Annotated in this window: 51 protein-coding genes, 2 tRNA genes and 1 pseudogene (1 of these 54 running past the window's edge); 23 read left to right on the plus strand and 31 right to left on the minus strand. The window is 55.0% G+C overall.

Annotated elements, in window-relative coordinates; genetic code table 11:
- From ABLN94_RS19920 to ABLN94_RS19930, 3 genes are all read left to right on the plus strand, one after another.
- On the plus strand, positions 1 to 2,095 hold the 3' portion of the coding sequence (locus ABLN94_RS19920; RefSeq protein WP_352995765.1) for an ATP-binding protein. The gene continues 1,382 nt to the left of window position 1, outside the view; only the last 2,095 of its 3,477 coding nucleotides appear in the window; the start codon falls outside the window, past its left edge; its stop codon occupies positions 2,093 to 2,095.
- A gap of 31 nt (positions 2,096 to 2,126) precedes the next feature.
- The gene (locus tag ABLN94_RS19925) at positions 2,127 to 3,659 is read left to right on the plus strand and encodes a phospholipase D family protein (protein WP_352995767.1); all 1,533 of its coding nucleotides are present in this window, start codon (positions 2,127 to 2,129) and stop codon (positions 3,657 to 3,659) included.
- A gap of 769 nt (positions 3,660 to 4,428) precedes the next feature.
- A complete protein-coding gene (locus ABLN94_RS19930; protein WP_352995769.1) occupies positions 4,429 to 5,373 on the plus strand; it encodes a hypothetical protein in 945 nt (314 codons plus the stop codon).
- Positions 5,374 to 5,832: 459 nt separating this feature from the next.
- On the opposite strand, the gene lpdA is transcribed toward ABLN94_RS19930, so the two are convergent.
- The 5 genes from lpdA to ABLN94_RS19955 are packed head-to-tail and all read right to left on the minus strand — an operon-like array spanning position 5,833 to position 11,770.
- Positions 5,833 to 7,191: a dihydrolipoyl dehydrogenase gene (gene lpdA, locus ABLN94_RS19935; protein ID WP_352995771.1), complete on the minus strand. Its 1,359-nt coding sequence runs from the start codon at positions 7,189 to 7,191 to the stop codon at positions 5,833 to 5,835.
- On the minus strand, positions 7,192 to 8,445 hold the full coding sequence (locus tag ABLN94_RS19940) for a dihydrolipoamide acetyltransferase family protein (protein WP_352995773.1): 1,254 nt from the start codon (positions 8,443 to 8,445) through the stop codon (positions 7,192 to 7,194).
- A gap of 3 nt (positions 8,446 to 8,448) precedes the next feature.
- Positions 8,449 to 9,462: an alpha-ketoacid dehydrogenase subunit beta gene (locus ABLN94_RS19945; protein WP_352995775.1), complete on the minus strand. Its 1,014-nt coding sequence runs from the start codon at positions 9,460 to 9,462 to the stop codon at positions 8,449 to 8,451.
- A 2-nt stretch (positions 9,463 to 9,464) separates the two neighbouring features.
- Entirely contained in the window at positions 9,465 to 10,700 is a 1,236-nt protein-coding gene (locus ABLN94_RS19950) for a 3-methyl-2-oxobutanoate dehydrogenase (2-methylpropanoyl-transferring) subunit alpha (protein ID WP_170486746.1), read from the minus strand.
- Positions 10,697 to 11,770, minus strand: a complete 1,074-nt coding sequence (locus ABLN94_RS19955; protein WP_352995777.1) for a Glu/Leu/Phe/Val dehydrogenase family protein — start codon at positions 11,768 to 11,770, stop codon at positions 10,697 to 10,699. The genes ABLN94_RS19950 and ABLN94_RS19955 overlap by 4 nt, the downstream gene beginning before the upstream one ends.
- Positions 11,771 to 11,914: 144 nt before the next feature.
- Between ABLN94_RS19955 and ABLN94_RS19960 the strand changes: the two genes are divergently transcribed.
- The gene (locus ABLN94_RS19960) at positions 11,915 to 12,367 is read left to right on the plus strand and encodes an Lrp/AsnC family transcriptional regulator (protein WP_352995857.1); all 453 of its coding nucleotides are present in this window, start codon (positions 11,915 to 11,917) and stop codon (positions 12,365 to 12,367) included.
- Positions 12,368 to 12,623: 256 nt separating this feature from the next.
- Here ABLN94_RS19960 and ABLN94_RS19965 read toward each other — a convergent pair.
- Both ABLN94_RS19965 and ABLN94_RS19970 read right to left on the minus strand, forming a co-directional pair.
- Positions 12,624 to 12,985: pseudogene (locus ABLN94_RS19965) on the minus strand (formate dehydrogenase accessory sulfurtransferase FdhD); the annotation flags it as partial.
- Positions 12,877 to 13,368: a formate dehydrogenase accessory sulfurtransferase FdhD gene (locus ABLN94_RS19970; protein ID WP_352995779.1), complete on the minus strand. Its 492-nt coding sequence runs from the start codon at positions 13,366 to 13,368 to the stop codon at positions 12,877 to 12,879. The gene ABLN94_RS19970 and the pseudogene ABLN94_RS19965, both read right to left, overlap by 109 nt.
- A gap of 266 nt (positions 13,369 to 13,634) precedes the next feature.
- Here ABLN94_RS19970 and ABLN94_RS19975 point away from each other — a divergent pair, with 266 nt between their 5' ends.
- Positions 13,635 to 13,832 (plus strand): hypothetical protein, encoded by a 198-nt coding sequence (locus tag ABLN94_RS19975; protein WP_352995781.1) that lies wholly within the window; start codon positions 13,635 to 13,637, stop codon positions 13,830 to 13,832.
- Between the two features lie 561 nt (positions 13,833 to 14,393).
- On the opposite strand, the gene ABLN94_RS19980 is transcribed toward ABLN94_RS19975, so the two are convergent.
- From ABLN94_RS19980 to ABLN94_RS19990, 3 genes are read right to left on the minus strand one after another with little or no spacing between them, the layout of a single operon-like run.
- Positions 14,394 to 14,606, minus strand: a complete 213-nt coding sequence (locus ABLN94_RS19980) for a hypothetical protein (RefSeq protein WP_352995783.1) — start codon at positions 14,604 to 14,606, stop codon at positions 14,394 to 14,396.
- Between the two features lie 47 nt (positions 14,607 to 14,653).
- Positions 14,654 to 17,737, minus strand: a complete 3,084-nt coding sequence (locus ABLN94_RS19985; protein WP_352995785.1) for an efflux RND transporter permease subunit — start codon at positions 17,735 to 17,737, stop codon at positions 14,654 to 14,656.
- On the minus strand, positions 17,737 to 18,834 hold the full coding sequence (locus ABLN94_RS19990; protein WP_352995787.1) for an efflux RND transporter periplasmic adaptor subunit: 1,098 nt from the start codon (positions 18,832 to 18,834) through the stop codon (positions 17,737 to 17,739). The genes ABLN94_RS19985 and ABLN94_RS19990 overlap by 1 nt, the downstream gene beginning before the upstream one ends.
- Positions 18,835 to 19,452: 618 nt before the next feature.
- Between ABLN94_RS19990 and ABLN94_RS19995 the strand changes: the two genes are divergently transcribed.
- The 3 genes from ABLN94_RS19995 to ABLN94_RS20005 all read left to right on the plus strand — a co-directional run bounded on the left by ABLN94_RS19995 (position 19,453) and on the right by ABLN94_RS20005 (position 21,446).
- On the plus strand, positions 19,453 to 19,710 hold the full coding sequence (locus ABLN94_RS19995) for a YjhX family toxin (protein WP_352995789.1): 258 nt from the start codon (positions 19,453 to 19,455) through the stop codon (positions 19,708 to 19,710).
- Between the two features lie 9 nt (positions 19,711 to 19,719).
- On the plus strand, positions 19,720 to 20,241 hold the full coding sequence (locus ABLN94_RS20000; RefSeq protein WP_352995791.1) for a GNAT family N-acetyltransferase: 522 nt from the start codon (positions 19,720 to 19,722) through the stop codon (positions 20,239 to 20,241).
- 221 nt (positions 20,242 to 20,462) lie between these two features.
- A complete protein-coding gene (locus ABLN94_RS20005) occupies positions 20,463 to 21,446 on the plus strand; it encodes a hypothetical protein (protein ID WP_352995793.1) in 984 nt (327 codons plus the stop codon).
- On the opposite strand, the gene ABLN94_RS20010 is transcribed toward ABLN94_RS20005, so the two are convergent.
- Positions 21,421 to 22,974, minus strand: a complete 1,554-nt coding sequence (locus ABLN94_RS20010; protein ID WP_352995795.1) for a winged helix-turn-helix domain-containing tetratricopeptide repeat protein — start codon at positions 22,972 to 22,974, stop codon at positions 21,421 to 21,423. The two genes, ABLN94_RS20005 and ABLN94_RS20010, sit on opposite strands and share 26 nt — an antisense overlap.
- A gap of 166 nt (positions 22,975 to 23,140) precedes the next feature.
- On the opposite strand from ABLN94_RS20010, the gene ABLN94_RS20015 reads away from it, so the two are divergent.
- Together ABLN94_RS20015 and ABLN94_RS20020 are read left to right on the plus strand one after the other, a co-directional pair.
- Positions 23,141 to 24,097, plus strand: coding sequence for a homocysteine S-methyltransferase family protein (locus ABLN94_RS20015; RefSeq protein WP_352995797.1), 957 nt, complete (start codon positions 23,141 to 23,143; stop codon positions 24,095 to 24,097).
- 146 nt (positions 24,098 to 24,243) lie between these two features.
- Positions 24,244 to 24,528, plus strand: a complete 285-nt coding sequence (locus tag ABLN94_RS20020) for a hypothetical protein (RefSeq protein ID WP_352995799.1) — start codon at positions 24,244 to 24,246, stop codon at positions 24,526 to 24,528.
- Between the two features lie 667 nt (positions 24,529 to 25,195).
- On the opposite strand, the gene ABLN94_RS20025 is transcribed toward ABLN94_RS20020, so the two are convergent.
- The 10 genes from ABLN94_RS20025 to ABLN94_RS20070 form a co-directional block, all read right to left on the minus strand.
- Positions 25,196 to 26,182, minus strand: coding sequence for a type II secretion system F family protein (locus ABLN94_RS20025; protein WP_352995801.1), 987 nt, complete (start codon positions 26,180 to 26,182; stop codon positions 25,196 to 25,198).
- 14 nt (positions 26,183 to 26,196) lie between these two features.
- Positions 26,197 to 27,165 carry a type II secretion system F family protein gene (locus tag ABLN94_RS20030; RefSeq protein ID WP_352995803.1) on the minus strand — a complete coding sequence of 323 codons (969 nt, stop codon included), beginning with the start codon at positions 27,163 to 27,165 and terminating at the stop codon, positions 26,197 to 26,199.
- Complete coding sequence (locus ABLN94_RS20035; protein ID WP_352995805.1) at positions 27,162 to 28,550, minus strand: CpaF family protein; 1,389 nt, start codon at positions 28,548 to 28,550, stop codon at positions 27,162 to 27,164. Before ABLN94_RS20035 ends, ABLN94_RS20030 begins: the two co-directional genes overlap by 4 nt.
- A gap of 12 nt (positions 28,551 to 28,562) precedes the next feature.
- Positions 28,563 to 29,792, minus strand: a complete 1,230-nt coding sequence (locus ABLN94_RS20040) for an AAA family ATPase (RefSeq protein WP_352995807.1) — start codon at positions 29,790 to 29,792, stop codon at positions 28,563 to 28,565.
- Positions 29,789 to 30,481, minus strand: coding sequence for a TadE/TadG family type IV pilus assembly protein (locus ABLN94_RS20045; protein WP_352995809.1), 693 nt, complete (start codon positions 30,479 to 30,481; stop codon positions 29,789 to 29,791). Before ABLN94_RS20045 ends, ABLN94_RS20040 begins: the two co-directional genes overlap by 4 nt.
- On the minus strand, positions 30,478 to 30,978 hold the full coding sequence (locus ABLN94_RS20050) for a TadE/TadG family type IV pilus assembly protein (RefSeq protein WP_352995811.1): 501 nt from the start codon (positions 30,976 to 30,978) through the stop codon (positions 30,478 to 30,480). Before ABLN94_RS20050 ends, ABLN94_RS20045 begins: the two co-directional genes overlap by 4 nt.
- A 15-nt stretch (positions 30,979 to 30,993) precedes the next feature.
- The gene (locus ABLN94_RS20055) at positions 30,994 to 32,538 is read right to left on the minus strand and encodes a TadE/TadG family type IV pilus assembly protein (RefSeq protein ID WP_352995813.1); all 1,545 of its coding nucleotides are present in this window, start codon (positions 32,536 to 32,538) and stop codon (positions 30,994 to 30,996) included.
- A gap of 9 nt (positions 32,539 to 32,547) precedes the next feature.
- Positions 32,548 to 33,510 carry a Flp pilus assembly protein CpaB gene (cpaB, locus tag ABLN94_RS20060; protein ID WP_352995815.1) on the minus strand — a complete coding sequence of 321 codons (963 nt, stop codon included), beginning with the start codon at positions 33,508 to 33,510 and terminating at the stop codon, positions 32,548 to 32,550.
- A 149-nt stretch (positions 33,511 to 33,659) separates the two neighbouring features.
- On the minus strand, positions 33,660 to 33,857 hold the full coding sequence (locus ABLN94_RS20065; protein WP_352995817.1) for a Flp family type IVb pilin: 198 nt from the start codon (positions 33,855 to 33,857) through the stop codon (positions 33,660 to 33,662).
- A 47-nt stretch (positions 33,858 to 33,904) separates the two neighbouring features.
- A complete protein-coding gene (locus tag ABLN94_RS20070; protein WP_352995819.1) occupies positions 33,905 to 34,108 on the minus strand; it encodes a Flp family type IVb pilin in 204 nt (67 codons plus the stop codon).
- 570 nt (positions 34,109 to 34,678) lie between these two features.
- Here ABLN94_RS20070 and ABLN94_RS20075 point away from each other — a divergent pair.
- The 6 genes from ABLN94_RS20075 (at position 34,679) to ABLN94_RS20100 (ending at position 41,352) form a co-directional block, all read left to right on the plus strand.
- Entirely contained in the window at positions 34,679 to 35,476 is a 798-nt protein-coding gene (locus ABLN94_RS20075; RefSeq protein ID WP_352995821.1) for a helix-turn-helix transcriptional regulator, read from the plus strand.
- Positions 35,477 to 35,641: 165 nt separating this feature from the next.
- On the plus strand, positions 35,642 to 35,833 hold the full coding sequence (locus tag ABLN94_RS20080; RefSeq protein WP_352995823.1) for a hypothetical protein: 192 nt from the start codon (positions 35,642 to 35,644) through the stop codon (positions 35,831 to 35,833).
- 721 nt (positions 35,834 to 36,554) lie between these two features.
- A complete protein-coding gene (locus tag ABLN94_RS20085; RefSeq protein ID WP_352995825.1) occupies positions 36,555 to 37,193 on the plus strand; it encodes a PepSY domain-containing protein in 639 nt (212 codons plus the stop codon).
- Between the two features lie 38 nt (positions 37,194 to 37,231).
- Positions 37,232 to 37,891 carry a response regulator gene (locus ABLN94_RS20090; RefSeq protein ID WP_170486795.1) on the plus strand — a complete coding sequence of 220 codons (660 nt, stop codon included), beginning with the start codon at positions 37,232 to 37,234 and terminating at the stop codon, positions 37,889 to 37,891.
- A complete protein-coding gene (locus ABLN94_RS20095; protein ID WP_352995827.1) occupies positions 37,891 to 39,240 on the plus strand; it encodes a HAMP domain-containing sensor histidine kinase in 1,350 nt (449 codons plus the stop codon). The genes ABLN94_RS20090 and ABLN94_RS20095 overlap by 1 nt, the downstream gene beginning before the upstream one ends.
- Positions 39,241 to 39,948: 708 nt before the next feature.
- Positions 39,949 to 41,352 (plus strand): MATE family efflux transporter, encoded by a 1,404-nt coding sequence (locus ABLN94_RS20100; RefSeq protein WP_352995829.1) that lies wholly within the window; start codon positions 39,949 to 39,951, stop codon positions 41,350 to 41,352.
- On the opposite strand, the gene ABLN94_RS20105 is transcribed toward ABLN94_RS20100, so the two are convergent.
- The 8 genes from ABLN94_RS20105 to ABLN94_RS20140 all read right to left on the minus strand — a co-directional run bounded on the left by ABLN94_RS20105 (position 41,353) and on the right by ABLN94_RS20140 (position 48,915).
- The gene (locus tag ABLN94_RS20105; protein WP_352995831.1) at positions 41,353 to 42,450 is read right to left on the minus strand and encodes a M56 family metallopeptidase; all 1,098 of its coding nucleotides are present in this window, start codon (positions 42,448 to 42,450) and stop codon (positions 41,353 to 41,355) included. It abuts the gene before it with no gap.
- A complete protein-coding gene (locus tag ABLN94_RS20110) occupies positions 42,437 to 42,832 on the minus strand; it encodes a BlaI/MecI/CopY family transcriptional regulator (RefSeq protein ID WP_352995833.1) in 396 nt (131 codons plus the stop codon). The genes ABLN94_RS20105 and ABLN94_RS20110 overlap by 14 nt, the downstream gene beginning before the upstream one ends.
- A gap of 66 nt (positions 42,833 to 42,898) precedes the next feature.
- Positions 42,899 to 43,168, minus strand: a complete 270-nt coding sequence (locus ABLN94_RS20115; RefSeq protein ID WP_417750537.1) for a DUF2160 domain-containing protein — start codon at positions 43,166 to 43,168, stop codon at positions 42,899 to 42,901.
- A gap of 143 nt (positions 43,169 to 43,311) precedes the next feature.
- The gene (locus tag ABLN94_RS20120; protein ID WP_058280831.1) at positions 43,312 to 44,109 is read right to left on the minus strand and encodes a carbohydrate ABC transporter permease; all 798 of its coding nucleotides are present in this window, start codon (positions 44,107 to 44,109) and stop codon (positions 43,312 to 43,314) included.
- Positions 44,106 to 44,969, minus strand: a complete 864-nt coding sequence (locus ABLN94_RS20125) for a carbohydrate ABC transporter permease (RefSeq protein ID WP_170392846.1) — start codon at positions 44,967 to 44,969, stop codon at positions 44,106 to 44,108. The genes ABLN94_RS20120 and ABLN94_RS20125 overlap by 4 nt, the downstream gene beginning before the upstream one ends.
- Positions 44,966 to 46,042, minus strand: a complete 1,077-nt coding sequence (locus ABLN94_RS20130; RefSeq protein WP_352995838.1) for an ABC transporter ATP-binding protein — start codon at positions 46,040 to 46,042, stop codon at positions 44,966 to 44,968. Before ABLN94_RS20130 ends, ABLN94_RS20125 begins: the two co-directional genes overlap by 4 nt.
- A 1-nt stretch (position 46,043) precedes the next feature.
- Positions 46,044 to 47,093 (minus strand): ABC transporter ATP-binding protein, encoded by a 1,050-nt coding sequence (locus ABLN94_RS20135; protein ID WP_352995840.1) that lies wholly within the window; start codon positions 47,091 to 47,093, stop codon positions 46,044 to 46,046.
- 82 nt (positions 47,094 to 47,175) lie between these two features.
- Positions 47,176 to 48,915: an ABC transporter substrate-binding protein gene (locus ABLN94_RS20140; RefSeq protein WP_352995842.1), complete on the minus strand. Its 1,740-nt coding sequence runs from the start codon at positions 48,913 to 48,915 to the stop codon at positions 47,176 to 47,178.
- Between the two features lie 243 nt (positions 48,916 to 49,158).
- On the opposite strand from ABLN94_RS20140, the gene ABLN94_RS20145 reads away from it, so the two are divergent.
- From ABLN94_RS20145 to ABLN94_RS20175, 7 genes are read left to right on the plus strand one after another with little or no spacing between them, the layout of a single operon-like run.
- On the plus strand, positions 49,159 to 50,520 hold the full coding sequence (locus ABLN94_RS20145; RefSeq protein ID WP_352995844.1) for a V-type ATP synthase subunit B: 1,362 nt from the start codon (positions 49,159 to 49,161) through the stop codon (positions 50,518 to 50,520).
- Positions 50,498 to 51,103, plus strand: a complete 606-nt coding sequence (locus ABLN94_RS20150; protein WP_352995845.1) for a V-type ATP synthase subunit D — start codon at positions 50,498 to 50,500, stop codon at positions 51,101 to 51,103. The genes ABLN94_RS20145 and ABLN94_RS20150 overlap by 23 nt, the downstream gene beginning before the upstream one ends.
- A complete protein-coding gene (locus ABLN94_RS20155) occupies positions 51,100 to 52,896 on the plus strand; it encodes a V-type ATP synthase subunit I (protein ID WP_352995846.1) in 1,797 nt (598 codons plus the stop codon). Before ABLN94_RS20150 ends, ABLN94_RS20155 begins: the two co-directional genes overlap by 4 nt.
- Positions 52,893 to 53,336, plus strand: coding sequence for an ATP synthase subunit C (locus ABLN94_RS20160; RefSeq protein WP_170486813.1), 444 nt, complete (start codon positions 52,893 to 52,895; stop codon positions 53,334 to 53,336). Before ABLN94_RS20155 ends, ABLN94_RS20160 begins: the two co-directional genes overlap by 4 nt.
- A complete protein-coding gene (locus tag ABLN94_RS20165) occupies positions 53,336 to 54,013 on the plus strand; it encodes a hypothetical protein (RefSeq protein ID WP_352995849.1) in 678 nt (225 codons plus the stop codon). The genes ABLN94_RS20160 and ABLN94_RS20165 overlap by 1 nt, the downstream gene beginning before the upstream one ends.
- Before the next feature lies 1 nt (position 54,014).
- Positions 54,015 to 54,707: a hypothetical protein gene (locus ABLN94_RS20170; protein WP_352995851.1), complete on the plus strand. Its 693-nt coding sequence runs from the start codon at positions 54,015 to 54,017 to the stop codon at positions 54,705 to 54,707.
- Positions 54,704 to 56,545: a V-type ATP synthase subunit A gene (locus tag ABLN94_RS20175; RefSeq protein ID WP_352995853.1), complete on the plus strand. Its 1,842-nt coding sequence runs from the start codon at positions 54,704 to 54,706 to the stop codon at positions 56,543 to 56,545. Before ABLN94_RS20170 ends, ABLN94_RS20175 begins: the two co-directional genes overlap by 4 nt.
- Before the next feature lie 8 nt (positions 56,546 to 56,553).
- On the opposite strand, the gene ABLN94_RS20180 is transcribed toward ABLN94_RS20175, so the two are convergent.
- Positions 56,554 to 56,628, minus strand: a tRNA-Glu gene (locus ABLN94_RS20180).
- A gap of 22 nt (positions 56,629 to 56,650) precedes the next feature.
- Positions 56,651 to 56,725: transfer RNA gene (locus ABLN94_RS20185), tRNA-Glu, on the minus strand.
- Positions 56,726 to 56,761: the final 36 nt, after the last annotated feature.

Raw genomic sequence — 56,761 nt, forward strand, 5'->3', positions numbered from 1 at the left:
GGGAATGTTGTTGGATAATCTGGTTTCCGAAGCGGAAAGGAAACCAGTGCTGCTATTATTTGAAGACTCGCACTGGGTTGATCCAACGACCAAGTTGCTGCTGGACCTGATCGTGGAACGGGTTCGAGACCTCCCTGTGCTTGTTGTGGTGACCTTCCGGCCCGAGTTTGACCCAGAATGGGCGCTGCAACCGAACTTGGCGAAAATTGTTTTGAAGCAACTGGATTTCGAACAGGTAAAAAGCATTGTGAACGAAGTTGCCGAAGGCCAGTCGATTTCTGACGAGATGTATGAATTGGTCGCGGCGAGATCTGATGGTGTGCCGCTATACGTCGAAGAGGTAACGAAAGATCTCCTTGAATCAGGAGTTTTGACAGAAGACCGGGACACTCGCGCAACCGGTGGGTCTTCTCTGGCGAATCCGGTTCCCAGCACATTGCATGATGCGCTGATGGCGCGACTTGACCGACTGAGTTCTGCCAAGGAGGTGGCTCAGATCGGAGCAGTAATTGGACCACAGTTTTCCTATCCGTTGATCGCTGAAGTATCCCGCTTCAGTGATAAGGCGTTGCGTGCGAGTTTGGGGCTTCTGGTGGATGCAGGCATCGTCACAACGTCCGCAGCAGAAGATTTGGAGACCTTCAGTTATCGTCACGCCCTAATTCGTGACACAGCCTACAACAGTCTGTTGAAGAGCGAGCGTCGCGTCTTGCATGCTCGGGTCGCGCAGTCATTAAATCGAACAGAAACTCGCATTGGTGACGCCGCCCCGGAAATTCTGGCTCACCACTATACGATGGCAGGGATGGGTGAAGAGGCAATAGATTGCCGATATCTCGCCGGCCAACGCGCAATTAAGCGTTCAGCAAATATTGAGGCGAATACGCAGCTTTCCCTGGCAATCGAGCAGTTGAGCGAGCAGGGGCAGAGTAGCGAACGTGATCGAAAAGAAATCGAAATACAGGTTCTTAGGGCGGGGGTTCTAAGGTCTACGGCTGGTATAGCCGCTGATGAAACCGGTTCGGTCTACGCCCGAATACGAGACCTGTGTGAACGTGTTAAAGAGACAGAGCATTTGTTCCCAGTTTTGAATGGGTTGTATTCCTTTCATTTAGTGCGCGCTGAATATGATTTGGCGAGGAATGTCGCCGGAAAATTGCTGAAGTTGGCAAGCGAGACCGGAGAGACGCAGCATCAGATGGTGGCACACCGTGCTATGGGCGCAGTTCTGTTCCATATTGGGGAACTGGGTCCAGCGTACGAGCATTTGAACAATGCACTAGAACTCTACAACCGGGAACGGGATGAGCACCTGGCATACATTTACGGGTCAGACCATGCGGCGATCACGTCCTGCTTTTTGAGTTTGGCTATTTGGATGCGCGGCGACCCAGACAGAGCACTGGAGCTCCAAAAGCAAGCGGTGGCTGCGGCACGTGAGCTTGAGCATGCTCATAGCATCGCACAAGCCCTTACTTACCTGTGCATGCTTCATCTTCTGCGCCGTGAACCCGAAGGAGTACTTGAGGTGGTGGAGCAACTCGAGGAACTGGCTGCAAAGCACTCCTTCACATTCATGTCAGTGACTGCAGCCCTCTGGCGAAGCTGGGTGGAAGCCTTTGTGTCACCCAACCAAACCACGATCCGTGCACTACATAGTGCGGCAGAAGCTTGGTGGGCCAGCGGAGCGGGGAACTACAAGCCTTTCTTTTTAGCACTGATTGCTGAACTCACACTTAAAACAGGTGATCGGGAAGGTGCTTTGGACTTGTTAGCCGAAGCGCGCGAAAACCAAGGCCTGACGAATGAGGGGTGGGCCCAAGCTGAGACGGACAGGGTCTATGCACTCGCCATGTCGGAGAATGGACCTGCCGAAGCAGAGTTTCGTGATGCAATTGAAACTGCGCGACGACAGCAGGCCAGGATGTTCGAACTTCGAACTGCGGTAGATCAAGTAAGGCAGTGCAAAAGAAATGAACACATACACAATGTAACCTCCGATCTACGTGCTGCTTTTGAGGCGGTCATAGGCGGGGAGCATACAATCGACGTGAGTGATGCCTTTGAACTACTTGATGAGACCACCGTCGGCTAGTCATCAAGTAAATGAAGGTGGGAGGGAGCCGATGAAGACATGGACAACCGCGATTTGGGTTTGTTGTACGCTTGTTCTTGTCGCTTGCGCTCCTAAAACTCGCACATACGAAAAGACGGTTACGGCTTCGCTGCCAGCGAGTTCCAGCACCGCCCTTGGCCAAGCCGCCAATCGTCTCGGAGACCCCAAAGATGGCCGGTCGGGCGTCAAGCTAATCAGTGATGGCGAAGAAGCCCTTGTCTCAAGGCTTCTGATGGCTGCTGCGGCCGAGCGCACGATTGACGCGCAATACTACCTTCTGCACAACGACCCCACGGGTCATCTTTTTGCAGCCAGTCTTTTGCGGGCGGCAGATAGGGGTGTTCGTGTGCGGCTGCTGTTGGATGACATGGATACATCCAGTTATGACGCGATGACAGCCGCCTTGGATGATCACGAAAACATCGAAATCCGCTTGTTCAATCCGTTTTGGCGGAATCAAAGCCTGCTCATTGCGGGGCTGACAGACTTCAAACGCATCAATCGTAGAATGCACAACAAGTCCATGACGGCGGACAATATGTTCACGATTGTAGGTGGACGGAATATCGGGGCCGAGTATTTCCTGGCGCGGGAAGAAATGAACTATGCCGATCTAGATGTTCTGGCCGTGGGCCCCGTTGTAAATGAAGTGTCGCGTAGCTTTGACGCCTATTGGAACAGCGAGTTTGCTGTTCCTGCCCGAGTGGTTGTTGGGGAGCCGGAAACATTTAGCCTGAGTGACGCCCGAGACAGGCTCGACGATCTGGTGGAAGAGGCAAAGCTAACCCAATACGGTGAGGCATTAAGAAAATCCGCCGAGGAGAACTTTGCGCACGGCGCACTTTCACTGGATTGGGTGCCGGCGAAACTCTATGCTGACCCGCCTTCCAAAGCCGCAGGGCTTGAGAATTCAGACCAAATTCTTGCATCGCAGTTGCTTCCATACTTCGAAAATGCCGATAGTGAGGTGAATATCGTTTCGGCCTATTTTGTGCCGCGAAACAACGGCGTGAAATGGATGGCCGAACTTGAAAGTCGCGGCGTCGACGTCAAGATCGTCACCAACTCACTCGCGTCGAATGACGTCGCACCGGTTTACGCTCACTATGCCAAAAAGCGCAGGGCATTGCTGCGTGGCGGAGTTGAACTTTATGAACTGCGACCTGACGCCTATCAAGTTCAACGCCGTGGTATTAACTGGGCTCAGTCCCGCTCCGGCCTGCATTCCAAGGCATTCGCCGTTGATGACCGGTATCTGTTTGTTGGGTCGTTCAATTGGGACCCACGTTCCGTTAACATCAATACCGAAATGGGCATACTAATCGACTCGCCGAGGCTGACCATTCAAACCATGGGTGCTTTGGACGAGGCGTTACCAGCGTACACCTATCACGTTACATTAGAGCGCGCGGGTCAGCTCAAATGGAGGACGCGGGGCGAAGATGGCACAGTCCTCGAATATGACACCGAACCGACCGGTTCGGCTTGGGACCACATAGTTGCCGGTTTTCTGAGTATTCTACCAATCGGTTCTCAGCTTTAGTGTCGCTGCGACGGGCTGGTAGGACTTATCGATTTGGAATTGGCTGATCCGGGCCGACGGGCAAAAGGGGGTTTTACCGTGAGATATTATAAACTTTACGCCGACGCAGCCGGTGAAAGCCATTGGGAAGATGTCGAGGTCCAAGTTGAAGAGCGGAGTTTCGCTCCGCCCGCTCAGGCAATCGAAATTTCAGAACCGGAACCTGTAAAGCGCACCATGTTTTTAAGGCTTCGGTCAGGTTGGAATGAACCAATCCATCCCACTCCAGTGGCCCAAAAGTTGGTTTGCCTTGCGGGCAAAATCCTAGTGACTGCGAGTGATGGTGATCATCGTGAAATAGGTCCAGGCGACGTTTGGCATATGCAAGATACGTCCGGAAAAGGGCATCACACTATGGTCACGGGTGACCAGGATTTTGAAGCGCTCATAGTACAGTATGAGTGAAGTCAGGAGTTTGTTTGATGTAGCTTCATGCAATCAAACTTAGCTGGGGCGGATGCAGAAACCAGCAAAAAATAAACGTTGCGTAACCATGGCTTTCATTTGGAAACGCAACCCCAGAAGTACAGACATCAACGGAACGTAACTTTTTGGGAAAGTTGGTTAGAGGTTTACGCAAACGAAAAGTGAGATTTCCGGCAACAGTCAAGGCCGACCATGCACGTGTCCACCATCTTGCCTGTACGATCTGTGATAGACTGCTTTCGAGGACAATCTGGCAGGAGATTTTCCGTTGCTACCGAAATCACTCCGACTCGCAGTCACCATAATGACAATTACGGTCTCAGTGGGCTCTCTGCCCGACCGTGTCGACGCGCTATCATCGGATATCCCCCCGTGGCTGCAAAAGCACGTTGGCACGAACGACGGTCAAATCGCACCGATAGTTCTGAAAAGGGCACGTGCGCTTTATCAGGAAAAAGTGCGGCAAGGCAAAGTCAGAAACCCGTGCTATCTCGCGAAGGACGCAACCCGCCCCAGTACTGCTCGCAACGGTAATCCGGGGCGGAGATTTTACGTCATCTGCGAGTCACAGAGGTCTTTCCGGGCTGTCTCGTCCGGCTACGGCAATGGCCGAAAACTGCAACGCGCTAATTTCTCGAACGGTCGGCAATGCGCAAAGAACTTCAGCAACGCGGAGGGATCGAAATTGACCGCAGGCGGGTCTTATGTGACAGCCGAAACGCGGACCTCTTTCAAAGGCTACTACAACCATTCTGGCAAGACTAAACCGTTCTACCGGACGTTCCTTTTGTTTGATGGTGAAGGTGAAACAAGCAACGCTCGGGAACGGGCCATCGGCGGCCATCCCGCCGTGTTCCTGAAGTGGCAATGCCGGTTCAAAAATCCTCAAAGCACTCATGCCGACAATGACGGTTATGTCCCGTACGGAAAGCTTGTGAACTACACCGGCGGTCGCAGCAACGGATGCACAACGTGGTCGCAATCCGCCTCGAAACAGATATTGGCGCTAGTGGAGGGGAACCCCACGACCCTCTACATCTATCCTGAATCCAGAGATATCAACGCTGTCGCAAAGGCGGTGAAAAAGGGAAAGTCTCTGTCGCGCGCGGGCCTCTACTGGAACGCCGCGTGTCTGCAAGCAATCGGTGCCCCTAAATTCTGGCCAAAGCAAAGCCTGCAACCAGTCATCAATCAATGGAGGGCCTCTTTGCCCAAACAGCCGCCACTGGAGTTGCCGATTTGCAAATAGCGGAGGCGATGTAAAACGATTGCTGGAGTTGTTCTGATGAGAACGACAACGAAACCCTTACAGGGGAAGAATAGAGAACTTTCCAGCGCGCTGTAGCGAAATACGGCTTTGTTGCGATCTACCGTCGTAGACCGACCCTTGTTGAGTTTTGTCAAAGGAACTTGGCTTGAGACAGACTGGTCGCTGAACAACGAGCAGAAAATTCACTACCGTCCATTCTCCCATCTACAATCATTTCAAACAGGAAAGATCGCTCGCCAGTCGAAACACCGTCAAGCTGTCACTCTCCGCGGATTTTGCCGACTCGCGCGAATTTGGCGGTGCACAGAGGGCAGCATCACTGGCTCTAGCTGATGCTGTTTAGACCTTATCTGGCAACAACCAGAAAAGGTCGGATCAGTATGCCCAACTCAAACTTCGCGACTTGGTAGCCGGATGTTGGGCATCACTTTCTTGTTTTTAAATGTGTAAGGCGTGACCGAGCGCCCTCAAGCAGGCCTCTTGCAGGCCTTCGGAATGGGTCGGGTGGGCGTGAACAGTCGAACCTATGTCTTCCAGACAGGAGCCCATCTCGATAGCAAGCGAAAAGGCGGCGGACATCTCTGATAACCCAGTACCGACGGCCTGAATGCCTACAACTGCATGGTCACTTTCCCGCCAGACAACGCGGATGAAACCCTCTTCGCGCTCGGTGGTCATTGCTCGTCCGTTTGCAGACAACGGGAATTCGGTGGATTTGGTGCCTTGAATTTCATCGGGCAGAGCGCCGCAGGTCACGATTTCAGGATCAGTGAAACACACTGCTGGAATGGCGCGTTTGTCCCACTCGACCGAGTGGCCCGCGACGTGTTCCGCCACCATTTCGCCTTGAGCCATGGCACGATGCGCCAGCATCGGTTCGCCGGTCACGTCGCCAATGGCGTAGATACCGCGCATGGAGGACTGGCAATACTTGTCGATCCGGATGAAGGGTCCGTCTTGGGTCAGTGCCAGTTCCTCGATCCCGATCCCGACTGTTCGGGGACGGCGACCGACGGTAACCAGTATTTTTTCAGCAGCAACGTCCCCCTGATCGGTTTTCAGCATGCCATTATCAAAGCCTTGCGCGCGCGTGCCGGTCATCACCGAAACCCCAAGTGCATCTAGCCGTCTGGCAACGGGGCGGGTCAGCGCTTTGTCGTAAAGGGGCAGAATAGCGTCCTCGGCCTCGACCAATGTGACACGGGTACCAAGCTTGGCAAACACCGTGCCCAGTTCCAGACCGATATAGCCGGCGCCGACCACTGCGAGGCTATCGGGGATGTCCGTCAGGCTCAGGGTCTCGGTCGAGGACAAGATCGGACCGCCAAAGGGCAGGGATGGTAATTCGACAGGAGCGGAGCCGGAAGCGATAACGATATGTTCGGCGCGGATGGTGCGCGTTTCGCCGTTATGTTTCACTTCGACGGTCTTGCCGTCAACAAATCGCGCTTGTCCGCTGACAAACCGCGCTCCGGCTTTCTTCATCAACCCGGTTACACCCGAATTGAGACGATTTACGATACCATCCTTCCAAGCGATCGTCTTGGATATGTCGATGATGGGATTGCTGGTTGAGATTCCCAGTGGGCCATCTGATACGGTAGAGACCTTGTGAAATTCATCGGCAGCGTGAATCAAGGCCTTTGATGGAATACAGCCCACGTTTAGGCACGTTCCTCCGGGTTTACCTTCGTCCACCACAACGGTGTCGATACCCAACTGACCGGCACGAATGGCGCAGACATAGCCGCCTGGCCCGGCACCGATGATCAGCAGTTTACAAACGATATCTGACATTCAGCCCTCGACAAACAACATAGCCGGCGTTTCCAGCAGGGTTTTCAGTTTCTGCACAAAGACCGCCGCGTCCCAGCCATCGACGACCCGGTGATCGAAGGAACACGACAGGTTCATCATCTTGCGCGGTTGGAATTGCTGCCCGTCCCAAACTGGCCGGATCTGCATTTTATTGACACCGACAATGGCCACTTCGGGGTGGTTGATGATCGGTGTGGTAACAAGTGCGCCAAGCGGGCCCAACGAAGTGATGGTGATGGTGCCACCGGTCAAGTCTTCGCGTTTGATTGAACCGTCGCGGGCGGCCTCAGCCAACCGAGCAACCTCAGAAGCGTTGTCCCAAAGACTGCCGGCCTCGGCATGATGCACCACCGGAACGTTCAGCCCCTGTGGCGTCTGCGTGGCGATGCCCACATGCACGCCACCGTGATGATAGATCACGCCGGCCTCGTCATCGAACCGTGCGTTTAGACCGGGTTGTTCGCGGACCGCTTCGACAATGGCTCGGATAAGGAACGGCAGCAACGTCAGCTTGGCTCGCTCCCCGGCGTGCTTTTTGTTCAGTGCAGCGCGTAAGTCTTCCAGCGCCGACATCTCGACTTCCTCGACGATGGTGATGTGCGGAATCTGCCGCTTCGACAGTGCCATTTTTTCCGCGATCTTTCGGCGCATGCCGATCACGCGCACCTCTTCAACGCCAGTGTTCCGGCCTCGGGTTACGCCACCCTGCTGGATTCCACCCGAAGCGATCCAGTTGTCCAGATCGCCGTGACTTATCCGCCCAGCAGGTCCAGTGCCGGGGACTTGGCGCAGGTCGATCCCTTCTTCACGGGCGCGGGCGCGTACAGACGGAGCTGCTAGCGGTTTGGTTCCGTTCGTGCGGGAAACTGGTTTGGCGGCCGCAACGGGTTCCTCCGATTGCACAGGTTCAGGCGGTGGAGTCGTTTCTTTTTCAACGGGCTCCGATCGGGTTGGTGCAACTTCTGCCGGGGTCTCGGTCTCATTGCCTTCCCCTTCAACCTCGATGCGGATGAGAACCGAACCAATGGCCATCATCTGGCCGATCTCGCCGCCCAGTTCCAGCACCTTACCCGAGACCGAGGAGGGAACCTCGACCGCGGCCTTGTCGGTCATAACTGCGGCCAAAATGTCATCTTCGCGAACTAGGTCACCCGGTTTGACATGCCACTCGGTCAGTTCCGCCTCGGCGATACCTTCGCCGACATCTGGCAGACGGATTGCAAACACGCCCATGGATCAGTCCTCCATGACTTTTTTCAGTGCCTCGCCAACCCGTGCGGGGCCTGGGAAATACTCCCATTCCTGAGCGTGCGGGTAGGGGGTATCCCAGCCCGTGACACGGATAATCGGAGCTTCGAGGTGATAAAAACAGCTTTCCTGCACCAGCGACATCAACTCAGCACCAAAGCCAGAAGTGCGAGTCGCTTCGTGAACGATCACGCAGCGGCCTGTTTTTTTGACAGAAGAGGTGATCGCGTCCAGATCCAACGGCATCAGGGTGCGTAGGTCCAATACCTCGGCGTCTATTCCGGTTTCCTCTGCTGCGGCTTGGGCAACGTAAACCATTGTGCCATAAGCCAGCACCGTAACATCGGCGCCTTCCCGACGGATCGCGGCCTTGCCCAAGGGCACAATGTCATCCCCGTCAGGCACATCCCCCAGCGGGTGGTTCTTCCAGCTGACAAGCGGGTTTTCGTGATGCCCGTCGAAGGGGCCGTTATAGAGCCGCTTGGGTTCGAGAAAAATCACCGGATCGGGATCGGCGATGGACGCCAGCAGCAGGCCTTTGGCATCGCGCGGATTGGACGGCATTGCCACTTTCAGCCCTGAAACATGAGTAAACAGAGCCTCTGGGCTTTGACTGTGGGTCTGACCCCCGAAGATACCGCCGCCCGTAGGCATACGGATAACGATCGGGCAGGTGAAATCTCCATTCGACCGGTGCCGCAGACGCGCCGCCTCGGAAACGATCTGGTCATAGGCCGGATAGACGTAATCGGCGAACTGGATCTCGATCACAGGTTTCAAACCATAGGCCGCCATGCCGATCGCGGTGCCGACAATCCCGGCTTCATTGATCGGCGCGTCAAAACAGCGGGATGTTCCGTATTTCGCCTGCAAGCCAGCGGTGCAGCGGAACACTCCACCGAAATACCCGACATCTTCGCCATAGACGACGACACGTTTATCTGCTTCCATCGCGACGTCATGGGCTTCGCGAATGGCTTCGATCATGGTCATCTTGGCCATGGTCAGAACCCCGCTTCCTGGCGCTGCCGAATTAGATGCGGCGGCATTGTCTCGTAGACGCCTTCAAACATGTCCCGCGGCGAGGGTTGCTTGCCGGAGGCGAGCGTTCCCACGGCCTCAGCTGTTTTCTGGGCGGTTTTGACCTCGTCCAGAACCTCCGCCTCGGCCTGCAGATGGCGGTCCTCGCTCCATTCGCCCAGAACGATCAGGTGCTGCTTCAGCCGCTCGATCGGATCGCCTAGCGGCCATGCGGCAGCTTCACGTCGCGAGCGATAGGCCGAAGGATCGTCACTTGTCGAGTGCCCGCCAGCGCGATAGGTCACATGCTCGATCAGAGTGGGCCCAAGACCTAGGCGCGCGCGTTCGCAGGCCCATTTGGCCACAGCATGCACAGCCAGATAATCGTTTCCGTCGACCCGGATCGATGCAATGCCGAACCCGTGGCCACGCGCCGCAAAGGTGCCGACGCCCCCGCGTGCGATGCCCTGAAACGTGGAAATCGCCCATTGGTTGTTGACAATGTTAAGCACGACCGGTGCTTTGTAGGTTGAGGCAAAAACCATTGCCGCGTGGAAATCGCTTTCGGCGGTCGATCCGTCCCCGATCCAGCCTGCGGCGATCTTCGTGTCCCCGGAAATCGCCGACGCCATTGCCCAGCCGACGGATTGCACGAATTGCGTGCCAAGATTACCCGAGATCGAAAAGAACCCATGCTCCTGCGACGAATACATGATCGGCAATTGCCGTCCATGCAGTGGGTCTTCGGCGTTCGAGAAGATCTGGTTCATCATCGTGACCATCGGATAGTCACGTGCAATCAGCAGCCCCGCCTGCCGGTAGGTCGGGAAGTTCATGTCACCGGGGCGCATCGCGCGGGCAAAGGCGCAGGATACGGCCTCTTCGCCGAGGTGTTGCATGTAAAAGCTGGTTTTGCCCTGCCGCTGCGCGGTCAGCATGCGGGCGTCATAGGTGCGCAGAGTCAACATATGGCGCAGGCCCTGACGCAGCTCGTCGACACTCAACGCGCCGGCCCAATCGCCCACAGCAGCGCCTTCTTTGTTGAGAACACGCACGATGGAAAAGGCCATGTCGCGGATCGAATCCGGGTCTGCATCGACCGGAGGTCTCGGCACGGCCCCCGCCTGCGGAATTTCGAAATCCGAAAAGTCGGGAGTGTCGCCAGGGCGGCAACCCGGTTCAGGCACATTCAGCGAAAGAGGGTTCGTATCTTCTGTCATGCAGTCAACTCCCGCTGGTCGGCTTCGCCGCGTGCAAGGATATCACGAACGATCTCGTCAGCTACCTGTGTTGTGGATTTGCCCGTCTGGTTGGACAGATCCAAAATCTCCCGGATACGAGTTGCGACCTCATTCAGCCGTGCATCGCGGTAGGCTTTTCCCGCATGGTGAATTTCGCTGGCCACACTAATGATACCGCCCGCATTGACCACGTAATCGGGTAGATACCGGATGTCCCGCGCGCGCAGAATCTGTGCGACGCCATCGTCGGCCAGTTGGTTGTTCGCGGCACCGCAGATCAGCCTTGCGGAGATTTTTCCGGCGGTTTCTGACGTCAGGATGCCCCCAAGCGCACACGGGGCAAAAATGTCCATCGGCACGTCGATTACCTTATCAACAGCGCAAATTTCGGCGCCAAGTGTGGTACGAGCCCGGTCCAGCGCAGCTGCATTGATGTCGGACACGATCAGGGTCGCGCCGGCCTGGTGCAGCTTTTCAGCGAGCGACATGCCGACATGACCGAGGCCCTGAACGAGAACCCTGCGATCCGCCAAATCAGAGGTTCCAAATACCTCTTCGGCGCCGACTTTCAGACATTGGAACACACCTTCAGCCGTAAAGGGTGAAGGATCGCCGCTACCATGCTCTCCGTGATCCAACCCGACAGCATATTGGGTTTCCTCGGCGACTATGCGCATATCCTCAGGAGATATACCAACGTCCTCAGCCGTGTAGTATTCCCCGTTCAGGTCGTTCACCGCCCGCCCGAAGGAACGCAACAAGGGCTCGGTCTTGTCCCGCTGCGCATTGCCTATGATCACGGATTTGCCCCCGCCAAGTCCCAGCCCGGCAACTGCGTTCTTGGCTGTCATGCCTTTGGCGAGCCGCAGAACATCCGCTCGTGCTTCTTCGCGAGTGTCATAACTCCACATCCTGCATCCGCCCGCGGCCGGTCCACAAATCGTAGAATGGATGCAAATGTAAGCAGCCAGCCCGGTGTCAGGGTCTTCGGCAAAAACAAGACGTTCGTAGTCGGCTGGCGCTGGCTCTTCAGTGATGGTCAGGGTCATTCTATATCCCGGCGCGTAAATTTTTTTAAATTGCCTTAATAGTTTAATCTCTGGAGCGGAGTTCAAAAATCACTATCTGGCGAGTAATTTGATTAATAATAGCAAAAAATGCTATGAGAATCAAAAATGGTAGTGTTTTCGACTATGGATGAAGTCGATAGAGAGATTTTACGTGAACTTCAAAAAGACGGACGAATGCCTGTTGTGCAGCTTGCCGACAGGGTTGGACTGTCGGTAACGCCATGCAAACGCCGATTGGCTCGGTTGGAGGATAGTGGCCTGATTTCAGGCTATGCCGCTCAGATCGACCGAAAGGTCGCTGGATTCGGAATAACCGTATTTGTATCGGTTGAGCTGGAACGGCAGGACGCAGACAAGATTTCCGAGTTTCAGCGACAGGTGGCACTCTTCGAAGAAGTTGTGACCGGAACGTTGATGACGGGCGCGCAAGACTTTTTGCTTGAGGTCGCTGTTGGGAGCCTTGAGGAGTTCGAGACATTTCTGCAAACCAAACTCATGCGGCTGCCCGGGCTTCGAGTCGTTCGCTCGCGTTTTGCTTTGCGCAAATTCATTGACAGGGCGCGCATCCCATACTGACGGCCATCCCGCCTTTGCGACAGATTTAGAAGTCTCGTCAGAAGAAGAAATCATGAGTTGTGGCAAAGGGGGGCGGTTTAATGTCCGTGCACGACTAAAACCAACCCATTTAGGTATTTTCATACTGGTTCCAGGCGAGCCTTCTGCTGGCTATTCCTCGGGGGCATTAGGCTTGCCTTCCCATTTCGCTCGGCTCACTACTTCCTCCAGAGAATTGCGTTTAAAGGTGCTGGCGTCGCTTGGATGCGAATGCTGGTCAAACCGTGCGCAAAACACGATATTCGTGTGTAAACACAGCGCATTCGGACTGCTTTGTATTGACCACCAGAGTAATGCCGGCCTGATCCGCAAGATCCACTGCAAGGGCTGTCGGAGATGATGCTGCAATCAGAATCGGGCAGCCCAAAAAAGTGGTTTTCTGCACCAGTTCCAGCGACACGCGTGAGGTCATTACCACTGCCCTGTGGCCGGGTTGATGCCTGTTCGGATCAGGGCAACCAGCAGCTTGTCTAGTGCATTGTGGCGCCTGACATCTTCGCGCGCCATGACAATTCCGTGCTCGGGCAACAGAAAGCCAGCCGCATGGGTTGATCGCGTGCGATCATGCAATCGCTGATGATCACGTTGCAACTCGGGTACATGCGCCACTTCGTTAGCCCCGATCCGTAGTGATGTATCTGCGATAGGCGTAGGGAGCGCGCCACCTGTTCCAGACTATCAATGCCGCACAGCCCGCATCCCACTGGCCTCAATATCACGCGTCGCCGGGCCGCGACTTTTTCGGATGCCTGCTCATTCAACCAGACCCGCGCTTCAATACCCGTCTTGTGCGCGACCTGTTCATATTCCGCGATATCGTCAGCCTCTGAGATGAATGCTTCGGTCACCGCAAAACCCAAGTCAAAATCGTGAATGTCTTCCGGGGAGGTTATCTTCACCGCTGCCGTGGTGCCGTTAAACACCAGCGCAACTGGAACCTCCTGCGCCAGGTTCCAGCACACAGTCGCGCCGCCAGGGCGGCGGTTGGCCGGGACTATCCGCGATGCGAGATATTGAACTTCAGGGCTTTCCCGGAACGGTGCGGTCCTGTCGGACTTACTCCGGCGAGGGCATTATGACCCCGTTCCGTCAAAGAAAAGAACACGCTTTGAGACCGATTCTGCCGGTCATCAAGGGCGATCAGTCGATGGTTTTCCGCCAATGACACACACTCTCTCAACACCAGCACATGTGCAACGCCAATCCTGGCTGCAAAGCTGCGGGGGTCTTGGCCGATCAGTATAACCGCCGAACGGTGGTTCGGATCAGCGCGATCCGGATAGTAGTGCTCAGCCTGATGATCGGGACTTTGGCTTATAATCCCTACTACTACATTCTGTTTGGATTTGCGGTTCTGGGGCTGGCCTATGGTCAGGCCGGTGGGATTGTACCCAAGCGGTTCCCCAAAAAAGTACCGCTATTCTGACTCGGCCATGGCGACCAACCAGTCGTGAATCATCGGCGCAGCGTTTGCGCCGCTGGTCGGAATTGGCCTGACTGCGTTGGCGGGACTGTGGGCGGCGGGTTTATACCTGTTGTCCGGTGCTCCGGTGACGTTTGCAGCCCTTTTCCTGCTGGAAAAACGCGGGTCGGAAGAGGACGCGGAAAAGACCACTTGAAAAACGCTGTGTGCGGGTTGGGCCGCGCACTACTGAGGATGTTGTCAGAAGAACATAGGGCGAGACGGGTAGGTGGCTCAATAATTGGGGTGAGAATTTCCTTCGGCCATTCCGGCGAAGAGCATGCGTGTTGTGACATTTCAGGCGTATGCAAATTTGCAGAAGCTCGCCGGTATTCAGTCCTCTGCCTACAGCCACTTCAACCAAGATCGATTTCGCAGCGGCCGTGGCACATTAAAGCTGATCGGTCCACCGCTCTGATCGAGTGGCGGGATCTTTCGTATCTGCTAAACGACAACTCTAAGGGGCTACCTGAGACTGGTTCGAATTCGCATGACGGCACTCTGGTTAAGGCCGCCTTTCCAACCTCACTTTGGAGCTTCACCAAAGTAACCTCCAAAGAACGCTATCATTGCCAACAACACACCTAACAGTATTGCGATTACCCAAAGTGCACCGCTGCCTTTGGCATAATACCCTAACGACAGGAGGCCCACGACGAAGATTCCAACTAAAAAGAACAGTACCGTATTGTCCAATTTACGCTCCCCAAAGCAAACGCTGCTCGAGTTCTCAACCATTTTCCTCTCTTAGCTACCGGGCTGAACCAAAGACCAAATCAAGCGGCCTAGGATGTAGGGCGAATGCCGTTCAGCGTGGCAAATAATACTGGGACGAGGATCATTGTGAGCATCGTTCCCACGGTTAGACCGCCCATGATCGTAACGGCCAGGCCCACCCAGAACACGTCCGGCAGCAGTGGGATAACTCCTAGAACGGTCGTTGCAGCAGCCAGAACAACTGGACGAAGCCTTGAAGCACCGGCGTTCAATACAGCGTCGTAACCCGGCTGACCTTCAGCCAGGTTATCGTTGATCTGATCAATCAAAACGATCGCGTTTTTGATCATCATGCCCGCCAAACTCATGCCTCCAAGTAGAGCGACAAACCCAAATGGAGTGTTGGTGAGAAGTAAGCTTGGAACGATCCCTATGAGTACGAATGGCACTGTCAAGAAGATGGTCAGCGGTCTGCGATACGAATTGAACAGCCCAACCACGATAAGCGCCATGACCGAAAACGCGGGTATCATTCCCGGTATCAATGACGCTTGCGCAGACACGGTGTCCTCGTACTCGCCACCCCATTCCATGCTGTAACCCGGCGGAAGATCTGCTTCCAAAGCTTCAAAATCGGCCAGAACGGCCGCGCGATAGCTTGGCAAAGTCACACTGTCGATCGGATTGGCTTGAACGGTCAGAGTCCGGCGCCGGTCACGGCGATTGATCGTGGGATCTTCTGGATGAACATTCACGCCACGAACAACTTGCGCCAAGGGTACGGGTTCGACCGAAAACGGCGACTGCAATTGCAGCAATTCGAAGTTGTCCACCGCTGCCACGTCTTCCGCACCAGGGCGAACGATAATTGGAAGCAACTCGTCGCCTTCGCGGTAGAGGCCAACTGAACGTCCGTCGAACGCGCGTTTTGTCGTGTTTCCGAGGTCTTCATAGGTGATGCCCGTCCATCGCGCTCGGTCCTGATCATAGTCAGGAACGGTTTTGAGAACGCGGTTACGCCAATCGGTGCGCGCCACTTTGGTCCACTGATGTTGGTCCAGTATTGCAACAGCCCTGTCGCCAATTTCGCGTAAAGTCTCGGGATTGGCATCCGCTGGGCCGATGATGCGATTTTCGAACGCCCACGTATTGCTGGGGCCGACGCCAAACTGGCGTGTGAAAGAGGTCGCCTCGGGCAAGTTGGCCGATATCCAAAGCGAGATATCTTTGGTCATCTCAGGTATGTCGCGGTAATCCTCCACATTCACGATGACTTGCGCGTAGGACGGATTGGTGCCTTCTGGGTCAACCGGCAGGTAGAAACGCGGCGGCCCAGCGCCGATGAAGCTTGCGATACCTGTCACGCGATCATCCATTTCCACCTGTTCTTCGATCCGGGTGATGGCTTCGGAGACAGCTTCGATCCGAGTTCCCTCAGGCGCGTAATAGTCGATCATGTATTTGGTCATGGACGAGGTCGGGAAAAACAGTTGCGTGACAGACCCAAAACCCACCCCGGCAATGACCAGAGCACCCACGGCCACTCCGATGGTCAGGTAGCGAACCCGGATCGCAGCGGCTAGAAAACGGCGGTAAACGGCATAGAAGCCCGTATCGAAAGTTTCACTGCTGTCCCCTTTTGGCTCTGGCAGCATGGCAACGCATTGCAATGGCGTGACCGTCATCGACAACAGCCAACTGACCAACAGCGCAATGCCAACGACCGAGAAGAGTGTTCGGCAGTATTCCCCGGCACTCTCAACCGACGCAAATATGGGATAGAAGGCCATCACCGCGACAAAGGTTGCACCTAGCAGCGACATGGCGGGACGGGTGGCAGCGTCAATCGCGGCTTTTGCGCGATCCATTCCCTGAGACATCCGAACCATTGCACCGTCTGCGACAACGATCGAGTTGTCTACCATCATACCCAGCGCAATGATTAGCGCACCCAACGACATCCGTTGAAGGTCGATGCCCAGCGCTGCCAGTGGAATGAAGGTAGTGAGTATTGTCAGGATCAGCCCGCTACCGATTATGAACCCCATCCGAAGGCCCATCGCCAGAGTCAAAACGATCAAAACGATTGCGACGGCTTGGCCAAGGCTTATTAGGAAACTACTGACTGCCAGGTTCACGTCATCGGACTGCCAATGTACGCGTTCAACCTCGATACCAACAGGCAAGCCCGCGATCAGCTCAGCTACTCGTGCATCTACCGCTTCTCCAACGCTGACGACATTGACGCCAGACTGAAATGATATCGCCAGGCCAATGGAAGGAAGACCGTTGTAGCGCATCATGGTCGTAGGTGGATCGGCATAGCCTTCCTTGACCTCAACGATTTCACCCAGCCGCAGCAGCTCTGGTCCCCGGCTTTGACCGCTTTGGGCCTGATCCAGACCGCTTGGTCGAACAACCAGATCCGCGATGTCGTTAGGGCTGGTAAAGGTACCGCTTGGCGCAATGCGCATACGATAGTCGCCGATATTCACCCGTCCTGCGTCCACAATTGCGTTCTGGGTCTGCAAGGTATTGAGGATGGTCTGAGCCGAAACACCCAGAGCCGCCAGAGCTTCTTCGCGCGTTTCCAGATAGATGACCCTGTCACGTTCCCCCCACAGGTCGACGCGTCCTACACCGTCGATCAAAGAAAGCTCGCGCTTGAAGTCTTCGGCGAACCCGTCGAGTTCCTGAGCCGAGAACCCATCTGAGGTCATCGCCAAAAGAAGACCGAAGACATCGCCGAAATCATCGTTGATTGCGGGACGGCCTGCTCCCGGGGGCAGGTCTGTTTCAACGTCTCTGACTTTGCGGCGCAGCGTGTCCCAGATTTGCGGCAGTTCGTCGGACCAATAGTTCGGGCGAATCTCGACTTTGATGGTCGAAAGCCCGGCCCTGCTTTCGCTTGAGATGTAGTCGATTTCTTTGATCTCTTGCAGCTTAAGCTCGATCCGCTCCGTAACCTCTTGCTCAACTTCTTCAGGACTCGCTCCTGGATAGGGGGTGGTTACAACCGCAGTCTTGATAGTGAATTCAGGGTCTTCCAACTGTCCAAGGCTGAAGAACGCTGAAACGCCGCCCAATGTGAGCATAACAACTGTAAACCAGATGAATTTGGCGTTGCGGATGGAGAATGCGGCGAGATCCATTACTCTTCATCCTCAGCGAGAAGCGAAACCTTCTGACCTTCTCGCAGAGAATTTGCCCCTGCAGTAACAACGACGTCTCCGAACTCCAGGCCTTCGCTGACAGCAACCCCCTGCGACCGGGGTGTGCCAAGAGCAACTTTCCGCGCACTCACAGTTTCGGAGCCGGTATCAAACACCCATACATGAGGATCGGTTTCCCCCTCAGGGACAAAAACTGCGCTGGCCGGAACCATTATGGCATCGAACGGTTCATGCCCTTCTTTTGGTTTGCCTCGAACACGGCCCGCCATGCCGGGAAGGACAAGTGAGCCTTCGGGTTGTTGCATAATCAAGGTGACAGGAAAGGTTCGGGTCGTCGCCGAAGCCTCTGATCCGATCTCACTGATCTCGGCCGGTAGAACCACGTCCCCTAGCGCGTCAAAGGTGACCGTAATGTCCTCAACATGCGGTATAAGGGCAATGTATCGCTCGGGGATATCGATCACCACTTCGATGTGCTCTGCATCCAGAATTCGCAGAACCGGGGTCTGTGCGGCGACTTCCTCAAAATCTTCTATGTACTTAGCGACCACACGGCCATCAAACGGTGCCACAAGGCTTGTATAGGTCAAGTCCAGCGTTGCCCGATCCAGCGCGCCTTGCACGGAATTGATTGCTGCCTGTGCCGATGTCTCACCCGCGACAAAGCGATCAAGTGTCGCCTGTGCAGCAACTTCCTTCTCGACCAAGGATCGCTGCCGATCAGTTTGCAGTTTGGCATTCTCGAATGTCGCTTGCGCGCTTGCAAGCTCGGCCGTAAGCCGATCAACCTCAGCTTGATATGGGGCAGGGTCCAGAGCCGCGACAACATCGCCTTTTTCTACTAGGTCGCCAACCTGCACGTCCACGCCAACAACATTGCCGGGCACGCGAAAAGCCAAAGATACTTCGCGCGCGGCTCTGGCTGTTCCGACAAAATAACGGTCATGTAAACTGGAAAGGTCGGATATCTCGGTTGCTCTAACGGGACGGATAACCGCCTCGGTCGTTTCTTCTTCTTTTTCCCAGCAGGCCGTCAGCAACAAGAAGGCAAATAAACCAACAGATAGTCTCTTCATTTTTCCCCCTCCAATGCCGGCTGTTTTCTTCTGGATGCCTCCGTGAAGGTGGCCTATCTAGAAAACTTAGTGCTAAAAGCTGTTGGAATTGTACGCGCTTATCTATCAAAGTCAAAAATCGGAATTTGTTGGGGAAATTTCAAAAAGAAACTTGATTGCGTCTTTTCAATTTACCAAGGCGTGAGCGGGTAAAACGACATTGCAGTATGACGGAGAGTCGGAACCGCCAGTTGTTATTATTAGTAGGACCGGAGACTGATTTTTCAAATCTATATTGTGGCAAACGACAAGAAATCCGCATAACAGCCGGTCGAACGACATGCAGCTGACGACGGCTTTGAGCCCAGGCCGACAAAGGTTTCCTATGCCGTGAAGGTCTGCTCAGTTCGTTCCGCACCAGTTTGGTGCAGTAAGCCAGTTGACGTTTCACAGATCGAAGATTACCTACGATGAACGCTTGAGGTGAGTCGCCTCTCGCAATGGAGATTTTATGAAAGAGACCCGGGCCTAACGCCCGTTCCTGGCGAAGAAAATACAGGAACACCAACATTGATAGGCACACTCACGCGCGATGCTGAGTGTCTTATTTGTGTACTTTCATAAAATCGAGACATCCCAATGAACATCTCAAAGCACGAGCAACGTGTTTTGCACGAACTCGCCTTAGGTGGTGAGATAAAATACTCGCGCGCCGACAACGGAAAGGTGCAATCCGTTCAGTGTTATACCCGTGACGGCTTTGTTTTCTCTGCCTGCACGTTGGACGTATTCAAACGTCTCAAAGACAAACGCTTCATCAAATCAAAAAATGGCCGCCCCTATCGGATTACGCATTTAGGGAACCAGTCCGTTCGCGCGCAAATGAACCAAAGATAGGAAAGAACTATGGACCACGCAGAAATCGAAGCCATCGTGGAAGTGCACAGAAAGGCGTTTGGAGAAACAGAGGGCGAAGAAACCGCACAGCTCGCTAAAAATTTTCTTGATCACCCGGACACGATCTCAATCAGTGTCAAAGGGGACGGGCAAGTAGCTGGCAACGTGCTGTTTACGCCCTTCGTCTTCGAGGAACACCCGGACGCGATATGCTACTTGCTCGCTCCTTGTGGCGTGTTGCCGGAGTTTCAGGGCCACGGCGTCGGCAAGGAATTGATTGAAACGAGTATCGAACACCTAAAGTCCATTGGAGCGGACGCTGTGTTCGTGTTGGGTGTTCCGACCTTATACCTTCGATATGGTTTCCTTCCGACCGACAAACAGACGCCTTACCCGGATTTGCTGACAGCACCAGAGGCATGGATGGAGCTTGCGTTGACAGCCGGAAAGGCCAAGAAATTGAGCGGTAAAACGAAGGCGATCCCGCAGTTTATGCGAGCGCATTGGTGGGATACTTCAGGGCGCGGGTGACGCCGTTTTCCTAGACCAGACATTTGGCATTGTTTGTCGAATGTCTGGTTCATTGCGTTTTGCCGTCGTTGGTGTGGTGAAATCCAACGTCCGGCACCGGCAACGTTGACCAGAAGAATAGTTTGAACAAACATCGAATTAGACAAACAATCTGACTTGGCAGGGATGGTCAACTGACACGTTTATTCATCATCGCCCTAGCGGTTACTGTTCTGAATACGATGCCGATTTGGCTGGTCGAACTGGCAGTTAAAAGCGAAAGCTCCGAAGTGACGGTCGGCCTGTTAGCCAGTGTCGTCTTGCTATCCGCTGCAATCGGATGCGCGGCTGGAGCCGACACCCGGTTTAAATCACTACCTCTCGCCGCTGCGGCCGTTGCCTGCTGTGGCGTTTCTGGTGCTGCGATGGTGCAGGATATTTCGACGACGGTACTGTTTGTTGGCGCGGGTATTGTCGGTTTGTCTTTGGGTCTTGTTTTGGCTCTGCCCCTGTCACGCAGCCTTACGGACACAAGCATTGTGCGAATGATTGGCAACGGAATGGCCATCGGATGCGCTGCTTCGTTCGTTCTGCTTATGGGTATCCATGTAACCGAGTTGTCACTGCTGCCTCTTTTGGCCCTTCTCACGGTGATACAGGTGATCCTGCTGTTGCGGAAATTACCTGCGCAAAACAAAAGCAGTGTTCGGCACTTCAACTGGAAGCAGGACATTAGCTTACTGCCGTTCTTCATCTGCATGGGCGCTTATTGGGCTTTTCTCGAAGTTTTTTCGGTTGAGCTAAACCTTGGCAGCCTTAGCGCCTGGCTGGCCGGAAGCCTGTTGCTCTCGGGGTTGGGTTCTTACCTTGCGGGTATCATACCCAACCGGCTGAGCCTGTATGCCGGGGTATTTGGTCTGCTACTCGCCGCTTTCGCGGGAGGGCTTACCTATTTGTCAAAGACTGAGTTGCTGATTGGAGCCACTATTCTAATCAACGCTTTCGGCCTATTCCTGTTTTTTCCACTGTATCTGGATCGGACAGATGCGCCGGCAGCTGGTATGGCGCGCTACCTTCTCGGCTTTGCAATGGGAGGTGTGCTCGGGAGCCTTGCAATCGCAGTGGGGGGCTATCCGGCTTTGGCCGCAGCGGTTGCGGTCTCAGGCTTGATCGCCGTGCCTGCAATGACACGTCTGCGATCTAATTCGGATATTCCGGAATTCTGAGTCCGGCCTTGCGCCATCCTCGCACAGCCATCTCGCCGTGTTCCGGAGTGATGCCGGTCATCGCGAGTTCTTCATAGACGACGTCCTCGAAGATCGGGAACATCTCTCGCATGATCTTAGCGGCTGCTTGGGCTTTTTCAGTGTTGCCCAGTTCGCCATGTAGCCACGCAAGATGCGCCTGGTACCAAAAGAAATCGGGCATGGGAACTTTCTCAATCTCAATCAGCGCGGCCTCGGTGAAGCCCTGCGATGCATAGAGCCAGCACCGCGCGTAATGGTACCAACCGGGGTGGACTGGACTCAGGTCAATCGCACGATCCAGCAATTCAACTGCACGATCATATTCGCCTAAAAACAGATGGCAGGATCCGATCTCGGCCAAAACATCGCAATGGCCGGAGTTTAACTCGAGCGCCCGTTCGGCGGCGACCCTAAATCCGGCAATGTCCATCTGATAGAAGATGGTCAGCGCCAGCGTCATTTGCGCAAAGGCGTTCAGCCCGTCGCATTCCACCGCCTTGCGCGCGGCTTGTGCTGATAGCGCCAAGGCATCTACATCAGGGCGCTGGTTAACGTGATAGCGGTACTCTTCCAACAACAGCATGGCATAGGCCGCCCATCCATCTGAAGATTGGGGGTCAGTAATGAGCGCGTCCTTCAACCTGTCCCGAATGTCTTCATGTATGGAATAATCGTAGGATCGGTAATACTCATAAAACTGCGCAACGAGAAAATAAGTGTCCCAGGAATGCGTCCGTCCGTAGGGTAGGGTGCGAGCGACCTGTTTCGCCACGAGGCCGTGGCGACTACCAAGGCGCCCGGCTATCAAAGCGGCAAGATCTTCCTGAATATCAAACAGTTCCTCGGGTCCGCCTCCGCGATCGAATTGCTCGGTGGCGACCAACCTGCCGTTACGGGCCTCGGTCACTTGCACAGTCACCCGCAGCTGGTTTTCAGACCTTCGGATGCTGCCTTCGACGACATGGGTGACCGCATACCTGTCCGACATCTCAGAGTTTGAAACCCTATCCGCAGCCAATTGGGCGGTTGTGCGATGTGAAAACAAAGTGAGCTCGCGAAACCGAGACAGGTTGGTGATTGTATCTTCGGTCAGCCCTTCGGCCAGAAACCCGTCGTCGGAACTTTTGCCCAAACTTCTGAACGGCAGAACCGCAAGAACAATGCCGTCTGGCGCTGGTGTGTTTTGTGTGTTGGTCGCGGGCATGTCGATTTCAGCGACAAAGCGGAACCCCTTCCCATGTACAGTTCGGATTGTGTGCTGATCTCGTCCCGTGTCACCAACCGCTTGGCGGGCTTCTTTCATCGCAGTCGACAAAGTGGCGTCAGTGATAAACCGGCCTCGCCACACCTGCTCAACCAGTTCGTCCTTCAGTACAACCCGATCTCGGTTTGTAATCAGGTATTCCAGAATCTGCAGGGTCTGCGGGGTTAGACTGTTACAGACCTCACCACGCGAAATCTGAAAGAGATCGGTATCAATCGTACAATCGTTAAAAGCGTATTTCATGCCCCGGAACCGATCATGTTTGAAACAATTCTCGTTTGAAACAAGCCTAACCCTCATACTTTCTCAGGAAAAGCTCAGATGCGGTTCAAGGTTCGAAACCGGGCCGCTGCTATTCCCGTTTCATCCGTAATGGCCCGTCTTGGGCTCAGAAACAGGAGAATAGCAAATGAAGTATCGGAATTCGCTGCCGCAGTTGAACGGCACCCAGATGGTGGCAGATGGTGGTCTTGAAACCACCCTGGTCTTTCACGACGGGATCGACCTGCCACTGTTTGCAGCTTTCAAGGCACTGGAAAGCCAGGAAGGCATTGACGCTATAGGCAGGTATATGCGCGGGTTCGCTCGGCTGGCAGTGAAGCATAACCGTGGGTTCATAATGGACACTCCGACCTGGCGCGCCAGCCCCCGTTGGGCAGCTGAGCTCGGAGTGGACCGTGATCAGCTGAGAGAGGTTCACCGGGAGGTTATCGCAACCCTTGTGAAGATGCGTGCGGAGCATGAAACTCCGGCTTCTCCCTTTGTGGTCAACGGAGTGATCGGGCCGCACAGCGACGGTTATGCGCCGACGGAAATAATGAGCGCATCGGAAGCCGAAGCTTATCATCAGACTCAAGTTGGCTGGTTCGCCGAGATGGGTGCTGACATGGTTTCCGCGATCACTATGACGTATGTCGACGAAGCGATTGGCATCGTGCGCGCTGCTCAATCAGTGAACATTCCGGTGGTGATCTCGTTCACGGTCGAAACCGACGGCCGGCTGCCTTCGGGCCAGGGTCTGCGCTCTGCCATTGAGCAGGTCGACAGAGCCACAGGAAGCACGGCGGCGTACTTCATGATCAATTGTGCACATCCCGATCATTTCCGCTCTGTTCTGGAGCAAGGCGGCGAGTGGACGAAGCGGATCATGGGCGTGCGAGCCAACGCGTCGCGCCTGTCCCATGCCGAGCTGGACGAAGCTGAGGAGTTGGATGACGGCAACCCGAAGGAATTCGGTGAACTTCATCAAGAGCTTACACAGTTCTTGCCCAATTTGACCGTCATCGGCGGGTGTTGCGGCACGGACCATCGTCATGTGGAGCACGTCTGCATAGCAACACAGCAACCTACAGCCAAGGCCGTCTAACCGGCGGTTTGGTTCACACAATTCCGGGTACTCTAGCGCGCTCATCTAGCGGTCGGTCTTCGCGACAGGATGAAAGGCCGGGAAGATTGGGCTTCGCTTTGGTCCGGGTGAAATCGGTGCAGTCGCGCCAACACTAGGAGGAAGAAATGACAATCAAGCGTAGTTTATTATCCCGCCCCCGCAGTACGCTGTATCGACCGGTTGGTGCTCAAGTGCCATATGGACGTGGTAGCAGAGGATTCTCTCTGGCTCAGACTTTTGTAGGCCTGCTTTCACGCATGAGAAACGCGGCAATTCGTGAATACCGCATTCGGCGGGACTTCAGACATGTTTCCCAGCTTGACAAACGTATGCTGAAAGATGTCGGTCTTGACCCCGATCTTTACCACAAGGATTTGCGATACGGGCGTGACGCAAACTGGAGGTTTTGACGTGTGCAATTCGGTGAGAAGTGTAATGAAACATTGATCAATATCCATGGGGCGTGCTCGAAAAAAATCAGAGCACGCCTTAATTTACGGGCCGTACCTAATTCTATAGTGTCAGCAAATCAGAGGTTGATATGGGCGGGTGGCTTAACAATTGGGTTGAGAATTCCTAGCTGCCAGTCCGATAAAGAGACCGTGCCACTTTACGTTGCAGGCGCATGCGGAGTTCGGGGAAATTTACCACCGTCCAATCCTCCATATACGGCCACTTCTACCTTGAATGGTCTCTCACTAGCCGAGCCATATTCATGCTGGTACGGTCCGCACTTCTGACCGGGTGGCGCAAACTTTGGACCACCTAAAGGGTAGCCTCAACGGCCGACTTGAGACTGGTTTGAATTTGTCTGACAGCGCGGCCACTCACGAACAAAATGGGCGCTGGCGAAGCAGTACTATTTCCAACTTTGTCTAATTGAGCCGATATCGGACAGCGATGAGATGATGGCTGCAATCTGATCGTAGCTACATTTGGATCGGCTGATATGCCGACCCAACGCGACAGCTAACGCAAGGCTTGCGTTGCCACTAAGGCAAATTGTGAGCGACCCGTGAGTTGCTTACGGAGCCGACTTTCGGCAAATTCGCGTATTCCTCAGCGGTCAGACAGCAATCACCCAAACATATTCACCCAACGGATCACCATTGGCGCTAAACAAATCATCAACAACACTGGCATCATGCACAAGGCCATTACGGCAGACATCTGCACGGGCAAGCGGTTGGCCTTTTCTTGTGCCCGAAGCTCGCGATCAACGCGCATATCGGTGGCGAACCTGCGGAGGGCAGTGGAAATGCTGGTCCCGTACTGGTTGGACTGCAGGAGCGCATTGGCAAATGAATGCATTTCTTCAATGTCGACGCGATCGGCCATGTCCAGAAAAGCAGCCTGGCGTTCTTTACCGGCCTGTAGTTCCAACTGTAGAATGGTGAACTCCTTCGAAATTTCCGGCGCAGCGTGTGCCATTTCGTGTGCTACGCGAACCATCGCAGCATCAAAGCCCAATCCAGCTTCGATCGCCACTTGCATCAGGTCCAGCGCGTTCGGGAGGCTGTGCTCAATCGCCGTACGACGTATTCTTATCCGCCGCCGCAGCCAGAGAGCTGGACCGTAAAACCCGATAACCATCAATGCGGTGACAATTTGCAGGGCATTTATCCAGGTAATCCCTTGAAACACGTTTGCGATTCCCAACTGTACCTGTGTTTCAAGCGGCAAGGCCATGGCGATTACGAATGTAGCAGGAAAAACCAACCCCATGATAACGCGGAACAAATAGAAGGTACGCACGGCATTCTTGCGCTGGACGCCAGCCTGTTTCAAAAGCCGACCAACCCGGGAACGTTCACGCTTTGAGGATGGTACAAAGGCTTTGAACAGCCCATGCGGGTCACTGTTGTCCCCCTGAAGAAGGTCAAAGTCCGCTCCGTGTCCACTCGACACGCCACCTACACGCATACGGCGTGCGGCCGTGTCGTCGCTTGTGGCCATGCCGGACACACCCAGAACCACAAAAAATACGCTTATGGCAATTCCCGCCAGCAAGAAATATTGCAGGGGAAGATCTGGATCGTTCAGGATATCTTGAATAGTTTCCATGTCTCTTCTCCCTGTTAGAATTTGAACTTAACGAGCCGTCTGAGAATAAGCCCCTGAAGGATAATCAAGCCGATTATGACGCCTGCGAAATAGGGAAACAGCGGATCGTTTCGAACATCGCCATAGAAACTGGGCGTCGCAAGCTCGATCGAGAGGTAGATGAGAATTGGCAGGAACGTGAGAATAAGACCGCTCAGTCGACCCTCGGCGGAGATGGCCTTAATTTTCTTTTGCATAGTTTGACGGTCTCTGATGACCTGAGACAGGATGTTCAACACCCGCGCCAAGTTGCCGCCAGTGCCGTGCTGAATACCAATGCTGACTGCCAGATAATTGGCGTCTTCGGTTCCCACGCGCCTTGCAAAGTCCTGAAAGGCTGTGGCCACGTCATCACCGTAGTTGATCTGGTCTTGGATGATGCCGAATTCAGAACCGATTGGATCCGGCAGGTCCGTCGCCACATTGCCGACCGTCACGGCAACGGGATGACCAACTTTGAGGCCACGTGCCATCAGATCCAGAGCGTCCGGCAATTGATTGGTTAGTTTTTGGGCTCTGTTTTCTTTCAACGCGATCAATGTGAGCAACGGCAGGGCAATGCCAACCACGACGGCACATGCCAAAGCAAGCTCTTGGGAAACAAATCGGACTGCAACAACAAAGGCACCGACTGCCAATACAATGGCGACCAAAACGATCCAGAACGGGCTGATCATGACGCCGGCCTGAACAAGCAAACGTCGAAAGCGAGCCATCAGACCAGGGCTTTCTCCTGGATTTAACATGGCCGGGTCCCGCAACAACTGCAAAACCTCGTCAGAGGATGCACCGCCCTGAAGCATTTTCATGCGCCGGTTTCGTGCTTCCGTCAGGGTTTCTCTACGCAGGAAGAGCTGCTGCAGACCTTCGTAAGCCAACAGGATGCCAATGAAAATAGAGATGTAAATTAGGACGTTTATAGTGTTTGGCTGCAGATCAATCATGATGACATAGCCCCGCGAATAAACATATTGGTATCTACATCAACTCCGGCGGCAACCAGTTGGTCGAAGCATTTCGGGCGAATGCCCGTGGGTAGGAACTCTCCGAGAACTTCGCCGTTTTCGGACTTGCCGCGGCGTTTGAAAACAAAGATGTCCTGCATGGTAATCGTTTCGTCTTCCATTCCCGTTATTTCGGAAATGCTGACGACACGACGGGTCCCATCGCTGAGACGGCTGAGTTGAAGTACAACATGAATGGCCGACGCGATTTGTGATCGAATGGTTCGGACCGGCAAATCGGCACCAAGCATTGTGACCATTTGTTCTACCCGGCCTAACGCGTCGCGCGCCGAATTCGCGTGAACCGTGGTCATTGACCCATCGTGCCCGGTGTTCATAGCCTGAAGCATATCAAAACACTCAGAGCCGCGAACCTCGCCGACGATGATACGATCCGGGCGCATCCTCAGGGCGTTGCGAACCAAATCACGTTGCGTGATGACACCTTGCCCCTCAGCATTGGGGGGGCGGGTTTCCAGTCGCACAACATGGCTCTGTTGAAGTTGAAGTTCGGCGGCGTCTTCGATTGTGACAATGCGTTGCTTGCCATCAATAAACGAAGATACGGCATTCAGCATGGTTGTTTTACCAGACCCGGTGCCCCCCGAGATAAGGATGTTCAACCGTGCTTCGACAAGAGCCTCGAGAAGCTGAGCGGCTTGCTCATTCATACTGTCCTGTTCAACAAGCCTTTTTATTGTCAGGGGGTTGCGAGAGAATTTCCGAATGGAAAGTGCAGGTCCATCGACGGAGCAAGGTCTGATAATGGCATTTACGCGGCTGCCGTCCTCCAATCGCGCATCGACCCAAGGTTGGGATTCGTCGATGCGCCGGCCGACTTTGCTGACGATCTTGTCAATGATCCGAAGTAAGTGGCGCTCATCGCGAAAACGTGCTTTGGATTCCTCAAGAAGGCCAAACCGTTCGACGTAAACCTGGTCATAAGAATTGACGAGGATATCGTTGATGGTCGGATCTTCCAGCAGAGGTTCTAACGGTCCCAAGCCGAGAACTTCATGGATAAGCTCGTCAACTAAGGTCGTGAAGTCTTCGGACCGCATATGCAGGCGTTCGGCTTCAATCATGCCTGTAACCAAAGATGCGATCTGCCGTTTCAACTCCGGCCGCTCAACCTTGTCGATGACCGACAGGTTAAGACGATCAAGAAGTTCACTGTGCAAACGACTTTTGAGTTCCAGGTGAGCTTGCAGGTCTGCGTCTACGGGTTCGGAAGTCACCTGCACCGGAGGCATTTCAATTGGCCGTTCCAGTGTCAGCACATTCGACTTAGAAGTAGCCTTTCGTGATCTGAATTCGTTGAACACGGTGATCTCCTTTTACGTACTTTTTGCGGCGACAGGCTGAACCTCGACCGAAACGGCAGTAGCCAATTTTGACAAAGCTTTGCCAAGGTCCGATTGCGGTTTCATGTCCACGATCGGTCGTCCAAGATCCACGGAATTGCGGGCGACTTTCGGATTGTCCGGCAGCCAGTGTTTCAGTTTTGTCTCCAAGACCTTCTCGGCCTCACGGACATGCGAGGGTCGGATCATCGAGTTACGCTCGCGGCTGACGACGATTTCAACCGGCAGGGTCATGTTTGCCTCTCGGTAGAAATCGATCAAACGCCGCGCCTGGCGTACACACGGCACGGTGGTGTCCGTCACCAGGGCAAGCTGGGCGGCCCGCTTTAAAATTGGCTCGACCCATTCAACAACGGCGCAGGGAAGGTCGATTATGATGTAATCATACCGCTGTTGAAGCAGGTCGAGCATTCCTTCAATCATATCGGGCCGCATCGATTGAAGCGGTACCATCGGAGCCGGCGCGCACAGAACGTCTACGCCTAGAGTGTGCTCCTGCAAGATTGAAGAAAGAAAACGATCATCAGGTTTTTCTGCGTTTTCAATTAGTTGTAGGAATCCGCCATTGTCTTCTAAATCCAGGAACACGTTCGTGTTTCCGAACTGAAGATCAAAATCCAGTAGTGCGACGCGGCTTTTTGACGACTTCCGGAACAAAGACCCTTTTCCACCGACCAATGAGCAAGCAAGATTCACGGCAACGGTTGATGCGCCTACGCCTCCGCGTGACTTGGCGACCGGTATCACCCTGCCCAGCACGGTGGCTGCGCTCTGAAATGCCTGCTGCGGGACCGAGCGGGCGCTGATTTTTTCGCTGACTGCGGCTTTCAGTTCCTCGCCGTCGATTGAAAGAGGCAGGACTTCATCAATACCGATCTTCCGCAGCTCACGCGCCTTGCTGATCGTGAGGTCGTTCTGCGTAAGGGCCACAAACAATGTATCGTCATCGCGATGCGCCAGAATGTCTTTGATTGCGTCCACTTCAACCGCATCATCCGGGTCGATTTCAAAGATCACTAAATCATGCTTGAAGGCCAATTGTAGGGCGGTTCCATTCAAGGCTTGAAAGGAACTCGCGTTCTCGGTGACTTTATTGTCTTCGGCCGCCGGAAAGACGTCAGCCACAATCTGAGCAATGGCCTCGTTCTCGGAAACAAGCATGACCGAGTGTGATTTCAGTGTGGAAACATTTTTTTCCGTCATCCTGATTCTCCTAGTGCAAGGTCTTCAGCAGGTAGCGAGACGCTGAAACTGGAATAGCCCAACGTGTCACCTACATTTGGAAGTGAGCTGTTCGTCGCGCCCGCAGCATTGGCCAATGCGCCCAGCGGTGACACGAACTCAAAATCAGCCAGATTCAGTTCAACTGTAACCATCGGGGTGTAGGGGCCGCCCAGAAAACCCAGTTCGTCATCAAATTGATAAGTAATTTGTAAGTTATCTATCGTCGCGCCCAGCGGTAGAAGCGGGCTGATGCGACGCCAGATTTCGGCTGAAGTTCCAATAGGGTCCTGATCAGTGGCAAGGTTCTCAACGCCACCTGTACAAACGAGGTCGCCTGGATCAATGCATACGCCGACTGCGGCATCGCACGCTGCGCCAAAACGGAGCGAATTGTCGGTACCGCGCTGATGCGTTAGCGGAAGGGGGGTTGTATCGGCATAGTTACATGCAGCTGGGCGAACAATGGCAAGACGTGCGGCCATCTGCGCGGCCTTTTGCGCGTTTACCACACTGAAGGAAAGACGGCCGAAATCCAGCAGTGACATGAAAAGGAACAGAAACAGGGAAACAACAATGGCGAATTCGACAAGAACACCGGCATCCTGATCTTGGACCAGCTTACGTCTCAGGTGGCGCATTTGCGCAAAAATATGATGTGCGCGTTTCATTGTCCGAAAATCCGTGTTGTGTCAGAGACATTCGTCGTTATCGAAGGTGTGCGGCCATCGAACGCCGCAAACAGGCCACCCATCGGGAAATTAATGGTGATATTGGCAGTAACCTGCCCAACAGGGGCCGGGCTAACTCGGTATGTGCCTGTAACGCAGGTCAGGCTGGGTGTGACCGAGTTGACGGTTATATGGGGCGGGAGAATGCGTTCGTCTCCCTTCCTTTCGTTCTCGATAATCCCCTTCAAAGTCGGGGCGAGCGTAGTGACAGTCCCGCCAGAGCTGCAGATATCTGAAGGTGTAATTCGGGACATATAGCGACTGGCATCCCGAACGCCTGCGATGACTGCCTGGTATGACCACATCACGCGTGCGAATTCCAATGTCCCGGCCAGCAAGAGCACCATGAACGGTAGGATAAGGCCAAATTCCACAAGGATTGCGCCGTCATCTCGCTTTGCTAACCGTTTGAGAGGGGAGGGCAGGCGTAAAGGCATGATCAAGCTCCTCCCTTACCGATACAGTTGAACAACGTCGCGGAAGATGCCGCCGAACCCATTGCCGCCGCCGCCGACGCCTTCGACCTCCGGAAAGCCCACGACCTCACCATAAATGTTAAAGTTGGGGGGCGATGAACCGTCCTCGCCAACAGGTTCGGTCAGAAAGACAGAGACGAACTTTGTTACGGGTACGTTCTCAGTTTTGCCCTTGATTACGGTTTTCGAGCAATCGACACCCGCTGCGTTTACGACGCGTCGCTCGGGTTTGTCCGACATTTGGCTGGAGCATATTGGGCGACCTGTTTCCGGTGGGTAGTCGGGGTCCAAATTGACCGGATCCAGAATGGAATCAGGAGCAAGTGGGTTGCTCGCGGATGTTGCATACTTGATTTCCTGCAAGTACATCTCATAGCGAGAATTGGGCTTGACGCCTGCCGGCACGGGCATCAATTGCAGATGATCGTCTGTTCCGCCGTGATTTGCGTCCAGATATTCCTGGCGAGCCCAAATACCGTCACCGAACCGGTCATTGTTTGTGTCGCAATTACCCGCGGCCATGCAAAGGTCGTGGCCAAGAGTTGCGGCGCCCGTATCCTCTGTACCACCTTGGATACAAACGTTGCCGCCCGTACCCTTTTTCCCTTTGATGACGTTGGGAGCAGGTGCATACTTTTTCTTATCTCTGTCCCCGTTGAGGACGGATTCGAAGATATCAAAGCGCGTATTGAATGCGGCGCTGGTGATGCCTTCCTTCTGTCCGGGTTCAGTCGTAAAGCCGTTGGTAAGGACGCACTGCGTAATGGCCTCTTGCGCTGCAATCAGGCATGCAAGTTGGTTGCCACCTTCATTCTCACACGCACCATCGACGTCTTCATATTCTTCCAAGTCGACAAAACCGAAATTCCCTGGCCCCCAGGCAGCGCCAGTACCGCCGCTGCCACCGCCACCGCTGCGAAGCAGGATCTGATCGCCGACGTCCAACGTGGTCTCCCAGTTGTCAGGTAGGCAGAACATCAGCGGGGTGATGTCGCAGGCTGCTTTCGCGTATCCACCTACGGCTTCTGCTGTAAGGTTTGATACCGTAATCCCGCCACCGCCAACCATTCGGTTCAGAGCAGACGCCATGTTCATGCTGAGTGATCTTGGCGTTAGGGCCACGTGCGCAAACTTGGCTAAGCGCGGGTCTGTGGTGACATCGTCCAGCTCGAGCTCATCTTCGTCGGACTCCGGCAGGGCGGAATAAAAGGTAAGCTTGAATTCGGCCGCACCTGAAAGCGTTCCGGCTCCGTCTGCAAATGTCTGATTGCGGCTGATTAAATTGACGGCTGCATTTGTCGAACGGGTAAGCGCATCGGGTTGCCCGTCCAATTCAGCAGCGGCAGCCAATGCGACGTTGTCCGCGAAGGATTGAAGCTCTGCATGGGTCGAGCTTAACCGGCCAACATCCAATGTGATTGCAAAGAAGCCGATAAATGCCACCAGTGCCGTACCCCAAAGGATCACCACTGTGCCGCGTTCGTCCTTTGCAAAGCGTGATATGATTGCTTTCCGAAACATGGCTCGGTCCTACTGAGTTGCACTCTGACTGACGTCGATTTCACGAGTGTTGGCTTGGGTGTCCGGGGTCACGATTGCAGGTGTGACCTCGGCATCCGATTGATTGCTGGACTCAGCCTCGGCAGCAGGTTCTGACTCGTCGGGTTCTTCGCTACGACGGCGTATTCTGTCGAAAGTCACAACCTCGGATTTGGTGCCGCGATTCAATCTGATTGTGGGGCGGGCTTCGGCATTCTCAACCGGGCCTTCTTCCTGCAACAGATCGCGTAGGCGAACCATCTCCATCACCTCGTCTTCGACGCTATCCAGTGTTCTGAGGGTTAAGCTCAGCGTTCCCGCTTTTTGCGCTAGAGCAAGCCGCTGACCCTGCTGGGGCGTGACCTCGACCGTAATCGTACGGGCGACACCAGGCTGATTGTTCTGTTCTTCGGATTGTTGGTCCACACCAATCACCCGGATTTTCTGCAGGATAGTCACTGCGGCCAGTTCACCACCTGAATTTCGCGTCATAACAATATCCACCCAGTCACCAGGGGTAACAAACCCGCCGACCGCGGTAACGGCGTTGACCTTGATGGCCATGGCACGGGTGTTTTCACCCAGCTTTTGAACCAGAGTTACTTTTTCCCCGTAGTTCGAAACCTTCGCTTGAAGGATAACTTCACCGGGGTAGAAGCGCCCTTTGGCACGACGCAAATGCTGCCGCTCTGAAGGAACGAGCACATCTAGTTCCGTGAATACACCCGGAGGAAGCGCCTCCCGGGGCCACGGATGAATTGCGACATGGTGGCTTTCGATGGCCTGGCCAAATTCAATTTCCGACTGCGCAACGTAAATATCGACCAAATCAGCGTTTGAGGTCGTCACTTCGGGCGCAGGTGGGTTGATTTGAATGTAGTCCTTCGCCAGGTACACGGAACCAGAAGCAATTGCGATTCCGAAGAGCGTTGTGAGAATTGGTCTAATACGCATCGCTGTCTCCAATAGTTACGCACAAAAAATTCGAAACTTCGGTTTTGCCGTGTTTTTCGAAAATCCCGGCGGAGAATTCTGCGCCGCCACTGAACTGGTGCGACGGCGCAGAATTGTGTTTGTTATGAGAATATCTCAGTTTGTTACCGTTACTCCACTGGAGTAATGGTCGTGCAGTTGTCGCTTCCCAGTGCTGAACAAGCACCGGTTACGTTTTCGTCGGTTTGATCTCCAAGGAACGTGAATGCAGTAACCGTAAGCGAAACCACAACCAGAAGGGCAAGGCCATATTCAACAATTGCGGCACCGCTTTCTTCCGTTACGAAGATCGTTAAGAGTTTAGTCACGTTTGCCCCCGAAAGGTTATACTAACACCGACGTTGTACACTTGCTCTTAGAGGCCGCTAATAGGAGTAACTGTCGTGCAGGTGTCGTCACCCAGTGCATCGCACGCGCCTCGCACGTGAACATCTGTCTGGTCACCCAGGAACGAGAACGCACCTACAGCGATCGAAGCAACAACCAGAAGCGCGAGGCCATATTCAACAATTGCCGCACCGCTTTCTTCTTTTAGGAATTTGTTCAGGAATTTAGTCATGTTTCCCCCGAAAGGTTAAATTTACACCGACGTTGCGTATTATCGCAACACGAGCCACGCATTCGTCGTCAGCTCGAGAATCACGGTAGCCGCGTTAAATTCATTCGCCTTCCGATAAAGCTAGGAATAATTCAATTTTAGGTTGTAAATTGTATGGCGGAAACACCAGGGGGGTTAATTTAGTTAACCTTGGGTGAACGGAGTGTTTATGTTGTGCCGAATCAACACATTAGGAAACAATGGGGCAAATTTGTGTTGAATTGTGGAGAGTCTGGTGGTGTATCCTGAGTCGACGGAATCAGTGATTGGGACGTGCTAAGAGGGGGCTTAGTTGTTCGGCGGTTCAAGAAAATACAACAAAATCAACAGAATACCTGTCTGCGGGTTTTCTCGATTTGTACTTGCGTCTTCAGATGCAATCGCAAAACCAGTTGCTGACGTGACATAAACCGAACAAGTTTGTGTCAGTGGTGGGGGCTACATAAAGGAGCCCGACTGTGTGTTTTGGTCGGGTTGGTGAACAGAGTGATGAGTGCTAGTTTTTCTAGAAGCGCTTGCGCGCAGGACAGTTTGAATTTCGTACTGGAATGGTCGCACGCTTTAAATGGAAGTAATAACATTCCAGAAGTATTGGATCAGTTACTTCGCATTGTTTATGCCGATGCAGCTTTAATTGTCCGAACTTCGAAACCAAGTGGAAAAGCCGATTATATTGCGCGTTGCTGTCTGCAAGAAGGAAAAGCATTTCCTACCCAGCCGCAAACAAAAGCGGAGTTTGTATTAGGGGATAGTGCAGAAGCAGCAAAAGCGGGTTCAATCTGGAAATTTTCAGATATGAAGGACGACAATGCGCCCATATTCCCTTTTTCGCGTGCGAAATTAAACGGAATTGGCGAGGTCATCGTTATTCCGCTTGAGGCGAAAGCCGGCCATGTCGATTACCTTGAGTTGCATTATCTTCTGCAACCCAGGGAATTCGAGATGGATCTCCTGAGCATTATGGCCTCGACGCTTGCTTCTGGGTGGAGCAGACGCGTCCCCGGTACAATCTCGGCTAGGTTGGAGCAGGGGCGGGGCCATCGCCTCAGAGCAGTTGAGAGCGACAGTTACGTTCCGATCCTGGATCCTCAGAACCCGGCGGATCTAAGCCGGTGCGAGTTCAGGATTTGCGCAATGATGAAAGAGGGAATGACAGTGAAGAAAATTTCCCAATCGCTGTCTGTTTGCCCGACCACGGTGCGTTCACACCTCAGCTCGATCTTTGCAAAGACTGGTGTGTCCAATCAGGTCGAACTGCTGCATCAGTTGAACCGCAAGGCGGAGACCCCAAGAAAATTCGTTCCATCCGAGATCGCGCGTGTCGGGTAGGCGAGACTAAAAGCGGCTTGGGTGATTGCCCCTCCAATAGTGAGGGTGGGGTTAATTGTGCGTGTACATTTTGTTTTCATAGTATTCATATACTTTTGCACATATTCAACCTATGGGGTTGTGCAGGCAATTGAACGTACTGGTCCGTTGAAGGAGAGTGACGTGATGAAATATTTTGCTGGCACATATGTTGCCGCGAACCATGTTCTTGTAGGTGAGAAGTCTAATGGGTCTTCTGTACCGAACGACCTGCCAAGCACTTTGGAGGACGTTTGTGATCGGTTCCCTCCGATCGAAAACGCTTTGACGGACATTGTCAGTGACAAGCGATTTGCGGAAGCGAAGAAAAACAGCTGAAAACGTATTTTGTCGTCTGTTGTTTGTTTGGAGGCGTTCTCGCGTCGGGAAAAAATCGACTCGTCTCCGAGGTGGTTCTAGGAGTCTGAAAACCGGCATCGAGGCATTGGATTTGGGCATGCATTCTGCTCATCGTTCGGCCTAGTGGACAGCTTCACTTCGGCTTCGACCTCGTCGCTCGCAAGTTCTTTTGCGGTACTTTGAAGCGACTGGTGTTTTTGATTGCTCTGAGCGCAAGTAAGCGCATCTTCACAAATGTATTGATATCTGGCGCAAGCCGTTCTGACGCTGCCAAGCCCTTCGACAGTTCTGGCCATAAGCCTAGTGCTGACGCGGTCCAGCGTAAGCCAAGACAGTGTTTTGATTCGACCATTGCGGGAGTCGTGGGCTGTGATCCTAGACGATTCACCTTTGGAAATTTGCACTTTTGTGATGTCGTGAAAGGCTAACGCTGCGACAAGGGCGCCATATCCAACCTAGTTGATTTCTAGCGAACTCGCTGTTTAAAGGCTTGTCGGGGTGTAAACTGTTTCGACCTGTGCGGGAGTTGAGTTCAGGTGTTGTAGATGTTTCTGAATGTGAAACAATTGCGTCGGAATCGGGAAGCAATGGCGCATAAAAGGCCATCGTCATGGAACCTGCAGTCAGTCGACTGTTCACCGTGGGTTAATGCGGAATTTGCTAGATTTAAGTAGCTTTTACACTGTAATGAGTGCGGAGGATGAAGAAGCTTTTAGTCATCACTTGCCTAGTCGCTCTCCTCTCCTTTCTTCAGGTCGAAGAAGGGTACGCTGCCCCGCGCGAAATGAAACAATCGGAATTGCGCAAGGCGACGACCTCGGGGGGCGCTATTCGGCTGAGGAAAGTCATCCGAGGCGTCGAAAAGTTGTATGGCGGCACTCCAGTTGATGCGCGCGCGTTTCAGACCGACAAAGTTTATTACCGGATTTTGGTCAAGAAGCCTAATGGGACAATCATTAGCGTTATCGTGAACGCACAAACTGGGGTTGTTGTGTCGAACCGCTCAAGTATCGGTCGTCAAATCTCCAAGGCGGCAAGGTCCACGCAGGCTAACTCTGCAAATGCTGCATCTCAAGCCAAAGCCAATAACAGTAACAATCAACGTGGCAACAGCAACAACAACAGCGGTGGCAACGGCAATGGCAACAGCGGTGGCAACGGCAATGGCAACAGCGGTGGCAACGGCAATGGCAACAGCGGTGGCAACGGCAACAGCGGTGGCGGCGGAAACTCCGGTGGAAACGGCGGTGGCGGCGGGGGTAACTCCGGTGGAAACGGCGGTGGCGGCGGGGGCAACTCCGGCGGTAACGGTGGCGGCAAAGGCGGCGGTAAAAAATAGTTGTTAATTTTCTATTCAAGTACCTGTAGACATAAGATATGAGAATACTACTCGCGGAAGATGAACCGCACCTTTGCGAACAGATAAAAAAACTGCTGAACGCTGAAGGTCGCGTCGTTGACATCGTCAACAACGGTATAGACGCCCTGCATATGGGCACGACTGAATCCTACGACATGATCATCCTAGATCTTGGCTTGCCACAACGCGATGGCACTTCCGTTTTGCGCGACTGGCGTAGCGCGGGGATCAAGACGCCAGTTCTAATCCTGACTGCTCGGGACGGCTGGAGCGAACGAGTCGATGGTTTGGATGCCGGTGCGGATGATTACATGACCAAGCCGTTCCATCTGCCCGAACTGGCCGCACGTGTCCGCGCCATCTTGCGCCGTCAAAGTGGGCAACTGAATCCTGTGATCGAAATGGGAAGCATTGTTCTCGACACGCGCAACGGGCGTGTGACCGCAGACGGCGTTCCGGTCACCCTGACAGCTCAAGAGATTGCTGTGCTTACCTATCTGGCCCACAACGCTGGCCGTATGATCCCCAGAGCTGAGCTTTCGGAGCACATCTACGAATACGACGGAGATCGGGACTCGAATACCATTGCGGTATTCATAAACCGGCTGCGTAAGAAGCTTGGACCTGACCTCATTACAACAATTCGAGGTCGTGGATATATGATCGATACTGCCTGATGTTATCACTTCGCCAACGTGCCTTGATGGGCGGGATCGCTGCCGGGGCGTTGTCAGTCGGAGTGGGTACGCTAGCCGTATTTTCATATATTGATTCTCGTGTGTCAGAGCAGTTCGACTCCGAACTTAAAGATCGCCACACGCGGCTTGTCGTCGGGTTGAGCGTCGCGACCCAGAATCCTGACGCGTTGCGCGATCTCATGTTCGATCCAAACTACAAAGCCCCGTATTCTGGCCGTTATTGGCAAGTTACAAATAGCGCTGGAGAATTTTTCACATCGGCTTCGCTGTTTGACGAAACCATCGAGGAACCGCCCGCCACCAGCGAAGGCGCAACAATTTGGAATACGTCAGGTCCCGAAGGGGAGGTTCTGCGTGGTGTCTTTCAGGAAATAACTTATGAAGACGGTACAGTTTGGGGTGTTAGCGTTGCAGAAAGCCGGGCTGAGTTAATCAACGAAAGGAGGGCGGCTCAACGAAGTCTTTTACTCGTGTTCGCGGTCGTCGGATTAATCTGTGTCGCGAGCGCTTTGCTACTTACATCGGTTATTCTTAGGCCACTTCGCAAACTACGGTCGGATGTGGCTCACCGCTGGGACACCGACCTCGACCTTAGAGCAAATGATTATCCGGATGAGGTGGCTCCGTTGGTCGGCGATCTGAATCAACTTTTGCGTCGCAACAGAGACATTGTGTCCGGGTCGCGCCGACAGGCCGCCGATTTGGCACATGCCTTAAAAACACCAACGGCTATTTTAAGAAATGAGCTGAGAACTTTATCCGAGGATGGCGCGAAAACGGAAACCGCTGAGGAAGCGCTGGGTCGGATAGACGCTCAGTTAGGGCGATCGCTTGCCCGCATGAGGGCCATTAACACGGCAGAGTTGACCCATTCGCGAACGAACTTGTCAAATTCTGTTAGCAGGTTGGTTCGCCTGTTCAAAACGATCACCGAAGAACAAGGCAAACATCTAATAGTTGCCTACAATCCAGAGATTTGGGTGCGTATGGATGCACAGGATGTTGAAGAAGTTCTTGGGAACCTACTGGATAATGCAGTCAAATGGTGTCGTAGCACTGTGCGTCTAACCTTGTCCCAAAAATCAGACTGTATTGAAATCAGGGTTGAAGATGACGGTCCTGGAATTCCAGAAGACGCTCAGCACGAGGCACTCCGCTCTGGTGGCCGTCTGGATACCTCGGTCAGTGGCAATGGGTTAGGATTGGCAATTGCGGTTGACCTATTGAATGCCTACGGCGCAAGCCTTGAATTGGGAAAATCGGATGCCCTGGGTGGGTTGGAAAGCTGTGTCGTGCTTCCAGCCGAAATCCGCGCAACTACTGGTTAATGGTTCAAGCCTTAGTTCGGCGGCAGATGAGCAGGGTATCCCCGCCTTGACCGGAACAGCGAGCTTTCTGGCAGACGCACGGGATTCACTGTACGTTGCACTTGTCACCCGCGCAATCGTCGCTGCGAGACTTGTGGGTGTTCGCGCGATCCTAAACCGCAGTTTTTATGGATAATACGATGATCGTGCCGGCCGAGGGTGTGCCTTTCTCCGCCCTGGCATTATTGCGTTACGTATATGCTGAGACCTCGCTGCAATGGCCTCAAGTGGGTTTCGACCTCAAACGCCGGACCGAGAAACAAAGTCGTAAACTGTTGACTTTCTGCGCTCCTGGATTTTGGAAATCGATAATTTTCTCGGGTGTAAATTTAATAAACATCAGAAAAATATACAAAATTTTTAAATGTCATTTCGATTTCATCAAGCAGAGGATAAAAGTCTAGGGTTTGGCGGAGTAGTGCGTATTGAATTTTCCGCGGTTCACGGCATCGTCAAGTTGTCTCTGGAAGGTCGGCTGTTGCGCTGAACCCCGATGAGGTTCGATTGGAAACGCCGGATTTCCTTCTGCAGTCTTTGTTTAGTTACTACTGGAAAGAATTCGCGCCGGAGGCCTTGAGAAACGAGGCCGCGAATTACGCGAGGAGATTTTTATTGCTGAACCGAAAGGAACGCGGGCAAATTGGCTCAAGGGGCAGGGGCTGAAAACGCATGACGACTCAATCAGAAGGCAAAGCGGTTTTCTTGTCTGGCAGTCTTATGGGCCACGTTACCCGCATGTCTCTCACCACAAGTATCGGCCTGATGGCGATTTTCGCGGTCGATTTCGTGGACATGATTTTCATTTCGATGTTGGGAAACGACGCGCTGGCTGCGGCCGTCGGTTATGCCGGGACGCTGTTGTTCTTCACCAATTCAATCAATGTTGGTCTTTCTATTGCTGCCGGAGCACTGGTGGCGCGTGAACTCGGCGCCGGGCGCACCGAACAAGCGCGGCAATTTGGTACCAGCGTGGCGGTTCTCGGCGCGTTAGTGGGTCTGCTTGTGTCTGTAACTGTCTTGTTCAACATAAGTTTCTTCTTGTCGCTTCTGGGCGCAGAGGGAGAGGTTCTGCATCTAGCCACCCGCTATGTCTCAATCATCCTGCCGACCATGTGGGTGATGGCGGTCGCGATGACCGGAATGGCGGTTTTGCGTGCTTACGGAGATGCCCGACGCTCGATGCATGCAACGATCTACGGCGGGGTAGCGAATGCCGTATTGGACCCGATCCTGATATTTGCGGTGGGGCTTGGGTTGGATGGTGCAGCGATCGCTTCGGTTATTGCTCGTGTTTGCATGTTGATTGCGGCGGTTAGACCCGCAGTGCGTGTGCACCGTGGGTTTGCCCGACCTTCGTTCGGGAATGTGAAGGTGGATATCCGATCTGTGAGCGCGATTGCCGTACCCGCTGTTCTGACCAATATCGCTACGCCTATCGGCAACGCCATAGTCATTCGTGAAATCGCCCAGTTCGGCACCGACGCCGTGGCGGGTATGGCTGTTATCGGACGGCTGATACCCGTAGCCTTCTCGGTCGTGTTTGCCTTGTCCGGGTCCATTGGACCTATCGTTGGTCAAAACTTCGGGGCTGGTCAGTTTGACCGCGTGCGTGAGGCTTTTTTGGCCGGGGTCAAGTTCACCGCTGTCTATGTCTGCCTAATGGCCGCTGCTCTGTTCCTGCTACGCGCGCCGATTGCCGACCTGTTTCAGGCGCAGGGCGAAACACGCGCTCTGATTTACCTGTTCTGTGGGCCTTTAGCGTTGGCTTCGTTCTTCAACGGAGTGATATTTGTCGCGAATGCCAGTTTCAACAATCTGGGCCACCCGGTCTATTCGACCTGGGTCAACTGGGGGCGGCACACGTTGGGCACATGGCCCTTCGCCGTTGCCGGAGCCTATATCGCTGGTGCGCCCGGTGTGCTGCTGGGGCAGGCGCTCGGTGGTGTGATCTTTTCGGCGGTCTGTTGGGTTTTGGTAAAGCGGATCGTGTCGCATTTGTCCGCGCCCAAGCCTGCCGACCCGTTCGCAGGGCAAAACCGATTGCAGGCATTGTTCGGGCGGAGGGGCTGGTAATCAGTTGCCCTGATTGCGTGCTTCCAACCGTTCTAAGTTGACCACAGTCGAGAGCATCAGGCGGTCATGACTCCAATCCTCAGTCTGTTGAACCGATGCGGCGGCCAGTCCAAGGATAAGTGCAAACAGGATCGTCAGGCCGAGGAACATGAACGGCATTGACGATTGGACCGAAGGCGCATCCGCCAGCGCGATCACCCGTTGGCGCAGCACTCGTTTCGCCTTGCCGCCGGTGACCAGTGCCACGTTCAGAACGCGTGGGCTGCCGCGTACAACGGTTCGGGCGCAATAGTCCAGCAAGCACGAGGTGTAGTCGTTGGTGTCAATTCCTTTGCGGGCGACAACTGATTGATCACAGGCCAGTTCGCGAAGGCGGTCGAACTGATATTTCAGCACAATATAGGCCGGGTTCCAGAACAGTAGCGGGCGCAACAGTTCGAACCCCAACTCCCATTCTACGTCTCCAGCGCGGATGTGTTGCAGTTCATGCGCAAGGGCAAAGCGCAGTTCGCGCGGGGAATCCAGCAGGTGGCTGGGTAAAACGACATGGCGTCGGCAGAGTCCGCGTACTGCGAAGGGTACGGCGATACGGTCCGACAGGCGGATGTCCACCTTGGTCGAGCGGCGCCAAAGGAAGCTGGCGTTCACTGTCTCGCGAATGGCCAAAGCATCTCGGATCACACGCACGGCGTAGACCAGTGAGACCAGCGCCATAAGCGCGAGGACTACGGATACAATTGCGTGGTCTCCGTTAAACAGCACTTCGACCCAGCGTTGGCGTGTGTTCAGCAGCGCCTCGAACTGCGTGGCGGGCATGGCGATGTCACCACGCAGATAGGCAGCCACGGCGATATCTCCGATTGCCACAGTACCTTTGACCGGAGTGTGAGAGGCCAGGGCGGAGACGCCCAGCGCCAGCAGTGGGCTGATAACTACGCAGAGGCAAAGTGCCTTGAGCGTACGCAGTTGCGCCACGAACCCGTGGCTCAGAGACGTTTTGGACATAACGCTCCGTGCGATCAGCCAGACCAGAGCAGCCAGCCCAAGGACCAGATTCCATTCCAGATATGCGTCGAGAACCGGTTTAACCGCTGTCATTTTGCAGTCTCCTCTCTACCAGTGCCCGAATTTCCTCCAGATCAGATTCGCTCAGCCCCGCGTCATCGACCAGACGTGCGACCAGCGAGGCCGGTGTGTCGTCGAACAGAGTGCGAGACAGGTTTTGCAACGATCGCGCCTGATACCTGTCCTTTTCCAGAAGCGGCTTATAGATCAGCGTTTTTCCATCCTTCCGGCTTTCGACGAAGCCTTTTTCATCGAGAATACGCAGGATGGTTGCGCCAGATGTATACGCCAGGTTGCGTTCTGGTGGCAGACGATCAAGCACGTCACGGACCGAGCCCTGACCTAGCGCCCAGAGTTCGTTCATGAACTCCAATTCAACTTCGGTCAGAAGGTTTGTTGTTTTTTTCTTTCGCATCGGTCTTTCGTGTCGCATTTTTTAGTATGCCTGACAGACAAGCATCCTTTCGCTGTTTCGCAAAGCTTAAACTTTCCAGAAGACGAAAATGCCCCAGCCAACGGACACGAAAAGTGGCGTCCAGACTGGTTGGCCCACCAGCCCGAGCCAGGCGAGGAAGATATAAGCCGAACCTAGAAGGGTAATGAACAGGCGATCACCTAGAGTGGTCGTCAGGCCCAACACACCGCGCCGCTCGATCCCGTCGCGGTACTTGAAGCCTTCTAGAACGCCGATCAGGGCAATGGCCGAAAAGATCCCCACAAACACTGCCAGTGTCGCCGGGGTCCAGGCCATCCAGAAATCGGGCCACAGAGGATCGGTCCACGAGAAGCCTTTTTCCTCTTGCTGGCCGACATTGCCCCATCCGGACTGAGCCTGTGCAAAGGCCGTCGAGGGTAGGAAGGGGAGGGAGAGAAGAAGTTTACGCATATCGAACCTCACACACGTCCCATCGCGAAACCACGCGCGATGTAGTTGCGGACAAACCAGATGACGATGGCGCCGGGGATGATGGTCAGGGTTCCAGCAGCCGCCAGAAGGCCGAGTTCATACCCTGCGCTGGAGGCCGTCCGGGTCATTACGGCGGCGATGGGTTTGGCCTCGACTGCGGTGAGTGTCTTGGCCAGCAGCATCTCGACCCATGAGAACATGAAGCAGAAGAAGGCTGCCACACCAACGCCCGCTTTGATGTTCGGCAGGAAGATCGTCACAAAGAAGCGCGGGAAGGAGTAGCCATCGACATAGGCCGTCTCGTCCAGTTCCTTCGGGATGCCGCGCATGAAGCCTTCCAAGATCCATACTGCCAGAGGTACGTTGAACAGTGTATGTGCCAGCGCCACGGCCAGATAGGTGTCGAACAGGTGGATCGACGAATAGAGCTGGAAGAAGGGCAATGCGAACACCGCTGCCGGGGCCATCCGGTTGGTCAGCAGCCAAAAGAACAACTGCTTATCACCAAGGAACCGATAGCGCGAGAACGCATAGGCCGCAGGCAGGGCAACACAGACCGAAAGCACCGTGTTGATCGTCACGTAGATGATCGAGTTGATATAGCCCCAGTACCATGTCGGGTCCGTAAAGATGGTGATGTAATTCTCCAGCGTAAACGTTTGGGGAAACAGGGAAAAGCCCGACAGGATCTCGTTCGTGGTCTTGAAGGACATCGCCACCAGCCAATAGATCGGCAGCATCAGAAACGCGATATAGAGGATCGGGATAAGGGACCGCTTCTTCATTGCGCGTCATCCTTTGTCATCAGAGTGTAGAAGACCCAGCTAACCAGCAGCGTGATGGCGAAGTAGATCAAGCTCATCGCGGCTGCGGGGCCAAGGTCGAACTGTCCCAGCGCGATCTTCACAAGGTCGATCGACAACAGGGTGGTTGAGTTGCCGGGGCCACCGCCGGTCAGCACGAAGGGCTCGGTGTAGATGTTGAAACTGTCCATGAAGCGCAGCAGAACGGCGATGGTCAGGACGGTTTTCATCTTTGGCAGTTGGATATAGCGGAACACCGACCAGGGGCTGGCCCCGTCGATTTTGGCCGCTTGATAGTAGGCGTCCGGGATCGACACGAGGCCCGCGTAGCAGAGCAAGACAACCAGAGAAGTCCAGTGCCAGACATCCATGACGATGACCGTAATCCATGCCGACAGCGGCTGCTGCGTCATGTCATAGTTGATGCCCAGTACGTCATTCAGGAAGTACCCCAGCAAACCGATTTTGGGCAGGGTAAAGATATTCCACATCGACCCGACCACGTTCCACGGGATCAGCATGGGCAGGGCCATCAGCACCAGACATACCGGCACCCAGAAGCCTTTGCGTGGCATAGACAGGGCTACGATGATGCCCAACGGCACCTCGATCAGCAGGATCAGGAAAGTAAACAGGAATTGACGCCCCAGCGCGGCCTGAAACCGATCAGAGCGCAGGATTTGTTCGAACCAGCCCAGACCTTCCCAGAAGAACTGGTTGTTACCGAAGGTCTCCTGCACCGAGTAGTTGACGACCGTCATCATAGGCACCAGCGCGTTGAACGCGACCAATGCCAGCACGGGCAGGACAAAGAACCATGCCTTTTGGTTTTCCGTTCTCATTGCGCCCGCTCCTTGGTTGCGATCCAGCCATCGCGATAGACGCGGGATTGTTCTGGTTTGAATTGCAGGAAGACCTGTGAGCCCGGCTCTGGCACGCTGTGTTCGGTTACGGCCTTGAGGGCAGTATTGCCGACCATCGCGCTGACCACGTAGTGGCGACCAATGTCTGAGACTTTGGTCACATTTGCTGGAATGCCGGTGTCACCAAACCCTACATATTCAGGGCGTATGCCCAGATCGGTTTGGCCACCCTCGCCATGGGTCGGGCCTTCCAGCATCACCTCATGACCTTCGAACACCGCGCGGTCGCCCTTGGCCTCGCAGGGCAGGACATTCATGCCAGGTGATCCGATGAAGTGGCCCACAAAGGTATGCTGAGGGCGCTCGAAAAGCTCAACTGGTGTGCCGATCTGCACCACTTCGCCTTCCTGCATCACCACGACCTCATCCGCGAAGGTCAGCGCTTCGGTCTGGTCGTGGGTCACGTAGATCATCGTGGCCTGCACACGCTGGTGCAGCTCTTTCAGCTTCGACCGCAGTTTCCATTTCAGATGCGGGTCGATCACGGTCAGTGGCTCATCAAACATCACTGCGTTCACATCGTCACGGACCAAACCACGGCCCATAGAGATTTTCTGCTTGTTATCGGGACTCAGACCTGAAGCGCGGGTATTCAGCATATCCGTGACGTCCAACATCTCGGCGATCTCAGACACACGCCGTTCGATGGTTGCAGTATCCACGCCACGGTTTTTCAGCGGAAAGGCTAGGTTTTCACCTACGGTCATCGTGTCGTAGATCACTGGGAACTGGAACACCTGCGCGATGTTGCGCTGATCGGGGGGCAGGGCGGTCACGTCCCGACCATCGAACAGAATTTGCCCCTCGGACGGCGTCAGCAGGCCCGAGATGATGTTCAGCAGTGTTGATTTGCCACAGCCCGAAGGCCCCAGCAGCGCATAGGCTCCGCCATCGCGCCAGGTCACGTCGATTTCCTTCAGCGCATAGTCCTCGGGGCCTTTCGGCGTCGGCATATAGCTGTGTCGCAGGTTTGAAAGTTTGATCTGTGCCATGTCAGGCCACCCTTTGGCCGTCTTGGCCGAAATACCGGCAATGCGCCGGGTTCATGTAGAAACTGTGATCCTCGCCAACCTGATAGGGGTGCACGCCTGCGGCCAGCGATACCCAGGCGTTATCTCCGTGCTGGAAATGCGCGCTTGAGTCTGAGCCGGATAGTTCGGTGACGATCACGCGACCGGTTAGTTCCACGTCAGTTTCCGAGTTGCGGAAGGGTGTCACCCGGTGTGGACGGACAGCGACCATGTAGTCTCCGTCAGCCATGTTGCCGACCGGCCAGCCGCCGCCACCCGCCAGTTGCGCCTGCGCACCAGTCACGGTGATACGCGCCACGTTGATCGGCGGGTCCGAGAACACACGCGCCGCGGCGATGTTTTCTGGATTGCGATAAATGTCAGCGGTTGGGCCGAACTGGGTGACGCGGCCGTCTTCCATCAGAGCTGTGTACCCACCCAGAAGTAACGCCTCTTCGGGCTCCGAAGTGGCGTAGACCACAACGGCACCACGCCCCGCGAACAGGTCAGGCAGTTGCTCGCGCAGTTCTTCACGCAGCTTGTAGTCGAGGTTCGCCAGTGGTTCGTCCAGAAACACGGCGCGGCTTTCCTTGGCAATAGCACGGGCCAAAGCGGTCCGTTGTTGCTGCCCGCCTGACAGTTCGTGCGGGCGTCGGTGCAGCATGGGGCGCAGTTGAAGCAGGTCGGCGGCCTCTTCCACGCGGCCTTCGATTTCGGACTTCGCCATGCCGGCTACACGCAGCGGCGAGGCGATGTTGTCGAATACTGTCATATGCGGGTAGTTCACGAAGAACTGGTGCACCAGGCTGATTTGCCGCTTCTGAGTATTCAGCTTTGTGACGTCTTGCCCATCCATGAAGACTTTGCCTGAGGCGATCGGGTCCAGCCCGGCCATCATCTTGATCAGAGAAGTCTTGCCGGATCCTGTCGCGCCCAGCAGCACATTGAAGTGGCCAGTCTGCAGCGTCAGGTTCGTCGGTTTGATATGGATAACATTGCCAACCCGTTTGGTGGCGTCTTGAAGTTCGATCATGTCCGTGGGTTCCGGTCCTTCAGTGCACTGCACTGGTCTTGGGATGGGGATGCCGCAAACGGCACCCCCGGTTCTCATGGGCTTACTGAGACTGCCAGCGCTGAACCAGTTCGTCATAGTTGACGGTCTGGCCCTGCGGCTTTTCGTTCTCAAGCTTGGCCTTTGGCGAACCCTCTTTCTCCAGCCAGAAGGCGGGGTCCTGCGGTTCGTTTAGACGCGGGCCACAGCCACCGTAGATACCGGCGCTTTCATCCGCGGCCTGCATGCGGGCCATGGTGATGTCCATCTCTTCGGCCAGACGGTCCATTGCCTCTTGCGGCGTGAAGGCACCCGAGTTTACGTCACCGATCTGCTGCCACCAGATCTGGGCCAGCTTCGGATAATCTGGCACGTTGATGCCGGTCGGCGACCATGCCACACGGTCAGGCGAGCGGTAGAACTCGACCAAACCACCCAGCTTGGGTGCGCGCTCGGTGAACGACTCGTGATTGACCGAGCTGTCGCGGATGAAGGTCAGACCCACATGGGACTTCTTCACGTCGACAGTCTTGGAGGTCACGAATTGAGCGTAGAGCCAAGCCGCCTGAGCACGATCCTCAGGGGTCGATTTCAAGAAGGTCCAGGACCCCACGTCTTGGTAACCAACCTTCTGGCCTTCTTCCCAGTAGGGGCCATGCGGGCTGGGCGCCATCCGCCACAGCGGCGTGCCTTCGTCATCCACGGTGTTGTTGCCTTCGGACTTCGGCTTCACCATGTCGGCGGTGAAGGCGGTGTACCAGAAGATTTGCTGGGCGACGTTGCCCTGGCTGAGCGCCGGCAGCGACTGGTAGAAGTCATACGACGCAGCACCCGGAGGCGCATAAGCCCGCAGCCACTCGTCCCACTTACGGATCGCATAGACCGCGGCCGGGCCATTGGCGGCACCACCGCGGGACACCGAAGCGCCAACTGGGTTACAGGTGCCCGCTTCCATGCGGATGCCCCATTCGTCAACCGGAACGCCGTTCGGCTCGCCCTTGTCGCCAGCACCAGCCATCGACAGCCAAGCGTCCGTCATACGCCAGCCAAGGTCAGGCGCGCGCTTGCCGTAGTCCATATGGCCATAGATCGCCACGCCGTCGACTTCTTTGACGTCGTTGGTAAAGAATTCGGCGATGTCCTCATAGGCAGACCAGTTGACCGGAACACCAAGGTCATAGCCGTACTTTTCTTTGAAAGCGGCCTTGTTGTCCTCGTCATCGAACCAGTCTTTGCGGAACCAGTAGAGGTTGGCGAACTGCTGGTCGGGCAGCTGATACAGCTTGCCGTCCGGGCCGGTAGTGAACTGAATGCCCATGAAGTCATCCAGATCCAGCGTCGGCGAGGTTGTCGCCGCCCAGTCGCCGCCCATCATGTCGGTCAGCGGATATGCCAGTTGCAGACGCGAGTGGGTGCCGATCAAGTCACTGTCGTTGACGTAGCCGTCATACAGGTTCCGACCCGTTTGCATTTGGGTCTGTACAGCCTGAACCACTTCACCCTCACCGAGGATTTGGTGGTTGACCTTGATGCCGGTGATTTCCTCGAACGCCTTGGTCAGAACCTCGGATTCATACGAGTGGGTGGGGATACCCTCGGACAGGACGTTGATTTCCATGCCGGCGTAGGGTTGTGCAGCTTCGATGAACCACTTCATCTCGGCCATCTGTTCGTCTTTCGACAGGGTCGATGGCTGGAATTCGTCGTCGATCCAACGTTGTGCTGCGGCTTCGTCTGCCCAAGCAGAACCGTGCCCCGCAATGACGGCAGCCGCCGCCACTGCGGAAAGTAGATGTCTCCGCATCTGTCTCCTCCCAAAGATTATGGTTTCCGGCGCGAACCGGATGGCGAACAGCATCGGCGATTTATTGCATATGTGTCAAACTAAATTTTTAGTAATTGAGAGTTTCGCCGGTTTCGGGGTGTGGTCTCATCCTCGGTTGCCAATTCGTGAATTCGTTGTAAGCTGCACCGACGATTGTAAAAAATGCTGCTGACCATCGCGGCGACGATTAGCCAAAATCACTTGGACGCATGAGGATAGCCAATGTCCCAGAGTCTGTTGAAATACACTCGTGTTCTGGAAATTGTGGGGGACACGATCAAGGTCAGGGTACCGCTGGACGGGTCTTCTGACGCGGCAGTACGTTTCAATGATCTCGCGGTGATTGAGACAGTCGACGGGCATAAAACACTGGCCCAGGCGATCTTCATCGACCGGGATGTGGTGACGCTGCAGGTGTTCTCGGGCACCAAAGGGATTTCGACCGAGGCGACAGCGACCTTCCTTGGCCACCCGATGCAGACACCTTATTCAGCCAACATTCTGGGGCGCGTTTTCGATGGGGCAGGGGTAGAGATCGACGGTGGGCCGGACCTGTCAGCCGAGCCGAGGATCGACATTGGTGGGCCGACCGTTAACCCGGCCGAGCGTGCGGTTCCTAACAAGATGATCCGCACCGATGTGCCGATGATCGACGTGTTCAATACGCTGGTCGAGAGCCAGAAAATCCCGATCTTTTCCGTCTCGGGTGAGCCGTTCAACGCCTTTCTCAGCCGAATCGGTATTCAGGCAGATGCCGATATCGTAGTGTTCGGCGGGTTGGGACTGATCTTTGACGACTACCACACATTCCGGACGTCTTTTGAGGATGCGGGCGTGTTTTCGCGGACCGTGATGTTTGTCAATCAGGCGATGGACCCTCTGGTGGAACGCCTTCTGGTGCCTGACATGGCGCTGGCCGTGGCCGAGAAATTCGCGGTGGAAGAGGGCAAGCGAGTTCTGGTCCTGTTAACCGACATGACAGCCTTTGCCGACGCGATGAAAGAGGTTGGCATCAGTCAGGAGCGTGTTCCCTCGCAGCGCGGTTACATGGGCGACCTCTATTCGCAATTGGCGCGGCGCTATGAAAAAGCCTGCGACTACGCCAAGGGCGGGTCCGTGACCGTTCTGACCGTGACGACGATGCCGGGCAATGACGTGACCCACCCGGTGCCGGACAACACGGGCTATATCACCGAAGGGCAGTTCTATCTGCATTCCGGCGTGATCGATCCGTTCGGCAGCCTCTCGCGCCTCAAGCAGAACGTAATCGGCAAGACAACCCGCGAAGATCACGGCCAGATCATGAACACGATGATCCGTTTCTACTCGGAAAGCCGTGATGCCGCGCAGAAACAGGCGATGGCGTTTGACCTGTCGGATTACGATCATCAGTTGCTGAAATTCGGCGCGCTGTTCCGGTCGCGGTTCATGGATATCAACGTATCCATCCCGTTGGAGGAGGCGCTGGATTTGGGCTGGAAAACGCTGGCTGAGTGCTTCCAGCCTGAACAGTTGCTGATGAAGCAGGCCTTGGTCGACAAGTATTTCCCAAAGGATGCCGATGGCGCGGTTGCAGCTGAATAAATCGTCGCTGGCCCGCCAGCAGACGCAGCTGAAAAGCTATGAACGGTTCCTGCCGTCGCTGGACCTGAAGCGCCAGCAGTTGATGGCGGAACGGGTCAAGGCGCGCGAGGATGTGCGGCGTCTGGAGGAAGAGGTGAAAGACTTGGCCCAGCAGATCGGAGCCAAGCTGCCGATGCTGGCACAACAGGGTGTTGATCTGGACGGGCTGGTAGAGCTCAAGGACTACAAGGTCAAAGAGGTCAATGTCGTGGGCGTCAAAATGCCAGCCCTTGATCGGATTGATGTCGCGGTTCGTCCATATTCTCTGCTAGCCAAACCACATTGGGTCGATGCTGCCGCGCAGATGCTGCATGACATGATCGAGGCGCGCCTTCGGGTCAAAGTGGCCGAGGAACGGGTTCGGATTTTCGACAAGGCCGTCGCCACGATTACCCAACGTGTCAACCTGTTCGAAAAGGTCCTGATCCCGCGGGCCAAGGCCAATATCAAGAAAATCCGGATTTACTTGAGCGACGAGCAGATGCAGTCTGTCGTGCGCTCGAAAATCTCTAAGCGTAAACACGCGCAGGAGGCGGTGTCATGAGTGTCGCGCGGCTCAAGAAACTCTCGCTAGTGGGACGGGCGGCGCAGAAGACAGAGACGCTTGAGGCGTTGCAGGAGCTCGGGTGTATGCACGTGCTACCGCTGGCGCCTCCGCCAGCAGAGCCCGAGAAGATCAGTGAACGCGGTGCAAGAGATGCCTATAAGACGTTGCGTTTCCTGACAGATGTGCCTGAGCTGCGACGTCAGATACAACGTGATCCGGACTTTGATATGGAGCACTTCGTCAAAGACGTGCTGGACCTGATGCAGCGCAGCCGCGACATGACGGATCGGCGTGATTTTCTTGCGCATCGGATTTCTCAGGTGCGGCCATGGGGAGACTTGGATTTTCCACCCAATGACGTGCTGGCCGGCAATCGGTTGTGGTTCTACCAGCTGCCAATGAAGCACCGAAACGCCCTGGAGCAGCTAACGCTGCCTTGGGCAATTCTGGAGCAGGATCACCGTTTCGTCTATGCCGTCCTCATTTCCCCGGATGAACCCGCCGACGATATTTTGCCCGTGGCTCGCACGCATACCGGCTCACTGCCCATACATGAGCTTGAGGCGCAGCTGGAGGAGGCCGAAATCGCCATCGAAGCGCTTGAGGCCGAGCGGGTCGCTCAGACGCGATACCTGACGCTGATGCGGCGCAATCTGTCCGCGGCTGAAAGTGCGGCAGAACTGGCTCATGCAACACAGAAAGTGCGCGACGAAGAAGCGATGTTTGCCTTGCAGGGCTGGGTACCCGAGGATCGGATCGAAGCGGTTCTGGACATGGCGCATGCCAGGGACGCGGCTGTATTGATCGAAGAGCCGGGGCCAGACGACTCGCCACCCACGTTGCTGGAGCAACCGGAAAAACGCAGCGCTGCCATCGACTTGGCGCTGTTTTATCAAGTGCCCGGCTACAAGGATTGGGACCCAAGCGTTATCGTCGCGGCCTCCTTCGCGTTCTTCTTTGCGATGATCGTTGCTGATGCGGGCTATGGAGCCGTCATTCTTTTGGGTCTGCTCCTGTTCTGGAAACGTATGGACGGGACGGTTGGGCAACGTTCGTGGCGGCTGTATGGGCTGATCATTTCCGGCGCGACAATTCTTTATGGTGTTCTGGTCGGCAGTTACTTCGGGGTGGCACCGCCCGACGGGTCGATCCTCGCCAAGGTCAAAATTCTCGATTTGAACAATTTCGGCGCGATGATGATGGTATCAATCGTTGTCGGTGTTCTGCACTTGGTGCTGGCCAACGCGCTGGCCGCACGTGCCGCTTGGGGACAGCGCAAGGCGATTGCCAATTTGGGTTGGATTGCGGCGCTGATAGGAGGCTTTGTCCTGTGGCTCAGCTATATGAAGGGCGACAACCCGACGCCGGGCGCTGTGATCCTCGGTGCGGGCGTTCTGGGTATCCTCCTGTATTCCAGCGAACGACAGATCAAAAAACCAACCGATTGGGTATGGCGCCTGATCGATGGTATCCAAGCTCTGGCCGGGGCGATGGGCGCCTTTGGGGACGTTCTCAGCTATATGCGCCTGTTTGCGCTGGGTTTGGCCTCGGCCTCGCTGGCGATCACCTTCAACGATCTGGCCGTTTCGGTGATGCACGCTTTGAAAGGGCCGGGCATTCTGTTCGCGCTGCTGATTCTGATCATCGGCCATATTCTTAACTTCGCTCTCGCGATGATGAGCGGCGTCGTCCACGGGTTACGTCTCAATTACATCGAATTCTTTAAATGGGGTCTGCCGGACGAAGGCATCGTCTTTCGCCCGTTCGCCCGCAAGGAGGTTCAGGAATGAATGAGCTTGTTCTCACATTGGGTTGGCTGGGCATCTACGCGCCCATGGCGCTGGGCGCGGCGGCCAGCGCGATTGGCTGTTCGATTGCGGGCATGGCCAGTATCGGCGCGATGACCGAAACCGACGGCGGCTATGGCCGTTTTGTCGGTGTCTCGGCCTTTCCGTCAACCATGGTGATCTACGGTATCGTCATCATGTTTACCCTGAACCGAGACGTGACGCCGGAAAACGCAGGTGGGCTGTTCGGGATTGGTATCCTGTCCGGCATCGCGCTGATGTATTGCGGCATCTGGCAAGGGCGGGCTTGTGCGGCGGCGATTAACGCAACCAAAGAGAAACCAGAGATATTTGGCCTGTCGCTGGCACCTGCCGCGATTATCGAGGGCTTCGGCGTTTTTGCCTTTGTCTTCGCCCTCGTCATCAGCGCGGGGATTAGCTGATGGCACAGGATGGGATGATCTCGCACGGTGTCGACGCCCTGATCGATAAGCTGAGAAACGATGGGGTGGCTGCCGGTCAGGCGGATGCGGAGAAACTGAGGGCTGATGCCAAGGCTGAGGCGGCGAAAATTCTGACCGACGCCAAGCGCGAGGCTGAAGAGTATCAGAAAAAGGCGCGCTCGGACTCCGACAACTATCGCGCGGCCGGAGAAGAGGCGCTGAACACCGCTATGCGTGATGCGGTCTTGACGATGAAGGCCGGATTGACGGATCGATTTCGTGAAGATGTCGAACGTCTGGTCACCAAGGAAATGACCGACCCGGACCTGCTGAAACAGATGATCCTTGAAGTCGTTGGCAGAGCCGCTGAGAGAGCAAACCTCGACGGCAAAGTACAAGTCATCCTACCAGCCAAGATCGCTACACAAGAGGACATCAAGCAAAACGCTGATGATATCCAGTCGGGCAAGCTGACCAAATACGTGCTTGGTCTGACCGCCGAGATGCTACGCGAGCAGGTGGAACTACACGCCTCTGACGACGCACAGGACGGCATCCGGGTGAGGGCCGAGGATCAGGGAGTAGTGCTGGACCTGACAGACAAAGCTGTAGCCTCGTTGCTGATGGAGCATCTACAACCCCGATTCCGCGCTGTGTTGGAAGGGGTGATCCGCTGAGATGCCGGACCCCGATGCCTATATCGCACTGATAAGCAGCCTGCTGGGCTCAGAGCGGTTGTTTGTGGCCAAACAGCCGCCTTTGTCGAGATTGCGGCTGGACAGGCGTTTGAGCGCGCTGAAGCCTGAGGACGCGCGTGTTTTGAAGGTGTTGGAGCATGCTCTGAACTGGAGCGACTACGATATGGACGTCACTGACGCTCAGGCAATTGAGCGGTGCAAAGAGGCATTGAGGGACATCCCACAACCGACATTGCGAAAGGTCTTTATCGAAAGGATGGACCTGCGCACGGCCATAGCCGCGCTGCGCTTGCGCAAGCAGGGGGGTAACCCTCCAACTGGAGCCTATGGCATAGGACGATGGAGCCGCCACATTCCGGCTAACTGGAGCGACCCGACCTTCAAGCTGGACGGGCCGATGCCGTGGATTAAAGAGGCCAAGCAGTTGCTCGACGCCGAAGACCCTTTGGGGTTAGAACGGCTGCTTTTGTCGGTCAGTCAAAAGCAACTCAAACGGCACGCCGCACGTCACTATTTCGATTTCGAAGCGGTGGCGATCTACGTGCTGATCTGGAACATTTTCGACCGCTGGGCGCAAAGCAATGCGCAGGACGCGGCCAAGAGATTTGAGCATCTGGCGCTGCAGGCCATGGCCGGCGTCGCCGAGATCGGTTTTGATGGAGCAAGCGCATGACAGCCCCAACCCCCGCCACGCAGACCGCCACCGCCCGCGTTGTCTCGGTGCAGGAGGGGCTGGTGCGGATACAGGCCGATCATGATGCTTCGGGCCAGCCGGGGCAGTTGGTAAAAAACGAGGTTGTTTTCATCCTGCCTACACGCCACGGTCCTGGTGGTCGTCAAGAGCGCCTGAAAGCAGAAGTGCTGCGTGTACGTGGCGATACGGCGGATGTGCAAGTGTATGAGAGTACCGATGGTGTCGCCGTTGGCGACCCGGTCGAACAATCGGGACAGTTGCTATCGGTCGAACTGGGGCCGGGTCTGCTGGGGCAGGTGTTTGACGGCTTGCAATCGCCGCTGCCCAAGGTGGCTGCCGAGTTCGGAACATTCCTGCCGCGCGGTGCGGATGTGGCTCCGCTGGACGATCAGGCGAAGTGGTCCTTTACGCCCTCGGTCAAGGTTGGCGATACGGTGACTGCGGGCGACAGTATCGGCACGGTGCCCGAGGGTCATTTCAGCCATAAGATCATGCTGCCCTTCAATTGGGTGGGGGACTACAAGGTCGTCTGGGTCCAGAAAGGCGCGGCCACAATCCACGACACTGTTGCGCGTCTTGAGGACGCACAGGGTGGAGAGCATACGCTGACCCTTTCTCAGAAATGGCCGGTGCGTCGACCTCTGCCAGAAAGCATCCTGAAACGCGCCCTTTCCGAGCGGCTCTATCCGACCGAGCCGGTCCTGACCTCTCAGCGCCTGATCGACACGTTCTTCCCCATCGCGCGCGGGGGAACAGCCTGTATTCCCGGACCGTTCGGTGCGGGCAAGACGGTGCTTCAAAACCTGATCGCCCGAAACGCCAAAGTGGATATCGTGATCGTCGTAGCCTGCGGAGAACGCGCGGGTGAGGTGGTTGAGACGATTCATGAATTCCCAAAGATGACCGACCCGACCACAGGCGGCAGCCTGATGGATCGAACGATCATCATATGCAATACGTCCTCAATGCCCGTCGCCGCGCGTGAGGCATCGATCTTTACTGGCATCACACTAGGCGAGTACTACCGCCAGATGGGTTACGACGTGCTGCTGATCGCAGACAGCACCAGCCGTTGGGCGCAAGCGATGCGCGAAACGTCCGGGAAGCTTGAGGAAATCCCGGGCGAAGAAGGTTTCCCCGCTTATCTCGAAAGCTCAATCAAGGGTCTTTACGAGCGCGCAGGCGCAGTGAAAACCAATGACGGCGATCTGGGCAGCCTGACCCTGATCGGCACCGTCTCACCTGCGGGCGGTAACTTTGACGAGCCGGTCACGCAGTCCACCTTGTCCACGGTAAAGTGCTTCCTCGGCTTGTCCTCGGAGCGCGCCTACAAGCGGTTCTACCCGGCGGTCGACCCGATGCTCAGCTGGTCGCGCTACACGGATCAGCTATCGGACTGGTACGACAAGAATGCAGAGCCGGGCTGGACCCAAAAAGTGCGCGAGCTTCTGGATTTGATCGAAAAGGGCGAGCAGGTCGATCAGATGATGCAGGTTACGGGCGAAGAGGGCGTCACCATCGAGGATTTCGTTACTCAACAAAAGGCGCTGTTCGTGGATATGGTCTACCTGCAGCAGGACGCGTTCGACAAAGTTGATGCAACTGTACCGCTTGAGCGTCAGAAGATGACATTCAAGCTGGTGTATGATGTGACCCAATCGACGTCAGAATTCACGGATAAGACCGAAGTTCGGCAGGTGTTCACGCAGCTCACCGGATTGCTGAAAAACTTTCACTACGCTGCGGAAAACACGCCGGAATTCAAATCGATCTGGGGCCAGATTCAGGATCTGTGTCGCGACAAGTTCGGAGTGTGAGGATGAAATGGCAGCCCGTAGGGGAATCGAACCCCTCTTTCCAGGTTGAAAACCTGGCGTCCTAACCGATAGACGAACGGGCCACTTGGTCCAAACAAGCACAAGTGGCAGCCCGTAGGGGAATCGAACCCCTCTTTCCAGGTTGAAAACCTGGCGTCCTAACCGATAGACGAACGGGCCACGCTGGCTTGTGGAGGGCCTTTTACGGTTTACCTC

Source organism: Ruegeria sp. SCP11 (assembly GCF_040329455.1).
GTDB lineage: Bacteria > Pseudomonadota > Alphaproteobacteria > Rhodobacterales > Rhodobacteraceae > Ruegeria > Ruegeria atlantica_E.

What these genes read in the sequence shown, in the direction of transcription:
- ABLN94_RS20130 (WP_352995838.1), bottom strand. Translation starts at nt 46,042, where the DNA reads ATGGCACAGATCAAACTTTCAAACCTGCGACACAGCTATATGCCGACG.
- ABLN94_RS20070 (WP_352995819.1), bottom strand. Translation starts at nt 34,108, where the DNA reads ATGACTAAATTCCTGAACAAATTCCTAAAAGAAGAAAGCGGTGCGGCA.
- ABLN94_RS19955 (WP_352995777.1), bottom strand. Translation starts at nt 11,770, where the DNA reads ATGACCCTGACCATCACTGAAGAGCCAGCGCCAGCCGACTACGAACGT.
- ABLN94_RS20135 (WP_352995840.1), bottom strand. Translation starts at nt 47,093, where the DNA reads ATGATCGAACTTCAAGACGCCACCAAACGGGTTGGCAATGTTATCCAT.
- ABLN94_RS20120 (WP_058280831.1), bottom strand. Translation starts at nt 44,109, where the DNA reads ATGAAGAAGCGGTCCCTTATCCCGATCCTCTATATCGCGTTTCTGATG.
- ABLN94_RS19945 (WP_352995775.1), bottom strand. Translation starts at nt 9,462, where the DNA reads ATGGCCAAGATGACCATGATCGAAGCCATTCGCGAAGCCCATGACGTC.
- ABLN94_RS20110 (WP_352995833.1), bottom strand. Translation starts at nt 42,832, where the DNA reads ATGCGAAAGAAAAAAACAACAAACCTTCTGACCGAAGTTGAATTGGAG.
- ABLN94_RS20140 (WP_352995842.1), bottom strand. Translation starts at nt 48,915, where the DNA reads ATGCGGAGACATCTACTTTCCGCAGTGGCGGCGGCTGCCGTCATTGCG.
- ABLN94_RS20085 (WP_352995825.1), top strand. Translation starts at nt 36,555, where the DNA reads ATGAAGAAGCTTTTAGTCATCACTTGCCTAGTCGCTCTCCTCTCCTTT.
- ABLN94_RS20010 (WP_352995795.1), bottom strand. Translation starts at nt 22,974, where the DNA reads ATGAAATACGCTTTTAACGATTGTACGATTGATACCGATCTCTTTCAG.
- ABLN94_RS19925 (WP_352995767.1), top strand. Translation starts at nt 2,127, where the DNA reads ATGAAGACATGGACAACCGCGATTTGGGTTTGTTGTACGCTTGTTCTT.
- ABLN94_RS20005 (WP_352995793.1), top strand. Translation starts at nt 20,463, where the DNA reads ATGCCGATTTGGCTGGTCGAACTGGCAGTTAAAAGCGAAAGCTCCGAA.
- ABLN94_RS20115 (WP_417750537.1), bottom strand. Translation starts at nt 43,168, where the DNA reads ATGGCCTGGACCCCGGCGACACTGGCAGTGTTTGTGGGGATCTTTTCG.
- ABLN94_RS20165 (WP_352995849.1), top strand. Translation starts at nt 53,336, where the DNA reads ATGGCACAGGATGGGATGATCTCGCACGGTGTCGACGCCCTGATCGAT.
- ABLN94_RS20100 (WP_352995829.1), top strand. Translation starts at nt 39,949, where the DNA reads ATGACGACTCAATCAGAAGGCAAAGCGGTTTTCTTGTCTGGCAGTCTT.
- ABLN94_RS20000 (WP_352995791.1), top strand. Translation starts at nt 19,720, where the DNA reads ATGGACCACGCAGAAATCGAAGCCATCGTGGAAGTGCACAGAAAGGCG.
- lpdA (WP_352995771.1), bottom strand. Translation starts at nt 7,191, where the DNA reads ATGTCAGATATCGTTTGTAAACTGCTGATCATCGGTGCCGGGCCAGGC.
- ABLN94_RS19940 (WP_352995773.1), bottom strand. Translation starts at nt 8,445, where the DNA reads ATGGGCGTGTTTGCAATCCGTCTGCCAGATGTCGGCGAAGGTATCGCC.
- ABLN94_RS20160 (WP_170486813.1), top strand. Translation starts at nt 52,893, where the DNA reads ATGAATGAGCTTGTTCTCACATTGGGTTGGCTGGGCATCTACGCGCCC.
- ABLN94_RS20020 (WP_352995799.1), top strand. Translation starts at nt 24,244, where the DNA reads ATGACAATCAAGCGTAGTTTATTATCCCGCCCCCGCAGTACGCTGTAT.
- ABLN94_RS20155 (WP_352995846.1), top strand. Translation starts at nt 51,100, where the DNA reads ATGAGTGTCGCGCGGCTCAAGAAACTCTCGCTAGTGGGACGGGCGGCG.
- ABLN94_RS20055 (WP_352995813.1), bottom strand. Translation starts at nt 32,538, where the DNA reads ATGTTTCGGAAAGCAATCATATCACGCTTTGCAAAGGACGAACGCGGC.
- ABLN94_RS20040 (WP_352995807.1), bottom strand. Translation starts at nt 29,792, where the DNA reads ATGACGGAAAAAAATGTTTCCACACTGAAATCACACTCGGTCATGCTT.
- ABLN94_RS20175 (WP_352995853.1), top strand. Translation starts at nt 54,704, where the DNA reads ATGACAGCCCCAACCCCCGCCACGCAGACCGCCACCGCCCGCGTTGTC.
- ABLN94_RS19960 (WP_352995857.1), top strand. Translation starts at nt 11,915, where the DNA reads ATGGATGAAGTCGATAGAGAGATTTTACGTGAACTTCAAAAAGACGGA.
- ABLN94_RS20080 (WP_352995823.1), top strand. Translation starts at nt 35,642, where the DNA reads ATGAAATATTTTGCTGGCACATATGTTGCCGCGAACCATGTTCTTGTA.
- ABLN94_RS20015 (WP_352995797.1), top strand. Translation starts at nt 23,141, where the DNA reads ATGAAGTATCGGAATTCGCTGCCGCAGTTGAACGGCACCCAGATGGTG.
- ABLN94_RS20170 (WP_352995851.1), top strand. Translation starts at nt 54,015, where the DNA reads ATGCCGGACCCCGATGCCTATATCGCACTGATAAGCAGCCTGCTGGGC.
- ABLN94_RS19980 (WP_352995783.1), bottom strand. Translation starts at nt 14,606, where the DNA reads ATGGTTGAGAACTCGAGCAGCGTTTGCTTTGGGGAGCGTAAATTGGAC.
- ABLN94_RS19950 (WP_170486746.1), bottom strand. Translation starts at nt 10,700, where the DNA reads ATGACAGAAGATACGAACCCTCTTTCGCTGAATGTGCCTGAACCGGGT.
- ABLN94_RS20090 (WP_170486795.1), top strand. Translation starts at nt 37,232, where the DNA reads ATGAGAATACTACTCGCGGAAGATGAACCGCACCTTTGCGAACAGATA.
- cpaB (WP_352995815.1), bottom strand. Translation starts at nt 33,510, where the DNA reads ATGCGTATTAGACCAATTCTCACAACGCTCTTCGGAATCGCAATTGCT.
- ABLN94_RS20150 (WP_352995845.1), top strand. Translation starts at nt 50,498, where the DNA reads ATGGCGCGGTTGCAGCTGAATAAATCGTCGCTGGCCCGCCAGCAGACG.
- ABLN94_RS20030 (WP_352995803.1), bottom strand. Translation starts at nt 27,165, where the DNA reads ATGATTGATCTGCAGCCAAACACTATAAACGTCCTAATTTACATCTCT.
- ABLN94_RS20145 (WP_352995844.1), top strand. Translation starts at nt 49,159, where the DNA reads ATGTCCCAGAGTCTGTTGAAATACACTCGTGTTCTGGAAATTGTGGGG.
- ABLN94_RS20045 (WP_352995809.1), bottom strand. Translation starts at nt 30,481, where the DNA reads ATGAAACGCGCACATCATATTTTTGCGCAAATGCGCCACCTGAGACGT.
- ABLN94_RS20050 (WP_352995811.1), bottom strand. Translation starts at nt 30,978, where the DNA reads ATGCCTTTACGCCTGCCCTCCCCTCTCAAACGGTTAGCAAAGCGAGAT.
- ABLN94_RS19990 (WP_352995787.1), bottom strand. Translation starts at nt 18,834, where the DNA reads ATGAAGAGACTATCTGTTGGTTTATTTGCCTTCTTGTTGCTGACGGCC.
- ABLN94_RS19930 (WP_352995769.1), top strand. Translation starts at nt 4,429, where the DNA reads ATGACAATTACGGTCTCAGTGGGCTCTCTGCCCGACCGTGTCGACGCG.
- ABLN94_RS20125 (WP_170392846.1), bottom strand. Translation starts at nt 44,969, where the DNA reads ATGAGAACGGAAAACCAAAAGGCATGGTTCTTTGTCCTGCCCGTGCTG.
- ABLN94_RS20025 (WP_352995801.1), bottom strand. Translation starts at nt 26,182, where the DNA reads ATGGAAACTATTCAAGATATCCTGAACGATCCAGATCTTCCCCTGCAA.
- ABLN94_RS20095 (WP_352995827.1), top strand. Translation starts at nt 37,891, where the DNA reads ATGTTATCACTTCGCCAACGTGCCTTGATGGGCGGGATCGCTGCCGGG.
- ABLN94_RS20105 (WP_352995831.1), bottom strand. Translation starts at nt 42,450, where the DNA reads ATGACAGCGGTTAAACCGGTTCTCGACGCATATCTGGAATGGAATCTG.
- ABLN94_RS19985 (WP_352995785.1), bottom strand. Translation starts at nt 17,737, where the DNA reads ATGGATCTCGCCGCATTCTCCATCCGCAACGCCAAATTCATCTGGTTT.
- ABLN94_RS19995 (WP_352995789.1), top strand. Translation starts at nt 19,453, where the DNA reads ATGAACATCTCAAAGCACGAGCAACGTGTTTTGCACGAACTCGCCTTA.